Annotated in this window: 70 protein-coding genes, 1 tRNA gene, 2 rRNA genes and 1 pseudogene (2 of these 74 running past the window's edge); 22 read left to right on the top strand and 52 right to left on the bottom strand. The window is 51.7% G+C overall.

Annotated elements, in window-relative coordinates; genetic code table 11:
* The 7 genes and pseudogenes from C7W93_RS23025 to C7W93_RS22995 all read left to right on the top strand — a co-directional run.
* Positions 1-170 (top strand): 23S ribosomal RNA (locus C7W93_RS23025) (it extends 2,705 nt beyond the left edge of the window).
* 177 nt (positions 171-347) lie between these two features.
* Positions 348-460, top strand: a 5S ribosomal RNA gene (gene rrf / locus C7W93_RS23020).
* Between the two features lie 320 nt (positions 461-780).
* Positions 781-1,176 (top strand): transposase, encoded by a 396-nt coding sequence (locus C7W93_RS23015; protein ID WP_161539841.1) that lies wholly within the window; start codon positions 781-783, stop codon positions 1,174-1,176.
* On the top strand, positions 1,173-1,520 hold the full coding sequence (gene tnpB / locus C7W93_RS23010) for an IS66 family insertion sequence element accessory protein TnpB (RefSeq protein WP_108438191.1): 348 nt from the start codon (positions 1,173-1,175) through the stop codon (positions 1,518-1,520). Before C7W93_RS23015 ends, tnpB begins: the two co-directional genes overlap by 4 nt.
* A 29-nt stretch (positions 1,521-1,549) precedes the next feature.
* Positions 1,550-3,127, top strand: coding sequence for an IS66 family transposase (locus C7W93_RS23005; protein WP_108438190.1), 1,578 nt, complete (start codon positions 1,550-1,552; stop codon positions 3,125-3,127).
* An 84-nt stretch (positions 3,128-3,211) separates the two neighbouring features.
* Positions 3,212-3,770, top strand: a pseudogene (locus tag C7W93_RS23000) (transposase); the annotation flags it as partial.
* A 276-nt stretch (positions 3,771-4,046) separates the two neighbouring features.
* Positions 4,047-4,469: a surface-adhesin E family protein gene (locus C7W93_RS22995; RefSeq protein ID WP_108442654.1), complete on the top strand. Its 423-nt coding sequence runs from the start codon at positions 4,047-4,049 to the stop codon at positions 4,467-4,469.
* 99 nt (positions 4,470-4,568) lie between these two features.
* Here the strand turns inward: C7W93_RS22995 and C7W93_RS22990 are convergent.
* Positions 4,569-4,643: transfer RNA gene (locus C7W93_RS22990), tRNA-Arg, on the bottom strand.
* Positions 4,644-4,823: 180 nt separating this feature from the next.
* Between C7W93_RS22990 and C7W93_RS22985 the strand changes: the two genes are divergently transcribed.
* Entirely contained in the window at positions 4,824-5,864 is a 1,041-nt protein-coding gene (locus C7W93_RS22985) for a site-specific integrase (RefSeq protein WP_108442653.1), read from the top strand.
* Between the two features lie 36 nt (positions 5,865-5,900).
* On the opposite strand, the gene C7W93_RS22980 is transcribed toward C7W93_RS22985, so the two are convergent.
* From C7W93_RS22980 to C7W93_RS22940, 10 genes are all read right to left on the bottom strand, one after another.
* Positions 5,901-6,125, bottom strand: coding sequence for a hypothetical protein (locus C7W93_RS22980; RefSeq protein WP_108442652.1), 225 nt, complete (start codon positions 6,123-6,125; stop codon positions 5,901-5,903).
* 105 nt (positions 6,126-6,230) lie between these two features.
* Positions 6,231-6,620 carry a hypothetical protein gene (locus C7W93_RS22975; RefSeq protein WP_108442651.1) on the bottom strand — a complete coding sequence of 130 codons (390 nt, stop codon included), beginning with the start codon at positions 6,618-6,620 and terminating at the stop codon, positions 6,231-6,233.
* A 62-nt stretch (positions 6,621-6,682) separates the two neighbouring features.
* On the bottom strand, positions 6,683-6,871 hold the full coding sequence (locus C7W93_RS22970; RefSeq protein ID WP_108442650.1) for a hypothetical protein: 189 nt from the start codon (positions 6,869-6,871) through the stop codon (positions 6,683-6,685).
* 2 nt (positions 6,872-6,873) lie between these two features.
* Positions 6,874-8,703, bottom strand: coding sequence for a replication endonuclease (locus C7W93_RS22965; RefSeq protein WP_108442649.1), 1,830 nt, complete (start codon positions 8,701-8,703; stop codon positions 6,874-6,876).
* Positions 8,693-9,049 carry a hypothetical protein gene (locus C7W93_RS22960; protein ID WP_108442648.1) on the bottom strand — a complete coding sequence of 119 codons (357 nt, stop codon included), beginning with the start codon at positions 9,047-9,049 and terminating at the stop codon, positions 8,693-8,695. The genes C7W93_RS22965 and C7W93_RS22960 overlap by 11 nt, the downstream gene beginning before the upstream one ends.
* Entirely contained in the window at positions 9,049-9,222 is a 174-nt protein-coding gene (locus C7W93_RS24715) for a hypothetical protein (RefSeq protein ID WP_161539979.1), read from the bottom strand. The genes C7W93_RS22960 and C7W93_RS24715 overlap by 1 nt, the downstream gene beginning before the upstream one ends.
* Before the next feature lie 105 nt (positions 9,223-9,327).
* Complete coding sequence (locus tag C7W93_RS22955) at positions 9,328-9,780, bottom strand: hypothetical protein (protein WP_146177604.1); 453 nt, start codon at positions 9,778-9,780, stop codon at positions 9,328-9,330.
* A 130-nt stretch (positions 9,781-9,910) separates the two neighbouring features.
* Positions 9,911-10,168 carry an ogr/Delta-like zinc finger family protein gene (locus tag C7W93_RS22950; protein ID WP_108442646.1) on the bottom strand — a complete coding sequence of 86 codons (258 nt, stop codon included), beginning with the start codon at positions 10,166-10,168 and terminating at the stop codon, positions 9,911-9,913.
* Entirely contained in the window at positions 10,159-10,374 is a 216-nt protein-coding gene (locus tag C7W93_RS22945) for a hypothetical protein (RefSeq protein WP_108442645.1), read from the bottom strand. Before C7W93_RS22945 ends, C7W93_RS22950 begins: the two co-directional genes overlap by 10 nt.
* 26 nt (positions 10,375-10,400) lie before the next feature.
* Positions 10,401-10,598 (bottom strand): hypothetical protein, encoded by a 198-nt coding sequence (locus C7W93_RS22940; RefSeq protein ID WP_108442644.1) that lies wholly within the window; start codon positions 10,596-10,598, stop codon positions 10,401-10,403.
* Between the two features lie 216 nt (positions 10,599-10,814).
* Between C7W93_RS22940 and C7W93_RS22935 the strand changes: the two genes are divergently transcribed.
* Positions 10,815-11,168, top strand: a complete 354-nt coding sequence (locus tag C7W93_RS22935; RefSeq protein WP_146177603.1) for a hypothetical protein — start codon at positions 10,815-10,817, stop codon at positions 11,166-11,168.
* Positions 11,169-11,589: 421 nt separating this feature from the next.
* On the opposite strand, the gene C7W93_RS24530 is transcribed toward C7W93_RS22935, so the two are convergent.
* Positions 11,590-11,787 (bottom strand): hypothetical protein, encoded by a 198-nt coding sequence (locus tag C7W93_RS24530; RefSeq protein ID WP_146177602.1) that lies wholly within the window; start codon positions 11,785-11,787, stop codon positions 11,590-11,592.
* Positions 11,788-11,867: 80 nt separating this feature from the next.
* Here C7W93_RS24530 and C7W93_RS22925 point away from each other — a divergent pair, with 80 nt between their 5' ends.
* The gene (locus C7W93_RS22925; RefSeq protein WP_108442641.1) at positions 11,868-12,341 is read left to right on the top strand and encodes a helix-turn-helix domain-containing protein; all 474 of its coding nucleotides are present in this window, start codon (positions 11,868-11,870) and stop codon (positions 12,339-12,341) included.
* A gap of 311 nt (positions 12,342-12,652) precedes the next feature.
* Positions 12,653-12,817 (top strand): hypothetical protein, encoded by a 165-nt coding sequence (locus C7W93_RS24710; RefSeq protein WP_161539977.1) that lies wholly within the window; start codon positions 12,653-12,655, stop codon positions 12,815-12,817.
* 58 nt (positions 12,818-12,875) lie between these two features.
* Here the strand turns inward: C7W93_RS24710 and C7W93_RS22920 are convergent, their stop codons facing one another.
* From C7W93_RS22920 to C7W93_RS22845, 15 genes are all read right to left on the bottom strand, one after another.
* Positions 12,876-13,244: a helix-turn-helix domain-containing protein gene (locus tag C7W93_RS22920; protein ID WP_108442640.1), complete on the bottom strand. Its 369-nt coding sequence runs from the start codon at positions 13,242-13,244 to the stop codon at positions 12,876-12,878.
* A gap of 711 nt (positions 13,245-13,955) precedes the next feature.
* Entirely contained in the window at positions 13,956-15,194 is a 1,239-nt protein-coding gene (locus tag C7W93_RS22910) for a contractile injection system protein, VgrG/Pvc8 family (protein WP_108442638.1), read from the bottom strand.
* Positions 15,191-15,709: a phage tail protein gene (locus tag C7W93_RS22905; protein WP_108442637.1), complete on the bottom strand. Its 519-nt coding sequence runs from the start codon at positions 15,707-15,709 to the stop codon at positions 15,191-15,193. The genes C7W93_RS22910 and C7W93_RS22905 overlap by 4 nt, the downstream gene beginning before the upstream one ends.
* An 18-nt stretch (positions 15,710-15,727) precedes the next feature.
* Entirely contained in the window at positions 15,728-16,897 is a 1,170-nt protein-coding gene (locus tag C7W93_RS25355; protein ID WP_108442636.1) for a phage tail tape measure protein, read from the bottom strand.
* Positions 16,812-18,368: a phage tail tape measure protein gene (locus C7W93_RS25350; protein WP_108442635.1), complete on the bottom strand. Its 1,557-nt coding sequence runs from the start codon at positions 18,366-18,368 to the stop codon at positions 16,812-16,814. Before C7W93_RS25350 ends, C7W93_RS25355 begins: the two co-directional genes overlap by 86 nt.
* 47 nt (positions 18,369-18,415) lie before the next feature.
* Positions 18,416-18,532 (bottom strand): GpE family phage tail protein, encoded by a 117-nt coding sequence (locus C7W93_RS22890; protein WP_108442634.1) that lies wholly within the window; start codon positions 18,530-18,532, stop codon positions 18,416-18,418.
* A gap of 8 nt (positions 18,533-18,540) precedes the next feature.
* The gene (locus tag C7W93_RS22885) at positions 18,541-18,870 is read right to left on the bottom strand and encodes a phage tail assembly protein (protein ID WP_108442633.1); all 330 of its coding nucleotides are present in this window, start codon (positions 18,868-18,870) and stop codon (positions 18,541-18,543) included.
* 52 nt (positions 18,871-18,922) lie between these two features.
* Positions 18,923-19,432 carry a phage major tail tube protein gene (locus C7W93_RS22880; RefSeq protein WP_108442632.1) on the bottom strand — a complete coding sequence of 170 codons (510 nt, stop codon included), beginning with the start codon at positions 19,430-19,432 and terminating at the stop codon, positions 18,923-18,925.
* Positions 19,433-19,459: 27 nt separating this feature from the next.
* Positions 19,460-20,632 carry a phage tail sheath protein gene (locus C7W93_RS22875; RefSeq protein ID WP_108442631.1) on the bottom strand — a complete coding sequence of 391 codons (1,173 nt, stop codon included), beginning with the start codon at positions 20,630-20,632 and terminating at the stop codon, positions 19,460-19,462.
* A gap of 30 nt (positions 20,633-20,662) precedes the next feature.
* Positions 20,663-21,178: a tail fiber assembly protein gene (locus C7W93_RS22870; RefSeq protein WP_161539976.1), complete on the bottom strand. Its 516-nt coding sequence runs from the start codon at positions 21,176-21,178 to the stop codon at positions 20,663-20,665.
* Complete coding sequence (locus tag C7W93_RS22865) at positions 21,178-22,929, bottom strand: hypothetical protein (protein WP_108442629.1); 1,752 nt, start codon at positions 22,927-22,929, stop codon at positions 21,178-21,180. The genes C7W93_RS22870 and C7W93_RS22865 overlap by 1 nt, the downstream gene beginning before the upstream one ends.
* Before the next feature lie 25 nt (positions 22,930-22,954).
* The gene (locus C7W93_RS22860; RefSeq protein WP_108442628.1) at positions 22,955-23,509 is read right to left on the bottom strand and encodes a phage tail protein I; all 555 of its coding nucleotides are present in this window, start codon (positions 23,507-23,509) and stop codon (positions 22,955-22,957) included.
* Positions 23,502-24,389 (bottom strand): baseplate J/gp47 family protein, encoded by an 888-nt coding sequence (locus tag C7W93_RS22855; protein ID WP_108442627.1) that lies wholly within the window; start codon positions 24,387-24,389, stop codon positions 23,502-23,504. Before C7W93_RS22855 ends, C7W93_RS22860 begins: the two co-directional genes overlap by 8 nt.
* The gene (locus C7W93_RS22850) at positions 24,386-24,730 is read right to left on the bottom strand and encodes a GPW/gp25 family protein (protein ID WP_108442626.1); all 345 of its coding nucleotides are present in this window, start codon (positions 24,728-24,730) and stop codon (positions 24,386-24,388) included. Before C7W93_RS22850 ends, C7W93_RS22855 begins: the two co-directional genes overlap by 4 nt.
* Positions 24,727-25,383 carry a phage baseplate assembly protein V gene (locus C7W93_RS22845; protein ID WP_108442625.1) on the bottom strand — a complete coding sequence of 219 codons (657 nt, stop codon included), beginning with the start codon at positions 25,381-25,383 and terminating at the stop codon, positions 24,727-24,729. The genes C7W93_RS22850 and C7W93_RS22845 overlap by 4 nt, the downstream gene beginning before the upstream one ends.
* 237 nt (positions 25,384-25,620) lie before the next feature.
* Between C7W93_RS22845 and C7W93_RS22840 the strand changes: the two genes are divergently transcribed.
* A complete protein-coding gene (locus tag C7W93_RS22840) occupies positions 25,621-25,830 on the top strand; it encodes a Com family DNA-binding transcriptional regulator (protein ID WP_108442624.1) in 210 nt (69 codons plus the stop codon).
* Positions 25,778-26,575 carry a DNA adenine methylase gene (locus C7W93_RS22835; RefSeq protein ID WP_108442623.1) on the top strand — a complete coding sequence of 266 codons (798 nt, stop codon included), beginning with the start codon at positions 25,778-25,780 and terminating at the stop codon, positions 26,573-26,575. The genes C7W93_RS22840 and C7W93_RS22835 overlap by 53 nt, the downstream gene beginning before the upstream one ends.
* A gap of 6 nt (positions 26,576-26,581) precedes the next feature.
* Here C7W93_RS22835 and C7W93_RS22830 read toward each other — a convergent pair whose 3' ends face one another.
* The 14 genes from C7W93_RS22830 to C7W93_RS22770 all read right to left on the bottom strand — a co-directional run bounded on the left by C7W93_RS22830 (position 26,582) and on the right by C7W93_RS22770 (position 33,477).
* On the bottom strand, positions 26,582-26,914 hold the full coding sequence (locus C7W93_RS22830) for a BrnA antitoxin family protein (protein ID WP_108442622.1): 333 nt from the start codon (positions 26,912-26,914) through the stop codon (positions 26,582-26,584).
* Entirely contained in the window at positions 26,901-27,167 is a 267-nt protein-coding gene (locus C7W93_RS22825) for a BrnT family toxin (RefSeq protein WP_108442621.1), read from the bottom strand. The genes C7W93_RS22830 and C7W93_RS22825 overlap by 14 nt, the downstream gene beginning before the upstream one ends.
* A gap of 128 nt (positions 27,168-27,295) precedes the next feature.
* On the bottom strand, positions 27,296-27,766 hold the full coding sequence (locus C7W93_RS22820; RefSeq protein ID WP_108442620.1) for a phage virion morphogenesis protein: 471 nt from the start codon (positions 27,764-27,766) through the stop codon (positions 27,296-27,298).
* Positions 27,763-28,251, bottom strand: coding sequence for a phage tail protein (locus tag C7W93_RS22815; protein ID WP_108442619.1), 489 nt, complete (start codon positions 28,249-28,251; stop codon positions 27,763-27,765). Before C7W93_RS22815 ends, C7W93_RS22820 begins: the two co-directional genes overlap by 4 nt.
* Positions 28,235-28,456, bottom strand: a complete 222-nt coding sequence (gene lysC, locus C7W93_RS25210) for an Rz1-like lysis system protein LysC (RefSeq protein ID WP_225870007.1) — start codon at positions 28,454-28,456, stop codon at positions 28,235-28,237. The genes C7W93_RS22815 and lysC overlap by 17 nt, the downstream gene beginning before the upstream one ends.
* A complete protein-coding gene (lysB, locus tag C7W93_RS22810; RefSeq protein ID WP_161539975.1) occupies positions 28,350-28,751 on the bottom strand; it encodes an Rz-like lysis system protein LysB in 402 nt (133 codons plus the stop codon). Before lysB ends, lysC begins: the two co-directional genes overlap by 107 nt.
* Positions 28,752-28,762: 11 nt before the next feature.
* Positions 28,763-29,218: a D-Ala-D-Ala carboxypeptidase family metallohydrolase gene (locus tag C7W93_RS22805; protein WP_108442617.1), complete on the bottom strand. Its 456-nt coding sequence runs from the start codon at positions 29,216-29,218 to the stop codon at positions 28,763-28,765.
* Positions 29,202-29,507 (bottom strand): phage holin family protein, encoded by a 306-nt coding sequence (locus C7W93_RS22800; RefSeq protein WP_108442616.1) that lies wholly within the window; start codon positions 29,505-29,507, stop codon positions 29,202-29,204. The genes C7W93_RS22805 and C7W93_RS22800 overlap by 17 nt, the downstream gene beginning before the upstream one ends.
* Positions 29,500-29,856, bottom strand: coding sequence for a putative holin (locus C7W93_RS22795; protein ID WP_108442615.1), 357 nt, complete (start codon positions 29,854-29,856; stop codon positions 29,500-29,502). The genes C7W93_RS22800 and C7W93_RS22795 overlap by 8 nt, the downstream gene beginning before the upstream one ends.
* A 40-nt stretch (positions 29,857-29,896) precedes the next feature.
* Entirely contained in the window at positions 29,897-30,106 is a 210-nt protein-coding gene (locus C7W93_RS22790; protein WP_108442614.1) for a tail protein X, read from the bottom strand.
* A 4-nt stretch (positions 30,107-30,110) separates the two neighbouring features.
* On the bottom strand, positions 30,111-30,596 hold the full coding sequence (locus C7W93_RS22785; RefSeq protein WP_108442613.1) for a head completion/stabilization protein: 486 nt from the start codon (positions 30,594-30,596) through the stop codon (positions 30,111-30,113).
* Positions 30,597-30,816: 220 nt separating this feature from the next.
* The gene (gpM, locus tag C7W93_RS22780; protein ID WP_108442612.1) at positions 30,817-31,548 is read right to left on the bottom strand and encodes a phage terminase small subunit; all 732 of its coding nucleotides are present in this window, start codon (positions 31,546-31,548) and stop codon (positions 30,817-30,819) included.
* A 4-nt stretch (positions 31,549-31,552) separates the two neighbouring features.
* Positions 31,553-32,581, bottom strand: coding sequence for a phage major capsid protein, P2 family (locus tag C7W93_RS22775; protein ID WP_108442611.1), 1,029 nt, complete (start codon positions 32,579-32,581; stop codon positions 31,553-31,555).
* Between the two features lie 56 nt (positions 32,582-32,637).
* Entirely contained in the window at positions 32,638-33,477 is an 840-nt protein-coding gene (locus C7W93_RS22770) for a GPO family capsid scaffolding protein (RefSeq protein ID WP_108442699.1), read from the bottom strand.
* A 138-nt stretch (positions 33,478-33,615) separates the two neighbouring features.
* Between C7W93_RS22770 and C7W93_RS22765 the strand changes: the two genes are divergently transcribed.
* The 4 genes from C7W93_RS22765 (at position 33,616) to C7W93_RS22750 (ending at position 37,675) form a co-directional block, all read left to right on the top strand.
* Positions 33,616-35,400, top strand: coding sequence for a terminase ATPase subunit family protein (locus C7W93_RS22765; protein WP_108442610.1), 1,785 nt, complete (start codon positions 33,616-33,618; stop codon positions 35,398-35,400).
* Positions 35,401-35,471: 71 nt separating this feature from the next.
* A complete protein-coding gene (locus tag C7W93_RS22760; RefSeq protein WP_201747346.1) occupies positions 35,472-36,482 on the top strand; it encodes a phage portal protein in 1,011 nt (336 codons plus the stop codon).
* Entirely contained in the window at positions 36,475-36,684 is a 210-nt protein-coding gene (locus tag C7W93_RS22755; RefSeq protein WP_108442608.1) for a hypothetical protein, read from the top strand. The genes C7W93_RS22760 and C7W93_RS22755 overlap by 8 nt, the downstream gene beginning before the upstream one ends.
* Before the next feature lie 340 nt (positions 36,685-37,024).
* A complete protein-coding gene (locus C7W93_RS22750) occupies positions 37,025-37,675 on the top strand; it encodes a hypothetical protein (protein ID WP_146177601.1) in 651 nt (216 codons plus the stop codon).
* A 121-nt stretch (positions 37,676-37,796) separates the two neighbouring features.
* On the opposite strand, the gene C7W93_RS22745 is transcribed toward C7W93_RS22750, so the two are convergent.
* The 5 genes from C7W93_RS22745 to C7W93_RS22725 all read right to left on the bottom strand — a co-directional run bounded on the left by C7W93_RS22745 (position 37,797) and on the right by C7W93_RS22725 (position 41,947).
* Entirely contained in the window at positions 37,797-38,408 is a 612-nt protein-coding gene (locus C7W93_RS22745; protein ID WP_108442606.1) for an ImmA/IrrE family metallo-endopeptidase, read from the bottom strand.
* Positions 38,409-38,966, bottom strand: coding sequence for a hypothetical protein (locus C7W93_RS22740; protein ID WP_108442605.1), 558 nt, complete (start codon positions 38,964-38,966; stop codon positions 38,409-38,411).
* A 404-nt stretch (positions 38,967-39,370) separates the two neighbouring features.
* On the bottom strand, positions 39,371-40,738 hold the full coding sequence (locus tag C7W93_RS22735) for a type II toxin-antitoxin system HipA family toxin (RefSeq protein WP_108442604.1): 1,368 nt from the start codon (positions 40,736-40,738) through the stop codon (positions 39,371-39,373).
* A gap of 3 nt (positions 40,739-40,741) precedes the next feature.
* Positions 40,742-41,002, bottom strand: coding sequence for a helix-turn-helix domain-containing protein (locus C7W93_RS22730; protein WP_108442603.1), 261 nt, complete (start codon positions 41,000-41,002; stop codon positions 40,742-40,744).
* A 264-nt stretch (positions 41,003-41,266) separates the two neighbouring features.
* Complete coding sequence (locus C7W93_RS22725) at positions 41,267-41,947, bottom strand: HAD family hydrolase (RefSeq protein ID WP_108442602.1); 681 nt, start codon at positions 41,945-41,947, stop codon at positions 41,267-41,269.
* Positions 41,948-42,691: 744 nt separating this feature from the next.
* On the opposite strand from C7W93_RS22725, the gene C7W93_RS22720 reads away from it, so the two are divergent.
* Positions 42,692-44,587, top strand: a complete 1,896-nt coding sequence (locus C7W93_RS22720; RefSeq protein ID WP_108442601.1) for an ATP-binding cassette domain-containing protein — start codon at positions 42,692-42,694, stop codon at positions 44,585-44,587.
* Between the two features lie 65 nt (positions 44,588-44,652).
* On the opposite strand, the gene C7W93_RS22715 is transcribed toward C7W93_RS22720, so the two are convergent.
* Together C7W93_RS22715 and murJ are read right to left on the bottom strand one after the other, a co-directional pair.
* Positions 44,653-45,501: a SirB1 family protein gene (locus C7W93_RS22715; RefSeq protein WP_108442600.1), complete on the bottom strand. Its 849-nt coding sequence runs from the start codon at positions 45,499-45,501 to the stop codon at positions 44,653-44,655.
* Between the two features lie 41 nt (positions 45,502-45,542).
* Positions 45,543-47,090: a murein biosynthesis integral membrane protein MurJ gene (gene murJ / locus C7W93_RS22710; RefSeq protein WP_108442599.1), complete on the bottom strand. Its 1,548-nt coding sequence runs from the start codon at positions 47,088-47,090 to the stop codon at positions 45,543-45,545.
* Positions 47,091-47,388: 298 nt separating this feature from the next.
* Between murJ and rpsT the strand changes: the two genes are divergently transcribed.
* The gene (gene rpsT / locus C7W93_RS22705; protein ID WP_108442598.1) at positions 47,389-47,655 is read left to right on the top strand and encodes a 30S ribosomal protein S20; all 267 of its coding nucleotides are present in this window, start codon (positions 47,389-47,391) and stop codon (positions 47,653-47,655) included.
* Between the two features lie 225 nt (positions 47,656-47,880).
* On the opposite strand, the gene C7W93_RS22700 is transcribed toward rpsT, so the two are convergent.
* From C7W93_RS22700 to C7W93_RS22690, 3 genes are all read right to left on the bottom strand, one after another.
* Complete coding sequence (locus C7W93_RS22700) at positions 47,881-48,342, bottom strand: DUF192 domain-containing protein (RefSeq protein ID WP_108442597.1); 462 nt, start codon at positions 48,340-48,342, stop codon at positions 47,881-47,883.
* A gap of 174 nt (positions 48,343-48,516) precedes the next feature.
* A complete protein-coding gene (locus C7W93_RS22695; RefSeq protein ID WP_370446520.1) occupies positions 48,517-48,759 on the bottom strand; it encodes a hypothetical protein in 243 nt (80 codons plus the stop codon).
* Positions 48,760-48,907: 148 nt separating this feature from the next.
* Entirely contained in the window at positions 48,908-49,483 is a 576-nt protein-coding gene (locus C7W93_RS22690) for a pseudouridine synthase (protein WP_108442595.1), read from the bottom strand.
* Between the two features lie 143 nt (positions 49,484-49,626).
* Here C7W93_RS22690 and icd point away from each other — a divergent pair, with 143 nt between their 5' ends.
* Entirely contained in the window at positions 49,627-50,880 is a 1,254-nt protein-coding gene (icd, locus tag C7W93_RS22685; protein WP_108442594.1) for an NADP-dependent isocitrate dehydrogenase, read from the top strand.
* 133 nt (positions 50,881-51,013) lie between these two features.
* Here the strand turns inward: icd and C7W93_RS22680 are convergent, their stop codons facing one another.
* The gene (locus tag C7W93_RS22680; RefSeq protein ID WP_009665919.1) at positions 51,014-51,217 is read right to left on the bottom strand and encodes a cold-shock protein; all 204 of its coding nucleotides are present in this window, start codon (positions 51,215-51,217) and stop codon (positions 51,014-51,016) included.
* Positions 51,218-51,568: 351 nt separating this feature from the next.
* On the opposite strand from C7W93_RS22680, the gene clpS reads away from it, so the two are divergent.
* Both clpS and clpA read left to right on the top strand, forming a co-directional pair.
* On the top strand, positions 51,569-51,877 hold the full coding sequence (clpS, locus tag C7W93_RS22675) for an ATP-dependent Clp protease adapter ClpS (RefSeq protein ID WP_108442593.1): 309 nt from the start codon (positions 51,569-51,571) through the stop codon (positions 51,875-51,877).
* Positions 51,874-52,804, top strand: the start of a protein-coding gene (clpA, locus tag C7W93_RS22670; protein WP_108442592.1) for an ATP-dependent Clp protease ATP-binding subunit ClpA. 1,370 nt of this gene lie beyond the right edge of the window; only the first 931 of its 2,301 coding nucleotides appear in the window; the start codon lies at positions 51,874-51,876; the stop codon falls past the right edge of the window. The genes clpS and clpA overlap by 4 nt, the downstream gene beginning before the upstream one ends.

The following is a 52,804-nucleotide window of genomic DNA, read 5'->3' as shown; positions in this document are numbered from 1 at the left end:
AGAGATAACCGCTGAAAGCATCTAAGCGGGAAACTTGCCTTGAGATGATATTTCCCGGGAACTAGATTCCCCTAAAGGGTCGTTCGAGACCAGGACGTTGATAGGCTGGGTGTGGAAGCGTAGTAATACGTTAAGCTAACCAGTACTAATTGCCCGTGCGGCTTGTCCCTATAACCTTAGCAGGTTATATATAAGCTAATGAGATATGTGTTTGCCTGAAAAGTGCAATCATACCCAGTGTTGGGGTAACGAAACCCTCGTTACCCCAACACATGAAACAAAACTTTACTTCTTCTAGATTGCGTTGTGTGTTGCCCGATTGGGAACATATGACACTACAGTTTATGCCTGATGACCATAGCGAGTTGGTACCACCCCTTCCCATCCCGAACAGGACCGTGAAACGACTTTGCGCCGATGATAGTGCTGCAACCAGTGTGAAAGTAGGTCATCGTCAGGCTTTTATTAGAAAACCCTCCCAGAGAAATCTGGGAGGGTTTTTGCTTTGGGCAATCGAAATCGAATCGAAATCGGATCGGAGAAAAACACACACCTACTGCATGTATTGAGCCATTTATTTAGCCAATCGATATTTCCGGTACAACCATTCCTCATATAATCCGCCGTCACACATCAGCCAATCAGCATCCAACAAAATATCAAGCATCAAAATGACTATCCCAAAGTAAGCGTGCGCTCAAAACCGTCTATACCTAATCCTCAAATGTCCGCATGATTGCGTTGGAGGGTACAAATCGATTGTGCCCACAACTTCAAATTATGGACACAAATATTGAGTCGGTTACTCCCTCTAAGCGCAGTGGTTATCGGCAACATTCGATTGATTTCAAACGCATGGTGGTCGAACAATCCTTGATGGCTGGGGCCTCGGTGTCGCGGGTGGCGCGGGCCCACGATGTGAATGCGAACCAGGTATTTACCTGGCGTAAATTGTTTCGTGCAGGAGCCTATGAGATTGCCTCAGGCAAGTCCGTCAAATTGCTGCCAGTAGTTCTTGGCGACCCTCGGCAACCATCCCCTGCCAAGCCAGTCTTCACCACGGCCGTTACACCGACCGGCGTGATGGTCCTGGAAATAGGTAAGGCGCGACTTCGAGTCGAGGGCGTGGTGGATCCGTCTATGCTTTCCATGGTGCTGGCCCGGTTGCTGGCATGATCGGTTTGCCAGCAGGAACGCGGATCTGGATCGCAGCAGGCGTGACCGATATGCGTTGCGGTTTTAATGGGTTGGCAGCCAAGGTGCAAACGGCATTGGCCGATGACCCGTTTAGCGGTCACGTCTTCGTGTTTCGTGGCCGACGTGGCGATATTTTGAAGATCTTGTGGTGGACCGGCGACGGGCTGTGTCTGCTGGCCAAACGGCTGGAACGCGGCCGCTTCATCTGGCCGCAGGCAAGCGAAGGCGCGGTTTGTCTGTCGCAAGCGCAACTGTCAATGTTGCTGGAAGGGATCGATTGGCGACGTCCCGAGCGCACGCAACGGCCCCTGTCAGGCTTGTAAACATCGACGTCATTCGGTAAACTACGGGCATGTCAACGCCGCCCCACCTTCCCGACGATATCAGCGCTTTAAAAGCGATGATTACCGATCGTGATGCGGTCATTGCGTTGCACGGGGAAACGGTGGCGCAGCTACAGGACGCACTGTCCTCACATCGCATCGAAATCGAACACCTCAAGCTCTTCATCGCCAAACTCAAACGGCTGCAGTTCGGCCGCAAATCCGAGAAGCTGGACCGGCAAATTGAACAACTCGAATTACGGTTAGAAGATTTGCAGACAGAAGAAAGTGACGTTGCCAGCGCTGCCCCGGCAACGAAGCCAGTGCGTCCGAAGATACCACGCAAACCGCTACCGCCCCATTTGCCCCGGGACGAGAAGATCTATACGCCAGAGCATGCCGCCTGCCCCGATTGCGGTGGCGATTTGCGTCATCTCGGCAGTGACGTTGCCGAGCAACTTGAATTCGTCCCGGCCAGCTTTCGGGTCATCCGGCATGTGCGTCCCAAACTCGCTTGCACCTGCTGCGACTGCATCGTCCAGGCGCCGGCACCCAGCCGTCCGATTGCACGCGGTCTGGCGGGGCCCGGATTACTCGCCCATATTCTGGTGAGCAAGTTCGCTGATCATCTTCCGCTCTACCGGCAATCGGTCATCTATGCCCGGGAAGGTGTGGAACTGGATCGGGGATTATTGGCAGACTGGGTCGGTGCTGCCAGCAGCCTGCTGCGACCGCTGGTCGATGCGGTACGCCGTCATGTGATGGCAACGACCAAATTACATGCCGACGACACCCCGATCCCGGTACTGGCACCCGGCAATGGCAAGACCAAAACAGCCAGACTGTGGACGTATGTCCGCGACGACCGGCCATCGGGATCAACCGATGCCCCGGCAGTCTGGTTCGCTTACACGCCGGACCGCAAAGGTATCCATCCTCAGACCCATCTGGCGAAATTCGCCGGCGTTCTGCAGGCCGATGCGTATGCCGGATTCAACGCGATTTATGCAACCGGTCGTGTACAGGAGGCTGCGTGCTGGGCGCACGCGCGACGCAAATTCTTCGACTTGCATGCAGCACGGGCCTCGCCAATCACCACTGAAGCCTTGCGCCGCATCGGCGCATTGTATGAGATCGAAGCAAGCATACGTGGCAAACCGCCACAGGTAAGACAGGCAGTGCGCCAGGCGCAGTCGCGCCCGCTCATTGATGCGTTGGAAAGCTGGCTGCGGGCAAGTTTGTTGACGCTGTCGCGCAAATCCGATACTACTGCGGCGATCCTGTACGCCCTCAATTTATGGCCAGCATTAACCCGCTATTGCGACGATGGCAGCATCGAGATCGATAATTCGGCCGCCGAACGCGCATTGCGCGGTATCGCCATTGGACGACGTAATTATCTGTTTGCAGGCTCCGACAATGGCGGCGAACGTGCCGCCGCTATCTACTCGCTCATTGGGACGGCTAAACTCAATGGCGTCGATCCGGCAGCATGGTTGCGCTACGTCCTGACGCATATTGCCGATCATCCCGTCAATCAAATTGATGACTTCCTGCCTTGGAATCTGGCATCTAGGCTGGCGATCATATCTGCGCCAAAGCAATAGCCGCTGAAATGCGGGGCTGTCAATACGGCCTTTGAACGACGCTTACATAACCAGCAGCGCCATCACCACAACAGCGCCAAGGTACGCAAATTCTTCGACTTGCATGCAGCACGGGCCTCGCCAATCACCACCGAAGCCTTGCGCCGCATCGGCGCATTGTATGAGATCGAAGCAAGCATACGCGGCAAACCGCCGCAGATAAGGCTGGTAGTGCGCCAGGCGCAATCGCGCCCGCTTATTGATGCGTTGGAAAACTGGCTGCGGGCAAGCTTGTTGTTGACGCTGTCGCGCAAATCCGATACTACTGCGGCGATCCTGTACACCCTCAATTTATGGCCAGCATTAACCTGCTATTGCGACGATGGGCAGCATCGAGATCGATAATTCGGCCGCCGAACGCGCATTGCGCGGTATCACCATTGGACGACGTAATTATCTGTTTGCAGGCTCCGACAATGGCGGCGAACGTGCCGCCGCTATCTACTCGCTCATTGGGACGGCTAAACTCAATGGCGTCGATCCGGCAGCATGGTTGCGCTACGTGCTCACGCATATTGCCGATCACCCCGTCAATCAAATTGATGACTTCCTGCCTTGGAATCTGGCATCTGGGCTGGCGATCATATCTGCGCCAAAGCAATAGCCGCTGAAACGCGGGGCTGTCAATACGGCCTTTGAACGACGCTTACCTTGAACCATTCCACACCGAATGAAAGTAGGCAACGCACATGTAGGCAGTGGAGAGTGCGTATGTAATAAACAATATTTATGCTGGAGTAAAAGTGCTAAGCCGAAAAGCACTTTCTCTATAGAAAATTCAAAAATTAAATGTATTTTTTTGTAAAATTGAATCTGTTTTAATCGAATTGCGATACGCTAGATACATCTTATTAGCGGTTAATTTTAAAGGAAGTCATATATGAAAAAAATAGCACTTATTTTGGGATTGAGCATTGTTTGTCTCGGTGCTCAGGCTGCAGATTGGCAGATTGTCGGTCAAAGTGATGTCTCTAGTTTGAAGTTAGATAGAGATTCCATCAAAGAGATAAATGGCGTGCGTCAAGTATGGTCAATGTGGAATTTCCAACAACCTCGAAAAAATGAAGGCGACCCTACGTTTCCTACATTCAAATCCTATCAAGATTTGACAGAATATAATTGCACGAACAAAACTACGCGTTTAACAAAAGAAATTTTATTTGTTGAAAATGATGGGTTAGGCGATAAGCGTGATCATTCAGATGCGCTTAAAAACAGTAAATTTGTAACGCCAGTAAAGGGCTCTTTAGCTGACGGAATCATGACAAATTTTGTTTGCAACCAAACACTTGGCGGTAAATGATCTTAGTCGGAAAATTGGTTTTAGTGTAGAGATTCGACTGTGCTCAATCCTTAACACTTTATAAGTGATTAGGCGTTTTTTTGAAACTGAATATCTAATTGGTCCCGCCAACAGGAATCGGACCTGTATCTAGCGCTTAGGAGGCACTCGTTCTATCCATTGAACTATGGCGAGGGAAGGAAATCCAAGGGATGGAATAAGCGTTTGATTTTAAAGAAAAAATTCAATAAATTCAATGGCTTATAAGAATATTCTGTCCCTTGATTCGTCATTCCGATTGATGCAAGTAAACCCGATTTAACGTTCGTCCTGCTACATATTTGCTACAATCCGCACCCTGAAATAAAGGGGTGTATGGCATCTATATTAGCGGTGGGAAAACGTTGGCGCGGGCAAGTTCGCATCAAGGGCAAGAGTATAGCAAAAACTTTCAGAACTAAGGCAGAAGCTGAGAAATGGGCGCGAATTATACAGATTGAGATGGAATCTGGTAATCCGGCTACCTTAAAACTAAGCGTCGAAGCGCTCATTGACAGCTATCGCACTGTGCGTGAAAAATCCGGGCGCGGAGTTTCTCCTAAATCAAACGAACATTATTTGCTGAGGCGCCTGATTGAGAAATTGGGCGGTAAAACTGCGGCTGGATTATCTACGCAGGACATTGTTGGTTATGCCCAAAATCGGCGTACGCTCGATGGCGTTGGCGGTTATACCGTTGACATGGAGCTATCCAAACTCGGCACGGTTCTGCGTCACATGGCTGGCATGCTGGATGCCAATATCCCGGACGCGGTTGCAAAAGCGCGGCCAATGTTGAAGCATTTACATCTGGTGGAGGCGGGTAAAAAACGTGAGCGGCGTCCTACTGTGGAGGAGTTGACGTCCCTCTTTGCCTGGTTCGTCAATAATCCGCAATACACGCTGCCAATGAAGGACGTGATTACGGTTTTATTGCGCTCTGGCTTTCGGCGGGGCGAGTTGTTTAGGCTGACCTGGGCCGATCTGAATGAGGATGCGCGGATGGTGATGGTGCGTGATCGTAAGCATCCGCGGATGAAAATCGGTAATGACGAGTGGGTGCCGTTGATTGCCGATGCGTATGACGTTGTGATGCGCCAGCCGCGCAATGATGCGCGTATTTTTCCGTATGAAGCAGGGACGGCCAGCAAGTATTTTAAATGGGCGTGTGATGCGTCGAAAATCGTGGATTTACATTTACACGATTTGCGGCACGAGGCGGCTAGCGCGTTGTTCGAGGCGGGCTGGGAGATCCCGGAGGTCGCCGCGGTGACCGGTCATAAGGATTGGCGCAACTTAAAACGCTATACCAACCTTAAGCCGGAGGATATCGCAGAAAAGGGAAGGGTGATTATCTTCCCGAAGAAACTGGCCTAGTCGGCAGGCCTTGGATTTTCCTAATTCTCTTGCGTACTAACTCTCTTGCGTAATCAGATGCTGGTTATCCAAATATTCCGAGACCGCCTGATAGCTAGCAAAACGTCGCCCACCTTCAATGTACGTTTTTATCGGAAAAGCCCGAGCGCTTATTTGGTTGCGGAGGGTGCCTTCTTTAATGTCGAGCAGTTTCGCTAATTGCGGCAAATTTAATCGTATGCCAAAGTTATCCAAAATATATGCTTGTGTTAATAGCGCCATAGTTTCACCTCATTCATGTTTTTAATTAATCCTACGTAATAGATGTAAAGCGGTTCATGCTTTCGTTTCTCCACCGGCGCGGGAATACGCTCAATGTGCAGATTGTTAAACCACATTGGGAAGCCTCCATTTTTGTAAATGTGCCACTGGCCGGGAAGCGGAAATGCCGCTTTTCTTGTCGTCGGCCGCGTCAGGGGTATCACGATGCTCCTGGGTCATGACTGTTCCAAAATTCCCCAAATGCCACCGCCTGAATTCCTTGACCGCTTCGACCGAATCGTTTTCAAAATGCATCGTCGAAGGCGGCCCGAGTACTTCTGAACTGAGGAGGGCCGAGACAGGCACTGCGCGGAACAGACCCGGCCAGGGATGATCAAGTTCTATCCAGGCATTTAGCTCACCGTTACCTACATCCCGGCGCAGCGCATTGACATAGCCAATCTGAATGCCTTCGTCAGTATCAAAGGACACGCGGTCCCCAATTTTTGTCGTCATGTTTTGGGATGTCCTAATATTTTCATAGATCGCTTTCGCTTATAAAATGTGTGGATTGCCGCTTATCCATCGCTAGCTCCCCACAACATGCCCGCCGTCAGCACGCAGAGGACGGTCACCGACAACGTCGCGCTGATGAAGGCGCTGAACGGTACTTTTGATTGATCGAGTACCCATTTAAAAATGTTAGCGCCACCCCAAAACGCAAAAATAAAGAACAGCAAGAGGCAGATTTGCACCAGCAATTTCATCGCTATTTCCTTTCATCAAAAATGCGGGGGAAGGGGCAAGCATTGAGTGCCGCCCACGCGTCAATCAGCGCATTTTTGGCATCAAGGGGAAAGCAATTCGCATCAGGAATCATCCAGTCCGGCTGCTTTTCTGGCGGTGCCACTTCGGGGACCGTACAGTTATTTACACGAGTCCGAGGAAGGTCAACTGCCGCCCCGCCACGTGCCGATGCGTCTGCCTTCACCGGCGTCCATGTATGTCGCACCGACTTAAACACCACCCCAAACAAGGCCGCACAATGCACACCGTAAGGTGTAGATTTAATCGTCTCGCCATACCGGCCGATAAAGGTTTTGATATCCTTGGCCAGCGTGATGATCAGGTTTTTACGCGGCACGAGCGGGCCACCTTGCGCACGCAGATACTCGGCAAAGTCGGCGCGCTTTTCGCCTTCGATCTTTTGCGCAGCATTCCATGCGCGGCGCATCGGCTCTGGCGCTTCGTTCACCATTTCTTCTTTGATACGACGTAACTCGCGCCAGACCGTTACCGGTGCGCCGCCCCATTGCTGAAACTGGCGGATGCCCCAGCACGCAGCCCATGCTTCGATGCGCATTGATGGCACCAGCTCAACGCCGCCGATGCAGTCTGGGGCCAGGACATAACCGTCTTTGGTTTTATGGTCGCCGACGTGCGCGCCATCGATATTTTTGGCGACATATTTAGCGATGTAAGCGGCGGCGCTGCCCTTGCTCCAGTCGATCCGTTCGACTTTCAGACGCCGTGCAAACGCGCCCGGTTCGCCACGCTCAGCGCGCCATGCATAGCGTTTCATCAAGCGGATGACACGACTGGCCACGTCTTTCACATGCAGCGTTTTATAGTCAGGGGTAGAGCGCACAAACATCAGTAAATGCCAGTGCGGTGTGCCGTCGTGATGCGGTTCTACAATCCTAAATCCATACAGACCAATGCCGCGCCGGTCCAGCGCGGCACGCAACTGCGCCGTCACTTTCTTTAGATAATCATTCGCTTCTCGTGGCGTAGCGCCGCTGTATTTCGGATTCGGTTTGCCGCAATGCAAAGTGGCGTGGAAATGGGACGGACAAGTCCAGGTAATGAATAGGCCTTCATCGCCAAGTTCTTTGGCGATGGTTTCGAAGCCGCTGATGCGCAACATTAATTCTCCTCGTCGGATGGGTTTATTGGCCGTGCTGGTCCCGGCCAGTTCGGCCAGCGTGTATTGCTGGCCTAGCTCGTTTTCAAGTTTCTGGTTTTCTAGCGCCAATGCATTGCGCCGATTTTGGGCAAGTCTTGCGATGACCGTATCATGGCTGGCGTAGGCTTCGCCGCGATAGTGGACGTAGCCGAGTCGGATATTGCCCGCCTCAAAAGCGCGCCCGATGCGCTTACGCAATTGACCGCGCCACCAATGCGGATTGACGGCGCGTCCGATCACATCTTTGAGTTCTTCAAACTCCGGTGGATCGATGCCGTATTCAGCACATTCGCAAATGATGATCTGCTGTGCGTGGCGGTCCGAAGTCGCGCCCCAGAGAGCACAGGAAACATGCGCCGCCGCTTTCTTTGCCGTGGCAACAATATCCGCATCGTGCTGCGATAAATCTACGCCGGCCGGAACATACCGTTCAGCAAAATCCCGCACGAAATCGGTCGCCAGTGATTCGTAAATTTTGTGCCACGATGACCACGCCATTTTATCCAGCGTCTGGTTGATAACGCGCTTGCGCCATTTGTAAGGAAGGCGTGCCAACTCCGGTGCAAATCGGTCCGATTGTAAGAAGGTCAGATGTCGCTGTCGGCTGGGTAAAACGATGCGTTTAGACTGCATGCAAAACCCGTTCAAACATCCCGACCGAGGCCACCACTGCCGCCTTGATCGCAGCCCGTTCCGACGCCGAAAACGAATGAATCGGACTATCCCAGCGCGTCATCGGCAAGCCTGCCACGTATAAGACGTAACGTCGTGCATGTTCGGGCGTCGCGCCCCACGATTGGGCTGTCAGGCGCTGAATCTGCGGCGCATCATTGCGTAGCTTAATTAACCGCCGCGCCGCCAGCAATTTCACCTGCGCGGTGTCTGCCGGCGTCAGCGTTCCGGCCGCCAATTCCCACCCGGCGATGATCTGACTGGCAGGCGTAAATGACAGATGGTTATCGATCAACGATGCGCCCATTACCAGTCCCCCGCCATGCCGCCAAGTTGACCAATAAATACGGCGATCTGCTCATCCAGAACCGCCCCCACCGTGGCTGTATGGCTGGCGCTAATCAAATGCGTGCGCGCCAGAAACCAGTTGCGGAGGTTCAGCTTGCCGATCAACAAGGCGTAAGGTGTGTTGGCGATCATCGGCTTAATCTCCCACCCAACCAAGCGCCACCGCAAACGCTGGTGCAAACATCACAAAGCCACACAAAAGACCCGAACAAAAAATATCGAGATAGGTCTTCATACTTAAATCACACCTGCAATGTGGCTATTCAGTAGTGACTTGCGCATATACTTTTGCGCGTATCCGATCATGTCAGGTCGTGATACGCCTTTTAAAACAACCGAAGGAACTTTATGAAAACAGCCCTTATCCCCGCCCAGGAAATCGGAAAACTGGATGCCGAAATTCTCAATAAGCTCGAACTGCACACCTTCGAAATGCGTGCCGTTACAAGAGAGAAAATGATCATCGGTATCCGTAATGAGCAACGCGAGATTTACCGTGTCATTGGCGTCACTGGACTGGGACTCTTTCTTAATACAATCACTCAACTGGTCAGTCTGAATCTGGTCGATGAACTTGAAGCTGCGACCGACCCAAAGAATGGTTTTGACGCCATCTTTAGCCCACACTAAAGGTATTTTCTTCGCGTCGTCTTGACCTTGATGTGCCGTATTAATAATATTTTTCATCATGTTTTCCTTATTTCAGGGTGAGCAAATCCCGCATGCCTGATGTCAGGCATTGCCGGGACCAACGTAAGAGGGGAAACGCGCTAGCGAAGAGTTATGGCGGCGCGAGAATGTGGTGTGCGGTCATATCAGTTCAATCGTTCTTGAATAACGCCAACTGATTAGCGCAAGCGTTGCGGACGTGCTGCGACAAATGAATCCGCACCTCCGGGTTAGGGATGGCAGACATCGACAACGTGCGCAGCACTTCCAGACTGGCGACAAAACTATGACCGCAATCCGGGTTCTGGCACATATAGGTGATCTCTTTCATCAGGGTAGACATCGTGCGGCTTTTGGCAGCGCGCACGCGGCATTGGCAATGGGGGCAAGGGATGCTGATTACGCGCATGGTGGCGCGTCCGGATCAATCAGCGGTTTAACCACGTATAACGCACGTTTTTTGTTCGTCATCACTTTTACTTGCTTGCGTATGCGTGCCTTCAATACCAGCGTCAGCGCTTGCTCCAGGCTATCCAGCCCATGCTGCAGGCGAATCGCTTCAAGTTGCGCCAATTGCGTATCGGTGTATTCCGCAGGGAATGCGTAGTCGGCCATTTTCGTCAGACTTTCGTGGTCTTCTGTTAAGCGGACTTTTTATCTACGATGGCATGGTCGTGGTTGCCAAACAGATCTGCCAGTTCTTGCATCACAAGTTGCCGTACCAAGGCTGACGGATGTTCGCCCTGATAGTTAGCCAGCGCGACAATGACGTCGTGCTCGTATTTATCAAGACGAACGGTCAGGCGGTTAGTACGGATGCGATTGATATCGGGATACATAGGTGCGTCCTGTCGAAATTTTTGATGAAATAAAATCAAAGTTGGGATGGATGATTTACATCAGTTTTTTTCTTTAATAAAAGCCAATTTGAACTGTCCATAAAGGAGGACCCAAAAAGCAGCACGACATAACTGGTGGGCAGTGATCAACCTGCTTCGCCAATCTTTTTTATGACATTGAAAGTATAAATTTTCATGATTTCTATCAGAATATATGTGCAACCTAATACCGAACTATCGTTTAAGGAAGTGCTGGACGCGTCCGACATTAGCTACAATGAAATACACATTTTTTCTAATCGCTTCTCCACCCCTATTCTCGAAATCATCGGTAAAGTTAATGATGGTATGCCTTGGTCCAGCATCGAAAGAGTGCTAATCGCTTGGCTCTCCCACGTTTCAAATCGTCGCGTTACTGTGACGAGAGAAAAGCCGGATGGGCAATACGAAAAAATTGACGCTACTGGCTATTCGGCAAAACAAATAAATCACATGCTCCGTGATGGTGATGAAATTCAATTAACCGAAGATAAAGCTAAAGCCCAGGCGCGCACGCAGCGATCCTTGTGACACCAATGCAGGTTGTTTTTCTTTAACATTTTTTGACTTGTTGCGATGCTGCTATTTTGGGGCCAGCACTTCGGGCACACCATCCCAACATATAAAATCCGGCAGTCAAAAAATGACCAAACCAGACCATCGCAAAAGTCATAAGGAGAGAGATACACAAATTAAATCTGGCGAAGTTCTTGCTGCAGCGTGGAATTTTGGCGAGCTCTTCCGGGACAAATAGCACTGCGATAAAGGCCGCTGATATGAACCACAGCCAAAACAATAATAAGTTGCCCGCTACATTGATATTCTGCAATTTCCACGCATACAGTAAGGCGATGCATATTGAAGAAGAGGTTATGGCAAAGAGCCACCGACGCACTTGATTGATCGCAATGTCAGTGCGCTGAAGATTTGTTTGCATAGCTGAACCTTAAGGTTATGGATTTGAAGCAAGTTCACGCTTGTAATCGGCCAGGCCGCGCAGAATCATGCGTCGAAGGAAAGAGGCGCGGGACAGGAATTCATCAGAGGCACATTTCTCTATGGCGGCCTGTTCCTCTGGTGTTAAACGAATGCCGAGAGATTGGGCGAGAATGTTTTTGGGAGCGCGTCGTACTTTGGTAAGTCTTTTCATAATGGTATGCTCTGTATTCGCTAGGGATGGCGCAAATATAGCTCCTATTTGAGAGCATGTAAAGAAATAAGTGTGCACAAATGAGATCAGTCGGCGAAATATTAAAAGAAGAGCGTCAAAGGTTAGGCATGAATCAAGACGATTTTGCCGCAGTAGCCGGGTTAAAGCGGCGCGCTCAAACGCTTTATGAGCAAAATGAACGAGCACCGGACGCGCTTTATTTACGAGCGCTGGCGACTATTGGAGTTGATGTGCAGTACATTCTCACCGGAGAGAAAGCGGCATCAGCAATCACGAAGGACGAGAAAGAATTGCTGTCTGGGTATCGTTCCCTAGACATTCGCGGTAAATCTAATATGCTCGGCATGCTTGATGTAATGGGTGCAGCCGCGACAGCGCCAACAGTGACTACATCCACCGTTACCCGACATAACATTGGCAGCGTCCAATTTCACGGAGAAGTTGGTGGTGTCAGTAACGGCGATCAGCACACAGCCGGGGACTTAAACGTTCGCGTCGTCAGTAAAAAAAAGAAAAAAGACATTCGAGAATAATCTCCCCGCAACAACCGGAAAAGTCATCGCACTTCAAGGATATATCCGACAAATTGTATTGGGAGATATCCACCAATCAGTGAATGTCAGCAGGCGATTAGTCGCGTTTGCCCTAGCTGTTGTTTGTGTCTGCGTATGCGTATGGCTATCGCTTTGCTCTGCACCAGACATAAGTGCTTCAACGCTCAAACTGGTTCGCTTGACCTGCATGGTGGACGATAAAATTTACTCAGTAGGCAGCGCAAGAAAAATGCCATCAGGCGAAGTCCTGGAGTGCCTGAATTCAGGTAGCAACGGGGGGGCGCATTGGCATGAGATTGAAAGATCACGTCTACGCTAAGGTCGATTTTTATGAAAATCCATACCTGGCATTTATGGCAGCGTCCACCAGACTGTTGTATGGTGGATTTAAAACGCAATATGGCATGAACAATCACTGGCAAGCCGGTCACTTTCATTACCATTTGCATGCTTAAACAGGAAAAAAGGCCCAGACCGCTTTAGCAGTCTGGGCCTTACCCAATATATCCACGTTTAGTTTGGCTTGCCCTTGCCCTTGCCACCATCCAAAGTAAGCTTCACGTCATGGGTCGCATGTTTAAATGCTTTCAGATTTCGGGTCGCAAACAATTGAGTGATGCCTGGGGCGCTGCATGGTTTGATGCGGCCGTCATACACGTAGCGTCGGAACGTGCCGATCGATACTTCAAGATAGTCGGCTGCCTCTTGCGCTGTAAATTCGTCGTTGTCGAGATGCCAGAATACTTGCTGATCTTGTAGATTCTGGTACGCGTGTTGGTCACGGAACGCGTTAATGGCTAGCAGAGAGAAAAAACGCACGCGTTCTTCCATAGGCATGGCTTGAAGGGCTTGGAAAAGCTGTTCGGCTGTTACTGTATTCATATCCCTACACTTCCTTGAGATACTGATTGAATGGCCGTCTTTATTGAGATTGCATGTTTCTATATTGGTTCAAAATAGGTGCCAATTACCAATGCAACTCATGTTTTTTTAGGGCATAAGCTTATGAGTGCGTGTGTTTCATCTCTATTTATTGAATAAATTCCCTCTTACATCTCGGTGAAATAGATTGCCTGCATAGGCGTAATTGCCGATTCCGCCGCCCCGATGAGGGCAGAGGGGAGATGTGACGATGTTATAAATCGATGTTAGCGGTAGCAAGTTGATGCGGTAAACGCGGGGCAGGACGGGGCAGATTCGTTTGAAAAAGTGTCTGCCGGGGTCGGCGCTACGGTTGCTAGTGTTGTGATTAGGGGCGATACAAAAAGTAAAAAGGCCGCTAATGCAAAGAAATGGAGAGACGCCCAAGACGCTGAAGTGTGTTTTGTCGCCGAGCTGGGGGAATGTCAGATTAACGCCAACGCGATCATGAAACGCGACGACCAATAGGGCCGCAACACCTCGCAAGGCTTGAATTGCCTGAATATTTTTTGGTCCGGATGGCAATGGGATTCCCTTTAAGTGCAAAGCATGGCCAAGCCACTTGTTAAAATCCAATTGCACTTACTCGGAAATGTGAGTGGATTGTAACCTAATCTGTTGTCGTTACGTAAGTTACGTAACATCCGTAACATACGTAACGTTTTGGCATCGTCAGAGGTTATCGCTGTTCTCTCGAATAATCTCCCGCACAACCTTAATGTCATGCCATTCCCCGTTAACCGCACGCTGTGCACTTTGCCTGCTGGCATAGACGCGGGGGTTGCTTTTGAGATGGCGATTGCTTCCGGCCTGTACCTGACCTGATTTGTTGGTCGTTTTATCCCGCCAGACTGCCTTTACGCCGGTGATGTTTTCATCAGGGTCTTTTTCTATCTCGCGTTCGGCCTCTTCTTGCGCCATTTTCATTTCGAGTTCGATCTGTTGGGTGTACCCGCTGCTGCTGATGCTGCTGCCGATTTTGACGATAAGCCATTCGGTGGCATCAATCTGCGATTTAAAGCCGGTGGTAATGATTGGGGAGTGTGCGATCAGGCGGGGATCGCCCAGCGCGAGATGCAATTCAAAGGTGGATACGCCGCGTTGAATGCGCTGCCATTCTGCGATGGCGGATGTACGTGCATCAGCTTCGTTGGCGAAAGTGGTTTTTAAAGACTTGCTGTTCCCCGCGATGCCGACGATGACGCTGCGGCGACGGGCATATCGCTGGTCATACCAGAACGCCCGCACGCCGCTGTAACTATCCCGCTCGGCGCTGTGATAGCGATGATTGTCGCCCAGACTGCGGAGGATCTGGACCACTGGCAGCGCTTTGCCGGTAACGTTGCGGTTTTGATTGATCGGCACAAACAGTAATGTGTCGTTTTTTACAGTGGTGATGGCGTCGTATTTTTTACCCAGACGCCGCAGAAAGGCGGCATCGCTTTCGCGGGTCTGGTCGATATGCCTGACGGCGACATTGCGCAAGGCGTCGGCGATCCCGGCTTTGAGTTCTTGTCGAAAGGCGATGACTTCAATGATTGCGCCCAGCGTGGTGTCGTGGAAGCTGTGTTCTTCTAATTGCCGAAAGGTGTCGATCAGGTTGGCAGTGCGGGCGCGCAGCGTGATGGTATCCGGTGCGCCGGAATGTTCGACTTCATCGACGGTAAAGCTGCCTTTATCGACCAGACCGATGTCGTTGCCGATACCGCGCCAGCCAATGTGCAGATGGATTTTGGCACCTCTGGACGGGATCGCGAGTTTGCCGTCGGTATCGTCCAGTACGAGATCGAGCTGGTCGGCTGCATCGCTGCGGCATTCGGTCAGGTTGAGGCTGATCAGGCGTGGACGCAGGATAGCGGTCAGGTCGCGCTCATCGAGCGTCACGCGGAAATCGGGAATGCGGGACGTCATAATTGTTTGCCGATGCCACCGACAGCATTGCCCACGATGTTGCCGACCGCACCGGTGACGGTCTTGCCGATCCCTTCCAGACTGAGCATGTTTTTGATGCTGCCCAGATTGCCCAATCCGCCCAGCATGCTTAATACGGATTCATCGGTGCGTGTCAAGCTGATAGAGAATTCCACCCGGCCCGCATCGCCATTACGTGCTAGCAGGCTGCGGCCTTCGGTCATGCCGGTGATGACGAATGCGCCGTAAATCCGGCCGGTGCCCTGTATTAATATCCACGATTTGCCGGTATCGGCCATCAGGCGCACCGCGTCGAGCGAATACAACGAGCCGGTCAGTTCCGGCGCGATCCAGCCGGACAGCGTGATGGTGTCGTCGCCCTTGCCGGTGTATTGCCAGGCGTCACGCGCGCCGACACGGGCGTTGCTGACGTGCTTCCAGGCGGTCTGGCGCTGCAACTCCTGATACGCCAGCGTGGGCAGGCTAAATACGAACATGCCGAGGCACATCATCATGGCAATGCTCCTTAAAGTTTAGTAGTCATGCAGGCTGGAACGCAGGCGCGCGGCCTTTTTACGATCACGTTGTTCCAGCGCGTTGGCAACTGATCGCGCGATGGCGTTTTCATCCATGCCGGGGGGTGCCTGAATGGTGATCTGGTTGGTGTCGCCGTGCACGACCATGCCGCTGCCGGCTGCACGCGGTGCTAATGGCGGGTGGACATTGAACGCCATCGCGGGCATGGTCGCTGCACCGATGGCGATCCCGGCACGCAATTGGGAGAGGCGCTTTGCCATGTCGCTGGCTGGATTAATCGGCGCACGCTTATTGCGTTGCAGTCCGATGGTGCGGCCTTGTCCGTGGTTAGCGCCGTATCCGGCAAACTGACGGCTTGGGCTGTTGATGCTGTCTTTTTCTGTAGCGGCTTTGGGGAGGATCCTGGCGATGCCGGTGGCGATAGAATCTAGCAAAGGGAATTTGTTGCGCAGGCCTTTGATCAGTCCTGAAATGATGTTGCCGCCAAACTCTGTAAATTTATCTGGCATCTCCACCCCGAAATAGCGCATGACTGCGGCAAAGGCGGTATAGAACAGTCCGATTGGCGACCAGTTGAGGATCAGCGCACCGACTCCCGCAATCCCGCCACTGAACGCGGTTTTGACGTCATCCCACAGCCCTTTGCAAATTGCTTTGATCTTGTCCCATACGATCTCAAAGATGGCGGTGACCTTATCCCAGAGATCACTAAAAAACTGTTTGATCGGCTCCCAGTTTTTATAAATCAGATAGGCGGCGATGGCGAGTAATGCAATGGCGATAAATAGGGGGTTTCTCAGCAGCAATTTTCCAACAAAAGAGAACGCTTTACCAATATTTTTGATTGCGCGGACGACGCCACCGCCCTTAATGCCGAGTATCCCGAACGCCACTTTGACAACGGCGAGAGGCACGGCAATGGTCGCCAGTGCCAACGCCAGCATGCCGACGACCGCCAGAACGACGCCGATGATAAGGGCAATTTTGAGCAGCGTGGCGGTCAGTTCAGGATTGTTTTGCATCCACTTGCTGGTGTTGCGGATGATTTCCGTGATTTCCTTGGTGACCTTGCGTAACGGGCTATCCATGGAATCCGATGCGGTAATACCCAGATCTTCCCAAGAGGATTTCAGCGTTTGCAAGTCGCCCGCTAAATTTTCGGCCATAACGGCTGCCGTTTTTTTTTGCGATGCCTTTGGCGTTTTCGATGATGGCAACGTATTTGTTGATCCCTTCGGCGCCTTGCTTTTCGATCAGTGCGGCCATTCCGGCGGCGGGTTCTTCACCGAATATTTGTTTGATGAAATCAAGCCGCTGGCCGCTGCCCATGTTTTTGGTGGCAGTGGCGACATCGCGCAACAGGCTGGGAATATCGCGCACATTGCCCTGCATATCGCGGGCATTGATGCCGAGTTCTTTGAGGGCCGCACCAGCCCTGGAAGTGGGCGCAGCCAGCCGCAGGATCATCGACCGTAATGTGGTCCCGGCCTGACTGCTTTTAATCCCGGCGTTGCCCAATAGACCCGCCATAGCCGAGGCCTGTTCTAACGACATGCCCGCCGCTGTTGCCACCGGGCCGACATATTTCATCGTGTCGCCCAGCATTTCCAGATTGGTGTTGGCGGTCGTAAAGGTCATTGTCAGCACATCGCCGACCCGGGTCATCTGATCGGCTTGCAGACCGAAACTGGTCAGGATATCCGACGAGATATCGGCGGTGCGCGCCAGGTCACTGTCACCCGCTTTTGCCACCGATAAGATGGTTGGCATGGCGTGCAGAATCTCTTTGGGCCTGAAGCCTGCCATCGCCAGATAGCCTTGCCCTTGTGCGGCTTCGGTGGCGGTGTAACTGGACGACGCGCCCAGATCGCGCGATTGCTGACGCAACCCTTTGAAGTCACCGGACCGTTGATCGAGGCCGGTCAATGCCTGCACACGGGACATGGCGGCGTTGAAGTCGATGCCGGGCGTGAGCATTCTTTTAGCGCCCATTAACAGGCCGCCGCCTAACGCGCCACTGGTTACGCCGACGGTAGCCGCCTTGCCTGCAAATTGGCGGGTTTTGTCAAACCGGGCGCGCACTTTTGCCATGCGTTCCTGCTGGTGGGCGACGGCGGTCAGTTGCCGTTTTTGTTCTTCCATTCTGGCGGTGGTGGCAGCGATCTCGGTGCGCAACTGGCGTTGATGCTGCGCGAAATTAGCACTGCTTTTGCCTGCATTGGTGATCGCGCCACGGAGTGCGCCGGTCTGAACCCCGGCTTTTGCCATCTCGTCGCGCAGGCCTTGCAGTTTGATCCGGTCCTGATGGCATTGTTCTTTGAGTTTTTTGGCGGCTGTTTGGGCGCTCTCGAAACTTCTTGTCATTTCTTTGGTGGGGTTCACCACCGCTTTAAGTTCTTTCGCCAAATCATTCACTTTGATTTGCGCGGTCTTTAATTTGTCTGACGTGGCGATTAGTCCGGCATGCAATTCACGGAACTTGCCGGTTGCGCCTTGCTGTTTGTTCAGTTCTTTTAGTCTGTCGTGGGTTGCTTTCAGTGCCTTGGACGTGGGCGTGGCTGCGCCCCGGATTTTTTTGAGCGGACCGGTAACTTTGTCCAGCGCTGTCAGGATGACTTGTAGTCTCAGGTCCGCCATTTTTACTCCGCTTATTCTTTCGTTTATGGCTCTACTTATTGTTCTGCTTATTGCTCTGCTGTATTGCGCAGGCGGGCGCGTTCACGCCAGTCCATTAATTCACTGATCTCAAAATCAGCCATTGCCGCCGGGTCCCAATGGAACACCACGGCAATGTCTGCCATCGCGTTTTCTACACAGTCTGGGAGACCATGTTCCGATCCGCTTTCTTGGCTAAAAAATAGGCCACCTCGGCACCCAGCGCCATCAGATCGGCGAGGTCGAGATTGTTCACGTCTTGCGTTGTTAAGATCGGTTGCGTGATGCGGGGTAAGACTTTTTGCAGCGCCATGACATCGAGGTTGGCGACATCGACTAGCGAGACGCCGCGTAGTTCTCCGGCTTTTGGTTTGCGTAGCTGGATGGTGGTGATGACGGTATCGCCGCGCTGGAGTGGTTCGTCCAGAGTGACTGTCACGAAGTTCGCATTGACGGAGATTGTTGCAGCGGTATTTTTTGGCATGGTGTGATCTTTTTCTAGTGGATGTTGGATGACATAAAGAGGGTGGTCTGGCTTACAAGCCGATTGCTTTACGCAGGCTGTCGTTGACGCTGAGACCCTTGATTTTTTCGATACTGTTCATGAAGTCGAGTTCGATCAGTTCGACGTTATCGACCGTCAATTTGTAGTAACTACAGGCGGTGGTAAATTTATGCGTGGTGTCGTCACCGACCTTGCACGACCCCATATCGATTTCTTTATGGCGACCGCGCACGACGACTTCGACTGCGGATACTTCGCCGGTGTCGTCATTCTGAAATGCACCGGCGAAGCGCAGCTGGACGGCGTTATGCGATTTGGCGGCGTATTGCGCAAGGGCTTCGAGGATCAGGCCGCCAGCGGTCCATTCCAGCGTCAATGCTTCGTTGCCCATGTCGACCATGACCGGGCCGGACATGCCGCCGGCGCGGTACTCTTCCATCTTGCGGCTGAGTTTGGGCAAGGTCAGTTCTGGCACCAGCCCGATGTAGGCTGCGCCGTCGTTGAAGAGATTAAAGTCTTTGAGTTTGCGGGGTAGGCCCATGATAGTTTCCGATTGGTAAGGACGTGTTTATGCCGTGATGCGGCTGGCGAAATCGGCCAGATAACGGTCGGTAATGCGTTGCTGGAAGGTCAGATTTTCTAACGGCGGGACGGGCGTGTAATCGTAGTCAATTGCCAGCTTGCCGGACTTCAACGTTTCTTTGCTGTTGAATTGTTCGTCATACCAGGCGGTGCCGTCGATGATGTATCCCTGCGCTTTGAGATCACGAAATTTCGCATTGATGCTTTCGATCAGGTCTTTGACCAGCGACGGATGCAGCGGCTTGTCGACATAACTAAAGTGGGCTTCGGCGATGGTGTCGGCTAATACCTGCGCGGTGCGGGTGTAGTTCTCAAAGAAGAAAAATTCCGGCACTTCACACGTGCGCGATCCCCAGAAACGAAAGCCGCCGTTGTTGATCAAGGTGGTGACTTCTTTGCCATTCAGATAACCGGCGTCGGTGGCCGGATCTTGCAGGTCCCAGAAGACGTCGCTGCTGATGCCGGTCGGGCCGTTGACGACCATGTTCGATAGTGTTTTGTGCCAGCCGGTTTCCTCGTCGATTTTGGCGCGCAAGCCCAACGCGTAGGCGACGGCCGGAACGCTGGTGTCGGCGTTGGTGGCGGTATCCCAACTGATGAAATCCGGCCACATCAGCATCAGTTCGCGCTGGCCGAAATCTTTACGATAGGCGACGGCATCTTCTTTGGTCAGGCAACCGTGGGCCGATGCGTAGACGAACGCACGCAGTTGTTGCGCCACGCTGACGAGCGCATTGGTGACAGGTTTGGTATCGAGTCCGGGCGCACCTAAAATGCGCGGCTTGATGCCGAGTTTGCTTTGCGCGGCCAGCAATGCTTTGATGCCGGTGTATTTGCCGCTGGCGGTGACGGTGCCGATCACGTTGCTGGTGGTTTCGGCGTCGTCTGCGCCTTCTGCGACACGGACGACAATGGTGAACGGTTTGGTTTGCGCGCCGATGGCTTCTAAGGCACGACGCAGCGTGCCTTGCGTGCCTGCTTTGCCGAGGGCGGCGATGACGTTGGTCAGCAGTACCGGCGTGTCTAACGGGAACGCCTCCGGATCGGCATCCCCGGCGGTGGCAATTAAGCCGATGACGGCGGTGCTGATGGTGCGGATCGGGCGCGTGCCTTGATTGATTTCGATGACGCGCACGCCGTGGTGGTAATCGGTTGCCATATTGATTCCTGTGATTGGTCAGTAGTCGGGTTAATCCGCTGGCGCGTCGGGGGCGATCGGCCATGTGATGCGGTGTGGAAAATGGTTTTGTCGGGGCAGGCGGTGTAAGTCCACGCGATAGATTTTCCAGGCGCGCGCGCAGGCGATATCAGTCGCACTGGCATCGTCGATATCGATGCGATCCTGGTATTTGGTGATGGCGCTGCTGGCATGGTGCAATGCTCGTTCGATGCGCTCTGTGGCGGCGTTGAAGAACTCGGCTTCGGTGGGGAAGTAATCCGAAACGTCGCCCCAGTGCCCGGCAACGCATTCGGCATAAATGGCGCGGCCATGTGTTTCGGGATCGTATGGCGCAGCCAGAAAGAGCCAGTAATCCGGATTGGCGTCGAATTTGACTTCGCACAGAATGCCGTTAGCTTGTCGCACTGGATTGCGGACATCTGCATAGCTAAAACGGTCCGCTGGGGCAACCGAAGCAGACGCCACCGGCGGTGTCAGGTCCGATGCGATGTCAGTGAGAGAGGAGGGGTTTTTTTGCTTTGTCATTATCCGACCCTTTGCCATAAAGAGATGCGTGTGCCGATGTTGCCGTCGCCGCCCGAGCCATAGTCGTAGGCCGCGCCGCGCAATTCCCAGGTGCCGACACCCACCTCGGATGACGTATGATTTTTGTTGAGTCGGTAAGAGCCGATTGTATTTTCTTGTACGCCCGGTCCCGCCAGTTGATGCGCATAACTGGCTGTGGTGGCGTAATTGACGCTAAAACCGGCAGGGTTATATAGCGCACAATCGGCAGGATTATCATCGCCGCCGTGCACCCATGCCGGATTGCCACTGCGCCCTTCCCATTGCAGCCGAATGCCGCCGCTGCCGCTGACTTTATCGCCGGGATTAAAATTTTGGCCGGTCCACGCCTCGATCCATGCGGTCCAACCGTTAATATTGACGCGGGTCAATATCTGGTTATCGGTGGTATGTGCCTTTTGCATAAGCCAGTTACCGCCACCGGGCGCAATACTGCCGTTCAACGAGGAAGTGAAGACTTGTCCATACGCACTGGGACGGTTTGCGGTCGCTTCTAACGTGTAGGTGGCCCAGCCCATCGGGGGCGTATTTATATCGGCAATGATTGGCGTTCCGCCATCGGGTAATGTGCCGTTTTGTCCTTGCGTCAATGCGCGCTTTCCAGCAATCGCCAGCGCATCGACGTTGCCGCCGGTCAGCGGCAGGTAATGTGCAAGATCGGCGTTCAGCCTGTTCTGGAATACAAAGTCGCCCAGATCGGTGGCATCGACGGTTGCTTTAAGACTGTTTTTTGCCCAGCCGATTTTGACTATATTGGGATTTTGTTGAATGCCAGTGCCTTGCTGCACCGGGCTAAAGCCTAGCGTATTTTGTTTGGATGCCGGATCGAAGGTCACTGTATCCCATGCCAGTTTCCAGGGGCGGCCTTTGAAGGGCGGTGCTTCATTCAGATAGCCGGTACGTTCCCACGTTCTTTGTGCGAGACCGCCATCGCTATAGACCTGACGGATGAACGCGCCGCCAACGACAGTCATCAGCGTGCCATAGCCCTCGCAGCCTGATGGCAAATGGGTATGGGCGAGCATGCCGCGATCGTTGGCGACGGAGACTTCGCGCACGCCGGTTTCCATCAGCGTATCGCAATCAGTGTCACTGTTGGTGTAGGCCGCCAGGGTGCGGAAATACAGTTTATTGCCGCGTTCCGGCGTCAGATATTGCGTATGTGGATCGGCTTCGGCTTTGTGCGTGGCGATAGTGTGGGCCAGCGCCGGGGTTAGTGCGGCCGGGGTGACGGCGCGCACGCTATCTATACCTGCAACGGTTTCAACTGCGGTCGCCAACGCAACCACACCTTGTCGTTCAGTACTTGCCGGAGGATTGGTAAAGTTAGCGTTGCCAAATGTCAGCGCGGCTACATTGATGGTGGTAAAGATCGTATCGGCAGATAACAGCAACATCGATTGCGCCGACTTTTCTAAGATCGGTTCGGGTTGTCCGTAGACGCCCAGCAGTACGCCATTGCTCAGCCAGTAGCCAATGCCGCGGACCGTGTAGGTGTCCGTGCCATCGTCGCGGATCGTGACGTGGATCGTGTCTGCTGCAACGACTTCGCCGGAGATGGTTTGCAGGCGTTTGAATTCCTCCGGCAAGTTGGTCATGTCTTCGCTGGGTGTGAAAACGGCGGCCGTTAAGCCAATTTCTGCAATCGTCAGCGGCGCGGTGCCGTCGTGTGCGGCGTTGACCAGCGCGGCACGCCCTGCGGTGGTGGTCATGATGTGGAGTCCGGACATAGGGTAATCAGGCTTCGGTAAGGTTAAGACGGGCATAGATTACGGGGCGCAGCCCGGTCACGATGGCGATGGCGGTCTGGGTATGGGTGCCTTGCGTAAACGTAAAATGGCTGCGGACTGGTTTGGTGCGGTTGACCTCGGCGATGACGTCATCGACAAAGGCGGCGGTCGCCGTTTGTCCGCCTGCGCCGGTCAACGTCATCAGCAAATCGAAGGTGTGCGGCGCGCCCATTGGCGTCTTCTGCCACCACTCCCGCAAAAGAATCGATCCACCAAAAGCGGCGACGACATCCTTGACCGATTTGGCGGTGCCTTTTTGCCGATGGATGGTCATGGCGCTGCGCACGCGGGCGCGGCGGACGGCTTCGCTCCAGTACGGTTTCCAGTTGTCTATCGACAATTGCCACGCCAGCCACGGCAATAAATTGATCGGGCAGGTATCGGCGTTATAGAGTTGGCGCAGTGGCACCGGCACGTCTGAAATGCGGGCTAAGGTTGCTTCCAGCGCACGTTCTTGCGGCGTGCTGTTCGGTGGCAATAGTGACTTGCATGACTTACTCATAGACGCCGCCATAAGTGACCGCGATATCGTCGCAATACGAGGCCTGAAGATGTGACACGGCCAGATCGGCGGTCGGTGCGGTCAATGCCACGCGCTGGACCCCGGCCACGTGTAAGGCCGCGTAAATGCCGGACAACGTCGGTACACGGCCAATGCGGTGGGCATCGGTGACGTATTGCTGCATCCGTCGCTGTGCTTCCTGAATGACGACCATTGCGTCGGGACCGGGAAAGGTGAATAACGTAGCGCGAATCTGATAATCGACAATCTGCGCCGATCGGACGATGAGATGGTCGGTTAAGGGACGTACATCGTCGGCACCGAGGCGGCGGGTGACGCGGTCAATTAATGCGGGCGAAGCGGTGCCATCACCTTCTCGCGATAACACCGTGACGACCACTACGCCGGGCGATGGACTGGTGGCGGAGGCATCCAGCACCTTGCCATCGGCCCCCAGCGCATGGAAGATATAGGCGCCTTCCGGACCGGCGACTGAGAAGCCTTGCGGGGCCAGCTGGATGCGTTTTCTGAAATCAGCATCGGATTCCATGACGGCATCCTTTCCTTTGTCTGGATCAGCGGGTAACAGCAGCAGACGCGGCACGTCCATTAATGCGCCTAAATGATCGAGATCGTCCTTCATTGCATACGCCAGCATCACGGCGCGGGCGGCTTCATTGACGCGTTGGCGCACGTGTAATTCACGGTAGGCGGTGACTTGTAAAACCTTCATTGCGGGATCGGATTCTTGCAAGCCGTTAAAGGCCGGATCGCGTGCGATCAGGTCGGCCAGCTGCGCGGCTAGAATTGTCTCAAAGTCGAGCGCTTCGATAATGTTCGGCACCGGCAGCTGCGACAGATCAATTGCGGAGGTACTCATAGCGCGGCTTCTTGCTTGACGGGAATGGTCAGTTGCACGCTTTGTTCATTGGCTATGCCATCCAGCAGCAACGTCGCTTTGCCATCGTTGTTTAACGCTAATTGCACGCTGGTCAGATGGATGCGCGGTTCCCACAATCGCACTGCGTGGGCGGTGGCGGCATACAGGCGTAAGGTGGTTGCGCCATTTAACGGCTGATCTATTAGCTCGGGCACTTCGGAACCATAGTCGCGCCGCATCACGCGTGCGCCGAGCGGCGTGGTGAGGATGTCGGCCAGTGACTGGCGGATGTGGGCGAGGCCGGATAAAGCGCGGCCAGTACTGCGATGCATGCCGCTCATTCTGGTCCGCCTGTATTGTCGCCACCGCGTTTAACGCCGCTGTGTGTATGGCTAGTCAGGCTGATGCCGCTAGCGACAATATCGCCGCTGGCTTGCAGCGTGCCATTGATGGTTGCAGCCGCACCGCCGCCTGCGCCAGAGGTGACGGCCATGCCGCCGTTTAGCGTACTCATGCCACTGACAACCAGGTTTTTTAAGACGGTCAGATTGCCGGTGCAGAGCGTGTCTTCTGCATTGGAAGTCACTTTGCCGGGGAGTGCCGAAACACTGGTGCCGTCCGGCAGCGTCGCCGTTAATGCGTGCGCGGCGCTGTCGTATTGCACAATCGCACCATCCGCATAACGGGTAGTGTGATGCGCAGGATTGGTCGATGGTGGCGCGAACTGATCGGAGTAAATCGCGGGGAAAATCACCGCGTTATCGTAATTGCCCTCCGGCGATAGCAGGATGACTTGTTCGCCCAGCGTCGGCGGCCACCACGTTTGCGCAGTGCCAGCGCGGGCAGTTGCCCACGGCCGCCAGGTGGTCAGATTGTTGCCGACCTTTATCCGTACACGTTGGGCATCATGATCGATCTCGGCAATGGTGCCGAAGCGGATCAGGTTGAGGATTAAACGCAGCAGTTCGGCGGTGTCAGCAGTCATGCGATGCATGTTGCCGGGTTGCTGACGGAAGTGCACCTACCAGAGGGTTGATAAGCGGCTTATCAGCAGCACCACTATGTCCCACCCTGCGTGCGCGTGAGAAAGTAGCACTTAGACGCGGCGACGTGCTGATTGTTAGAGCAATCAGCACGCCACCGTACCGGCAGAAGGAGCTGCAAGTAGAGCCAAGGCCGCGCACCTGTGCACAGGCGCTGCAAGGCTAGCATATTTAGCAGGTATACCCAAATGCTGGACATCCGCTGTGGGAATTGTTCCCGAAAACTCGGTGAGGGTGAATACATCACCCTCACCATCAAATGCCCCCGTTGTGGCACATTAAATCATCTGAGGGCCACGCGCCCCGCACCAGCATGCCGTCGAGCATCCGACTCTGGAGTACACCATGGATGCAAGTCCGATCATCCCGTGGCTGGGAGGCAAGCGCCGCCTGGCTGACAAACTTATCCCGCTGTTCCCACCGCACGAATGCTATGTCGAGGTGTTCTGCGGCGGTGCTGCACTGTATTTTTTACGACCGGTCCCAGCCCACACCGAAGTCATCAACGATATCAATGGTGAACTGGTGAACCTGTACCGTGTGGTGCAGCATCACATGGAAGAATTCGTGCGGCAATTCAAATGGGCCATTACCAGCCGTCAGATTTTTAAATGGCAGCAAGCAGTACGTCCGGAGACGCTGACGGATATCCAGCGGGCGGCCCGATTCTATTATCTGCAACAGCATGCGTTTAGCGGCAAGGTGACCGGACAGAATTTCGGCACCGCGACTACCGGTCCGGCGATCAATCTGTGCAGGATCGAAGAGAATCTGAGCGCTGCGCATTTGCGTCTTGCCGGGACCTATATTGAAAATCTGCCGTGGCTGGAATGCATGCAGCGCTATGACCGGCCGCATTCGTTCTTTTATCTTGATCCGCCGTACTGGCAGACCGAAGGGTATGGCGTGGCGTTTGGCTTTGAGCAGTATCAGCAGATGGCGGATTTTATGCGTACCTGTAAAGGCAAGGTGATGGTGAGTATTAACGACCACCCGGATATCCGGGCGGTGTTTGAGGGCTTTACGATGATGGGGATTGATATCAAATACAGCATGGGCAGCGTGCATGGCCAGCCGGGGACCAGCCGTGAATTGGTGATTACCAATTGGGATGCGTGGTCCTCGGGGCAACTATTTGCATAGTTTTTATTACCGGTGAAGCGGATGCTCGGTAATGAATTGGCGTAAGGCTGCGTTGACGCGGGTCTGCCAGCCTTTGCCGGTCGCTTTGAAAGCATCCAGCAGGTCCGCATCCAGACGAATTGCCGTGAAAACCTTGGTTTCCTCGGCTTTCGGACGGCCACGGCGCTTCGCAACTAACGCAGTATAAGTTTCTGGCGTCAGTATCTCGCTGGCTGGTTTAGCTTTGGCAAACCATTCTTCCGTGAGTTCTGGATTATCAGGATCAGCGGCAATGCCAGCATTGATGGCAGCGGTTTCTTCGGGGGTGGGAATGATGGTCCCTGATTTAAGTTTCGGCATAATTTTTCACCTCTCTTGGATTGGCCTTGCGCAGGCTGATGACGCGTACAGTGTCGGCGCGAAGGCAATAAACCATGACATGCAAACGGTCGCCAATGTAGCCCGTTGCCTGAAAGCGGTGCTCGGCGTATTGCTGGCGCGTGTCTTCAGATACTACGGCACTTTCCCATTCAAAATCCTCTGCATCGGCTAGCGACAAGCCATGTTTATCTACATTACTTCCATCTTTGGCTGGGTCGAATTCGTAGTTCATTCGATTTATTGTATAAACAAGAATTGGCTACGTCAAGTATTTTTTGTTTATACAAAAATTAGAGTTAGCATTTTGCAATTGATAATTATCTAATCGTTAGCAATCGTCCCGCGCAAAGCTAAGGAGAATCAAGATCGCACCATCAAATGGCGCAATAAAGAATCGCGAATCAACTCGCGATCCTCTGCACTAAACCCCAGCAAGCCACGGGCCGGATAGAGATATTCCGGCCCTTTTTGCGATACGCGGTCGCTCAGTCCTTCCTGATGTATCCGCGCTATCCGTGCCACTCTTCCAAAAAATCCGACCGATAGTTGATTGGCGTCGGGCCTTATTTTCAGATTGGCGGCCGTGCGCAATTTGGTAAACATAGCCGCTTTTTGGTGCTTGATGCGGCCTTGTTTGCCACGTAGTTTCTTGCGGTTTTTGCGGGCTGCATAGGCGTTGCCTTCGGCATCATGCTGGCTGGCGATGCGTTTGGTCTGGCTGCGCCGCAGGTCCTGCGCGACTTTGCGATTGACGGCCAGTCGCTCGGCGGGTTGTAACTTTGATAGCAGCGCACCGGCCCACAATTCCAGCGATGACAGATCGTCGCTCATGGTGGTGTCTGGGGCGTGGCCCATTCCGCGATTTTGTTGTCACCTTCGTACAAGGCCCAGAACGGTGCTGCATAGTCCAGTGTTGCTTGTGGCTCTGGTCGGCTTTTGATCTGAAGGCGGCCTTGTTCCTTGTTGCTGACAATGATGCGTTCTGTCAGGCTGAGTTTGAGTGACAGATCGACGCTGTGGTGGCTGTGGTAATCGACTTCGAAGCTGATCCCGGTTTTACGTAGTTCGGGGTTGTTTAACAGTTCGCTTTGGTGGACGGCAATCCAGGCTAGCAACGCGACCATGACGCCATCAAGATTGCCGGCGTAGTCGGTGAGAATAACGTTGAGCGTAAATCGGTATTCAAATGACAGCGATCCGGTGCCGCAGGCGACGAGTTGCCCTTCGTCGGCGAACACCAGAAATTTATCGGGATCGCGCTGTAAGTCTGGGGTGGCAGCGCTCAGATGCTGGCGCAGGCTATCGTGTTTGTACATTGTTAATCTCGCTTTGGCAGGTATGCGTCATATCGATCTGGGCGGCACAGTCTGCCCATGCGGCTTCTGCGCGTTCTAGCGCTAGATTGAGCGCGCCGTTAGTTGTCGGGGCGCTTGCTGGCAGGATGCAGAGCGTCACTGGCGGGCAGGCGTTGACGATAAGCGTCTGCGCCGGTGAAGGCGGGACGGTGGCGCAGCCGGGCAATAGCGTCAGGCACAGCAGACTCGGCCCAAGCGCGGATAGCGATGTTTTCATGTTGGTGTTGTTGGATGGTTTGTTCGCGTTGTGTGAGCGTGGCGGCGATGGCGGTGCGCTGGGCTTGTAATATGCCAAGGGCTTTGCGGTGGGTGACGGCCGCATCTTTTAACGCGGTGATGGTGCGGTCGCGGTCGGTGACGTTGCTCTCGGCCCGGTCTGCACGCTTGGTTTCTGCGCTGAGGGTATCGTGCTGAATGTAGAACGTCGCACCCACCATACCGATCATTAGCATCGCTATCATCAGTCGGGTCATCATTGCCACAATCCGATCCGCGTACTTTTATTGTCGACCGTTAATGTCTGACGGCGCGGCTGTGACCCTTCGCGAGCAATCGCCAGATGCACCCAGATTGCTCCTCCGGCCCGCTCATAAATCAGTTGATCGAATTCAAGGTAGGATTTTTTTAGCGTCTGGCAGATTGCAAGCGGCGTGCCAAATGTCGGCGCGATGAAGTCGTTCGCCAAGCCATGCAAGTGTGCGCTGTTGCGCGCGCCACCGACGGCGCGATTCAACGCCGGGCAGCGATAGCCGCTGGAAATGGTCATTGCAGCACCGCCCAATGCCAGCCGCACCATTTCGTTAAATTGCGCGAGACGGCGCAGGTTGGCGACGATGGCAGGCGTCGGCACGTTGGCAATGCCGAGGATACGCGCCGTGTCGCTATGGACCAGTTCTTCTAGCGTGAAATGTTCAGTGAGTGTAGTCATAGATTTCTCGTAAAACGTTGGCGACATTGCCTTTGGCGTGATGGACTAACACGCACAAGGTAAAAGCAAGAACGGTTTGTCCGAGCGAGATATGGACGTTGCCGAGCAAAATTTCCAACGCGCAGCTACCGTTTAGCGCAATCAGGAGCCACGCTATGCAGGAGAGGTTAATGCGATAGTTGGCCTTCCCGCGCCGATAGCACAGTAGTTGTATGCAGGTAGTTGCGTAGCAGAGCAACGCGATGGCGGTAAGGTATTGATGCATTAGGTTATCGATTGGATTAATCATTGCGACCCCCTTTACGTAACCAGTCTGGCAGGCGGATGGTTTTGATCAGATCGATGCCGTGCAATGTCAATGCAATTACGCCTGCCGAGGCGATGAAGGCGGCCACGCCGGATTGTTTTAGCGGCGTGTTATGAATGATTTCCGGGGCGGCCAGATAGCCGACCGCTAACGAAATGACCATGTACGCCAGTCGTTGCAATAGCGGCAGGTTTTTGCTGGAAATGGCGACGAGTGCGGCACCGGCGAAGGCACCGATGAGGGCGTTGCCGTCGATGCCGGGCACAAGCGACGACACGCCGATGCCTGCGGCGGTGGTGAGTAATAAAGTGGCAGTGCTGGGTTCGGCCATTGTGTTCTCGCGGTTGGTGGTAGGTGCCTGGTTGGAATGCTTAGTCCCAGAGATTGACGGTCAGGATGGTGTTAGTCGGCAAGCCGGTGCTGTCTGGCAAGATCACCAGTTGCCCATGCGGCATTAGCGGCCCAAGATCAGCCAGACCGGGATTGCATTCAAGCGCCGCTTCGACCACGTTGGCGGTCGCGCCGAGATGTCGCCAGCAGAGCAAATCCAGCGTGTCGTGTTGTTGGGCGCGCACGATCATGGCGTCAGATCAATTCGACGGTTAAGTGATGCCGGTGCACTATATCGGCAATCGCCCAATGCGCATTGCGGCGTTGTTCGCCTGGTGCGTTGTCGAGAAACTCCGTCGATTTTTTATCCGTCATGGACGCCCCGGTGCTGTCGTAATCGCGGTACTTTTCCAGCAAGTCGGCTTTTGCGGTGCTGTAGACAGCGCGGCGATAGTGGATCAATAGTTTGCTTTCGCGATTGATCTTTTTGGCGGGCACGGCTTCGAGCGTGCTGTAGCCAGCATCGAGTTGGGCGTTCTGCCATTGATCGAGTTCACGATTGACATGCAGAATCGCTTCGGCCACCGCTTGCACCAGACGGGGCGTGGTCACGGTGCCATCAAGCCGCATCGCGTCGCGCATGTGATGCAGGGCGATATCGGGAAACCAGCCGTCGTTTTCGACGACGGTGGTGTCCGTTTCTTGCTGGGGTGAAATGGGGGCAACAGCCATGAAACTCATAGAGAACTCTTCTTTAATAATAGGACTTACACAAAATCGTCCCAGCAAGGCGTGCCGACGAAGACAGTACGCTAGTACGGCTAGGAAAGCACAACGCCGCTGGGGCGGTTTTGCGTAAGTCCTAAATAAAACGGCGGTGGGCGGGTGTTAAACGGATGCGGCGGCCTAAGCGAACCTGTCCGAGATCACCCCGCGCCGCCGTGCGCCAGGGGGTGCTCGTTTAGCCTTGCGGCGCTTTTTTCAAGCGTCGTTCAAGGCGTTCTATATCTTTCTTAACGCCGACGCCTTCAAATAGCGTCAGGGCACGTTTCAGGTTGAGGTTGGCGGCCTTTGCCATCGCTAATTGGGCGGGCTTGAAGTCAACCTTGTCATCTTTGCCGTTATTGGCCACCGCCAGCAGGGCATAGCCGAGCGCCTTATGCAGCTTGGCGCGGGCCTGATCGGGTACGTCGCTGTCTTGCGTCAGTTCGCCGATAGCGCCGAGGACGTCGACTGCGTGCCGGGGGTCTTTTGCCAGCATGCCGCCGCCGTTTTTGTGAAGATATGCCCCGGCAAATTCGTCGAGCAACATGGTCGGGATATCGCGACTGTACTGGTCCGGCAAGGTCATCTTGTGCAGGACCGCATAACGGGCAATTTCCAGAGCGCGATCAAATTCACCGACATCGATCGACCAGACCAGCAGGGTCGTCAGGACATCATCCTGACCGCCATTCCCGGCGGCCAGCACGCCCTCTATCCATGCTTGATATTCCGGCAGCAAGGTGGCTTTGTGGGCGATCTTGCCTTTGATCGACTGGATCGTTTTGAGGGCGCGCTTGTGCTCGGCTAACTGGTACAGCTGCAATTCGTAGGCGCTGCCGGATGTCGGCTGGCCGGGCGCACTGCTGGCCGCCGACTGTTCGGCCAATATGCGCGCCTGATGCCGCAGCGCAGGAGAGAGATGGCGCATCGCGTTATGCCTGCGCGACCGGTACGTCGGGCACCAGTTCGATGTTTTCTAACATCGCACCGAGGCCGAAATCTTCGACGACGTAGGCATCGTTCGATGATTCGTAGTTTTCGATACGGTCGCGTTTGGCTTCATCGACCACGCGACGACGGCGCGCACCGTCCTGAAAATATATCGACAGGTTGTCAAAGCGGGTGATCAGAATCGCGTTGTCTGGAAAGAACGGGACGCGTACCGCAGGCAGTCCACCGATGCGTTTCTGGCTGACGATGATGTCGGTGGCCAGTGCTTCGGTGGGCGCTTGTTTGGTGTTGATTATCGGGAAGTATTTATCGTTTAACAGCTTGCGGCCGACGAAGGCAATGAGGCCGGTATCTTCCTGATACCACGGGTCGAGCAGGTTGATGGCGTCGGCGACTGCTGCGTCCAGATTCAGATAATCGCCTCCCGTGCCGATGAGCAGCTTGCCCGGTTTGGCCTCGCCTTGCGCCATCACACGTTGCGGCGCTTCATCGCGATAGTGTTGCAGCCAGCCTTTGTTGACGTCTTGCAGCAGCGGATATGCGGCGATGTCGGTGTTGGAGGCGATCTTGGTGCCGTTAAAACCGATCACCATGCGGTCTAATCCCTGACGAATCAGAATCTGTCTGGCGATGCGACTTTGAAAGTCGGCAAACTTGGCCCACGCATCGAGTTTGGCGTAGCCGATGTGGGTGTCGAAGTTGGTTTTTTCGCAGCGATAGTGGCGGCTTTCCAGACCGGCCACGTCACGTGTCTGGCGATCACCTTTGCTAGTATCGGTGCGGCTGGCGATGGGGCCGGAGACACCGAGGCCGAGTTTTTCGCCTTCTTGTTCGGTGACGCCGATTATGTTGATCTTGGTGAGGAATTCGCTGGATTCCTGAATTTTATCTTCAAGCTTTTGCTGCACAGTGGGTGCAACGCTAAAGGTATGCAGCACGCTGGATGTGGCGTTTAACTGGGCGACGCGGGCGGCGTAGCTGTCGAAGGCGATACGGGTATTGGCTCTCATCTGATGCGGCTCCGGTGGGGATGTAATTAGGGTGAAATGGCGCGCTGCGCTGCCGTTTAAAAGTCGGTTTGCAGCGTGCCGGTGCCGCCGGTGGCTGGTGGGCGATGACTGCTATGCGTGTCTTGTGTTTCCATCAGGTTTTTGAATCTGATGAACGCGTCATTGGTATCTTTTAACGTTGTTTCCAACTCGGCGATGCGTTCCTGACTAGCGGTAAATTGTTCGGCGCTGTCGCTGACATGGGTCGCCAGTGTGGCGACGGCATCGGTGATGTCGGCAAACTGTATCTGATCACGGGTGGTTTTTGTGGTGAAGCGTTTGAGGATATTTTTAACGGTATCGGACAAGGTGTTTCCTGAAGGGTCGGTAGGCAGTACATCGTCAAATTCCAGTGTGGTTTCGACTGCTACTGAAAAGAGATTGTTGGGGTCTTGCTTGCGATTGATGAAGGGACTGACCTCTGGGTGTCGGGCGGCGAATGTCAATATTTCGGTGCCGAGACTGGCGGGACTGTCGGTCACCGCGAGGCCGACTAAATAGGCTTGGTCGGTATCGGCAAATTCTGGATTGATTTCGATGCTGGTATAAATTTTTTGACGTGCTTTGTTCATCGCGATGAGTTCTGGCAAAGGCGATATCTGCGCAAATAAGGCCAGCTTCTTGACGCCGCCAAGCGTGACTTCTTCGGCCTTGACGGCCAGCACATCACCGTAGGCTTTGAAGGGACCGTCGGGTAACTTGCTGCGATGGTGTTCTAGCCAGACGCGGGCGCCGTAGAGTTCGGGATCGAAGCGTGCTGCCATCTGTTCAATGAAGGCGCGGTCAATGACGCGGCCATCGGTCGTGGCACCTTCCAGCGCAACGCGGAAGAATTTGGATTTTGATTTATTTGGCATGGGGTTCTCGATGGCGGCTAGATTCAGGTGCCCATAGTCGGCCCTTGCGCGCACTGCTTCAACCGGCATCGAGTTGATAAAGGGCTTAGTGGCCCGCTGGCATCCCCGTTACACGCGCGTGACGCCTACGCTGACGGCATGTCTGAATTGCTTACCAAAATCCCCAGCATTAACGAACAGGAAACCGATCCGCGCCGCATCGCTAAGCATCTGTATTGGGGCGGCTGGCGGGTGACGTCGATTGCCGATCATTTGCAACTGAAGCGTTCTACGATTGAAAGCTGGAAGCAGCGCGACGAATGGGAGAAGGCGCCGGAGATGGCGCGGGTGGAGTCGTCTTTGTCGACGCGCCTGATCCGACTGATTAACAAAGAGGCGAAGACCGGCGGCGATTTTAAAGAGATCGATTTGCTGGGGCGGCAGGTGGAGCGCATGGCGCGGGTGCGGCGGTATGAGGCACCGGGTGGTAACGAAGTCGATCTGAATCCGAATCTGGAAAAGCGCAATGCAGGGCCGAAGAAGAAGCCTAGCCGCAACGATTTTAGCGACGAACAAAAAAAGCAATTGCTGGATGCGTTTCAGGATTCTTTGTTTGACTATCAGAAAGAATGGCACCGCAATAGCGACCAGCGCACACGCGTGATTTTGAAGTCGCGCCAGATCGGGGCGACCTGGTACTTTGCGCGGGAGGCGCTGGCGGATGCGATTGAGACTGGGCGCAATCAAATCTTTTTATCGGCCTCAAAATCGCAGGCGCATGTGTTTAAGCAATACATCATCCAGTTCGCCAAAGACGCGGCAGGTGTGGATCTGAGCGGCGACCCGATAGTGTTGCCGAACGGTGCGCATTTGTACTTCCTTGGGACCAATGCCCGCACCGCGCAGGGCTATCACGGCAATTTCTATTTTGATGAATTTTTCTGGACGCATAACTTTGCCGAGCTGAACACGGTGGCGTCTGGCATGGCGTTGCATAAGCAGTGGCGCAAGACGTATTTTTCGACACCGTCGGCGATTACGCATCAGGCGTATGCGTTCTGGACCGGTGAGCTTTTCAACAAGCGCCGCGCCAAAGCGGACCAGCGCGAGATCGATGTCAGTCACCGGCGGTTGGCGTCTGGGTTCACTGGCGAGGACAAAATCTGGCGCCAGATCGTGACGATTCTGGATGCCGAGCGGGGTGGTTGCAATCTGTTCGATATTGAAGAGTTGCGCAATTTTGAATACAGCCCGGATCAGTTCGACAACCTGCTGATGTGCAATTTTATCGATGATACGAAATCGGTATTTCCGCTGATGGCATTGCAACGTTGCATGATCGATTCGTGGGTGAACTGGGCTGACTACAAGCCGTTTTCAGCACGGCCTTTTGGCAACCGGGGGGTCTGGATCGGCTACGACCCGTCATTGAACGGGGATAGCGCTGGCTGCGTGGTGATTGCACCGCCGCTGGTCGCCGGTGGCAAGTTTCGAATTTTAGAGCGCTTTCAATGGCGCGGGATCGACTTCGAAGCGCAGGCCAAGGCGATCAAAGAAATGACGGAGCGTTATCACGTGGAATACATCGGGATCGATACCACTGGCATGGGGATCGGTGTATTCCCGCTGGTCAAACAATTCTTTCCGATGGTGACGGCGATCAACTATTCGCCGGAAGTTAAAACCCGGATGGTGCTGAAGGCACAAAACATCATTAATAAAGCGCGGCTGGAATTCGACGCCGGATGGACCGACATCGCCCAATCGTTTATGACCATCCGCAAAGTCCTGACCCCCAGCGGGCGACAGGTTACCTATGACGCAGGCCGTACTGACGAGACCGGGCACGCCGATCTGGCCTGGGCTTGCATGCACGCTCTTGATCACGAGCCGTTCGAAGGCTCACACGAAAGCAGTCTTTCTTTTATGGAAATTTACACTTAATGCGCAAACGAAAACAACCCAGCAATCAAGTCGCGACATTTACGGCGGCGGTTCCGTCCGTAGTACCGGACATGTCGACGACAGACGGCAGCGGTAATAACATCGAGGCCTTTACCTTTGGCGATCCGACGCCGGTGCTGGATCATAGCGAGGTGCTGGACAGTTTTGAATGCTGGCTCAACGGCAACTGGTACGAGCCGCCCGTCAGTTTCCCTGGACTGGCCAAATCATTCAATGCCAGCGTACATCACAGCAGCGCGCTGTACTTCAAAACCAACATCCTGACCTCAACCTTTGTGCCGCATAAATATCTGTCACGGGATACCTTTAAACGCTTTGCGCTGGATTTTTTAACGTTTGGTAATGCGTATCTGGAGAAGCGTAGCAGCCGCATCGGACTGACCTTGAAACTGGATCACGCCCTGGCGAAATACGTGCGGCGCGGGCGCGATCTGGATATTTATTACTTCATCAACGGTTTGCAGCAGGAGCATACGTTTGACAAGGGCACGATCTTTCATTTGATGGACCCCGATATCAACCAGGAGGTATATGGCGTGCCGCAATATCTGAGCGCGTTGCAGTCGGCGTGGCTTAACGAGGCGGCGACGTTATTCCGCCGTAAGTATTACAAAAACGGCTCGCACGCTGGCTTCATTTTTTATCTGACCGATCCTGGCGTTAATAACGGCGATGTCGAATCGATGCGACAGGCTATGCGCGAGAGCAAAGGGCCGGGAAATTTTCGCAATCTGTTTGTGTATTCACCGAAAGGTATGAAGGACGGGATTCAGATTCTGCCGGTCTCCGACGTGGCCGCCAAGGATGAGTTCTTCAATGTGAAGGGCGTGACACGGGACGATGTGCTGGCAGCGCATCGCGTGCCACCGCAGCTGCTCGGCATCATGCCCAGCAATGCCGGGGGCTTTGGCGCGGTTGAGCCAGCTGCGCGAGTATTTGCACGCAACGAGCTGGTGCCGCTGCAAGCGCAGTTTATGGCGTTGAATGACTGGCTGGGGCAGGAGGTGGTGAGGTTTGAAGAGTACGTACTGGTGACCGGCGAAGGGGCAAGCCATGAGTGATAACGCCGACCGCGCTGACCTGCGCATTGCTGATGTCATACAGTCTGCGCTGGATCAGACACGGCGTGCGCATCGCCTTCACAGCGACGGCCGCTGCCAGTTTTGTGACGAACTGGTTTCGGATGGTCTGCTGTTCTGTAATGTCGATTGCCGGGATGACTATGAGAAGCAGCAGGCGGCGCTACGGCGTGCCGGAGCTTAACTGCGCTTGCTTAGGCTTAGGTCAGACGAATGAAGCGTACTACGTCAACACAGGCCGCCTTGAGCGGCCTTTTTAACGTCTGATGAATTGTTTCTTTTTGACACTATTTATAGTGCTTTACCCCGCTGGCGCGCAGTCATCCCCCCGCCACGCCTGCCCGCTAAATTGGGTGGTTTTGATTCACTTTTTTGAAATTGATGCACATAGGAGAAGACCTAACGTCGAAGGGCAACAACACGTCTCAAAAAAATGACGCAAAATGATGCACATGGAGGTACACGCGACGCGGTATTTTGACGCATGCTTAGATCCGAACCACATTTCGAAGGAGAGCGAGGGAATGGCAAAAAATCGCAAAAATGACAAAAATTTGTTCAGTGTATTGCGCATGAAAAGTGCGCCTTTAATTCGCGCACTAGACAAAATGAGAGTGCGCTATATTGCTGAAGGGGAGCCAGAAGATTTAATTGTTCCCTACATATTGTGCTGTGCAATGGCTTTGGAGGCCAAACTCAACGATAAACTACTACTACACTTAAATGAACGTTGGGAAGGGGCGTCGACTTTACTCATTGAAGCGTATCAATCGATGAGTTTTCGGGGAAAATTGAATGTGATCGTGCCACTTCTAAGTGGGGATAAATTCAGAATAAACACGGAACATTGGGTATATAGACAGCTAGTATCTTTAATTAGCGTCCGTAATATTTTGGCACATGCTAAATCGAAAGAAGAAGCTGAAGAGGTCGAATTTTTCACTTCTATTTTTTGGGAAAAAAGGGCTCTCCCGAAAGATGCAACGGATATTGAAATATTGATTGGCAAAAAGCAAATTGATGGCCCTTTAAAATATCATGAGGCGTTCGACAAGCTTGATAAATGGTTTTTTAGGCGATGTCCAGAAAGACTCAAGCACGTGGAGATGGTAATACCTCAGCGAGAAGCTGTAGATAAAATGGATAGGACGTTCGTATATGCTAAAAATTTGTAGCAAATAAGCTGTCTTTGTTTGAATTGACGGATGCCTGCTATGCAGTTCAGTTCAGTCGAAGTGTAAAAAAAGCGCTTTAAACATAAAGCGCTTTTTATTGTCAGGGATTTTTACAGACTTGTCATGCGTTAGCTGGAGTCTTGACTGCTCTGATGCCTAGATTTTTGAGACGATATTCCATAGCTGGATTCGAGACCTTAAATCGTACTGCCATCTGTTCTATGAAATTAGCCATAGGCATTTTTTCGACATTTTGTTCCACTTTATAGAGGTCGATAACCTTCCTACCCACTGATCTAATCAATGTCGCAGGCATCAATAGCTCAGCAGCAAAAGTATTAGCTTCAGACTCGTGCCTATTCCAGAAAGACTCGCTTCTATTCATCGTAGCTTTAGTATCAACAAAGGTCATTTGGTTGTCTGACCGGTGCATGCAAAAATGTCCGATTTCATGAGCAAGCGTAAATCTCCGCCGAGGGGTATAAGAATTCTCCATCGGATTGATCCATATTTTTGCCGGCTGATCTATCGCAAGGGTTATTTTTCCGACGGTATAGAGGTCTTCCAAATCAAAGCTTGGAGTGTCATTAACCTCTATTCCCAAAAGTTCAGCAACAGTGTCAATAGCAATCGGGGGTGCATTTTCAAAAAGATCATAGTCTCGTTTTTCTTTAAGAAAATCGTTGAGGGCCGATAAATTCAAGAGCTGAGGAATTTTCAGAATTTGTTTCATCTAGGCTCCGTTCTTGGCGGGTGTACTGGCCAACAAATTAAAACTTAACGATTCTGCTGCTCCAGCCTCATTCATAGCGTCAGCAGCGCGGGCGTCAGCGTTAGCCTTTCTCGCCTGAATCTCTTCAAGAATTTTAACTTGTAGCGAATCGCTCACAAATTGGACTACGTTAGGATTTTCCATAGCTTTGCCAATCAGCATGATAGCTTTCTCGTCATCCGTTCGGACGATGTCTAGTAAGCATGAAAATGCATGAGCAATATGAGCTTCTTTTTCAACAGTAAAATGTTGCGTGAAAATAAGTCCAGCGACCGTCAAAAGCATAGCGACGGCTGCAATGACAAAAGTCGTATACACAATATACGTGTTTGCAATAGATACTGCATCACTTCCACTGATGGTGCCGGCACTTTTTCCAAAATGGTTTACGACTGCGAATGCAATCAAACCGCCTATCAAACCGCCAACTAGGCCACCTAGGAAGCCCCTTGTTTCTTTAGCAAGCCACTTACACAAAATACTTTTAAATATGCTGTTGTTCGAATGTTCCTGCCCCATGCATTTCCTTTTATTTTAGCATTTACTGTATTTTTAGCCAGTATTTTGAGTTTATCGTTGCGAAACGAATAATATCAAAAAAGATGCTATCTCCGGACATTAGCCTAAGCTTGAATTTCCTCAGCGGTACCCTGATACTATATTCGGGTATGGCAGCACATCATTGATGCCACTATGTGGCCGGAGTAGTAGCTTTTCAAAACTCTTATCTGATTACTAAAATCTTACGAAAACCATCAATAAGCATTTGATTTTTTTGATATAAAAATACCTGTTGGCGGTGGACCATCCAGCTTTTTCAAGCATCCCCAAAATCGCCACAAACCACGTATTTACAGGCTTTCTGGCATTTTCTGCCTTCCTTCCAAATCGGCAAAAACGTATCGAATTCTGCTGGCGATTGTTTATGGAGGCGTCAGAGGAATGCGCAAATAGGCGGGACTGTTTCTTAGCTTGTTTGCAGCTTCTTGCATTCCGGAAAACACCGAGCTGGCAATAATTTCAGGGAAATCGGCGGGAAGCTGTATACGTACTTTGGCGATGACATCCGGTGTACGCGCAATCAAATCGCTGATGATATCTTCTCCACCGTATGCTAGTCCGTTTCTGGTCGCAGTGACATTCCAATGCCGTAGCTGGATTTCGTTAATATGACTATGCATATTTTTCCCTTTTACGCCCATAGCCAGTTTTGCTTTACGGGGAGAAACAAGATTTTTGCCTGAACCTATTACAGGATATGCAGACAAAATGTCATAGAAAGGTGTCAGTGTATAAGCACCACCTTGCTTTAGATGAATGCTAAAATTTTTTGCATGACCATCTGTGGCTGCAAGCAGCCAGAAAACAATTTGACATGCAAAAAATTTACGTCTGTCCTCGAATGCGTTCTCAGAAGTACGCAGTAAATCCATAATGCGGTCCATGCCGGGCCCGCCATCTTTCTGGTATTTTCTGAGATATGAGGTCCCGGTTGCTTGGCACATATCCTCTTGAGGCAAACGCAGCAGCCACTCACCATGTTGCGCATGGCGGCGGTCAAACCGTTCCACAACAAGCACCTTTTGGTCTTCAAATTGGTGAATTTCACATTGCGCTGTCGGCAGCCCATAGGCAGTAAGAATTCTAGAACAAAGCCATTCGTTCTCGACAGAACCCCTCATGTCTGCCTGCATATTGCCGACAAGGCCTAGCGGAAGCTTTAGGATGTGTGTGGTGGGAGTAGCGCCAAGAGGACGGCACCACCTGTTTTCATGCCACAGCAATGCCGTCTTTTCCTGCGCACCGGCAATTGAGATGCGAAAGTCATCGTCTTGATAATCGCTTCCGAAATGTCCACTATCGCTGGTTACCGTTTCACGAAGAATTTTGGCCACATCTGCCTCGGACAAAGTGGCAGCTGAAATTTCCTTCACAGTTGGAGGTTCTGTATTTTCGGGGACGATTTGTAATGCGCCTACACAATCACGTCCGAGTTCGGCAAGTAAAGGAAATGCACTGATTGAACCAATTTTGAAACGTTGCGCTAACCGTTCTCGAATGGCTTTGGTATCGGGCAATAGGTTTTCGAAGTAATCGTGAACCTCTGCGCCGGAATATGGCCTCGCATCCGGCGTCAGAGGAAATCTCAGCGAAATGGGGCGGCGCAAGGGAGATTCAAGCCAGGAATTGGTGTATTGGAGTTCTTCACCATGCGGTGTAATTCTCCAATGTCCGACAAGTTCACCATTCATGTACAACTCAAGCTGACGGGTATGAGAGCGGCGCCCCATTGGTCACCACACTTCTTGGTTAGCTTGCACGTTGGCAATTGTTGATTGTTTTTCTCTAAGCACCAGTTCCACGTCAAGTACAGCCAGTGCGCGCAATAGCCTTTCAACTGTAGCTTTGTTCGGATGGCGTTCCAATTGCGAAATTGTCTGCTGTCCAACCCCAACCCGGTGAGCCAGGGCTGCTTGAGACAACTGTCGTTTTTTTCGAAAGGCAGAAAATAAAGGGATTAATTGCTCAGCAGTATGGATAGGGAAGTCGCTCATACAATTCTTTCATTAATGAAGATTATACGCATAATGTTACGTAAATTATTTTAACGCAACATGTTACGTAAAATACTTTTACGCAATATGATTTGTATTCCAATTTTACAAAGGATATTGCGTAAATTAAAGAAAAAATCTCGAAAGCAGCACTGGACTTAAAACAGATTCATGCTGATTTATGCGCCGCCGCGCTGGGGTTAACTTTCAGGGGCTGGCTTTTTGTTGCCGCGCCGATCAAGTTTTATACTTAGACTTCTGATATTACACAGCCTGCCGCTCTTCAAGGTGAATCAAGCCGTCTTCGCCAACTGTGGCCAGTATGGTTTCATAGCTATTGATCGTAGGATGAGGAGTAGGCATTGAGTGAAGATGTGTTGTGGTCACGACCATCAGTTTTGCCCCGGCTGCTTCGCCAGCAAGAATGCCGACATGGGCATCTTCGAATATAAGACAGGCGGTCACATCCACGCCCAGCTTACTAGCTGCAAGTAAGTAGCAATCAGGGTGCGGCTTGCCTGCCGCGACATCGTCAGCGGTCACTATATTGTCGGGGAGGGGAATGCCTGCCGCTTTCAAGCGCTCAATTGCCAACGCTTTTGGCGCCGAAGTCACGATTGCCCATTTGTCCGATGGCAGTGATCGTAAAAAACTTTTCGCTCCAGATATTTCGATGATCCCCTCTACGTCAGCGGTTTCCGCTTTAGTAATCCCGGCAGCTTCCATTTCCGCATCAACACCGGGAAGGGCTAACTTCGCGATAGTATCGATGGCACGTGCACCGTGAATGGTGGGCAGAAAGGTTGCGACATCCAGGCCATGACGCGTTGCCCATGCACTCCAGACACGTTCTGCGGCAGCGATAGAGTTAATAATAGTGCCGTCCATATCGAAAAGGAGTGCACTGTATCGACCTAAGATTACCGATGAATTATTCGCTGACAATTTTGGTTTCCTTCGTTTTTTAGATGGCCTTGGTGCCGAGTTGAGTACCGCTGCTTAATCTTTGCTTGGATTTAAAGCTCCGCCCATGCGGTAGCCGTAAGATATCGCTTCGGGCCAATATCTTGACAGATTTTTTTGCATCTTGTTTTTACAAGCTATTTTGGCCGGAAGAGTAGTGTTTCTTGGTTGATTGCGCTGTAATGCCGATTTTTTGGAGGCTTGCAGAGGGGCAGATGAACTAGGGAAGGGCGTGTCTGATTCTGGGCTTGTGTGAGCAGGTATCAAATGCAAATTGGCGATCTTGTTATTAACTTTCCTAGAAAGTAAGTGCTACAAATTTACTATAGCAATTCGCTTGAGGTAAGGCTGGTGCGGGACAGTTGCATAATTCCGCACCGTGAACTATGCAAGTTTACCTTTCTGAGGCGCTTTGGAAGATTGCATTGCATAACATAGAGGACAGGGCGGCAAGGGGTCCACAACACTTAATTCAGCAGTACCCCTCGGTAGAGGAAATTTGCTTCGAAACTTCTTTATTGGACCTAATGAGCAACTTTTCTATTGCCTATAAGTCATTCTAAAAATACAACACATACCCCAACGCCCTTGCAATATGCAACAACCAGTCCCTTAAAATACACATCTTGTAGCGGGATGGCATCAGCTATCGGTACAATGCGCACTTCATTCATTTAATTGGCTGCGTGGGGATTTCCGCAGACTTTCTTTTTCTGGTTTTCTACTATGGCAGTCATTTCTATCACCAATGCGCAGCTTGCGTTCGGTCACGTTGCGTTATTGGATCGCGCTGAATTTTCTCTGGATACAGGGGAGCGGGTCGGGCTGATTGGCCGAAATGGGACCGGTAAATCCTCGTTGCTGAAGACTATCGCTGGCGTTTCTAAGCTGGATGACGGGCTGATGGTGATGCAGCAAGGCATTAAAATCGCTTATGTTGATCAGGAGCCGCATTTTGCGCCCGAAATGTCGGTGTTTGATGCCGTGGCTTCCGGTATGGGAGAAATGCAGGCTCTTTTAAATGAATATGACGCTTTAACCGGTCAGTTTGGTGGCGATGATGACGAAGCCATCATGGAACGCATGCATGTGATTCAGAGCAAGCTCGATGCTGCCGATGCCTGGAGTCTGACGAATAAGGTTGAGACTACGCTAGACCGGTTGAGCCTGAATAAAGATTCGCTGATGGGAACGCTGTCGGGCGGGATGCAAAAACGCGTCGCGTTGGCATGTGCACTTGTCAGCGCACCCGATGTCTTGCTGCTGGATGAGCCAACCAACCATCTGGACTTTAGTTCGATCATGTGGCTTGAGGGTTTGCTGCGCGATTACAAAGGCAGCGTCTTGTTCATTACCCATGATCGTAGTTTCCTGGATAACGTGGCAACCCGCATCGTAGAGCTTGATCGTGGCCGTATTTTGTCTTTTCCCGGTAATTTCACTGCTTATCAAGTACGTAAGGCTGAACAACTGGAAATTGAAGAAGTTGAAAACGCTAAGTTTGATAAATTTCTGGCGCAAGAAGAAATCTGGATTCGTAAAGGTGTGCAAGCACGTCGTACGCGTGATGAAGGCCGTGTGCGGCGTCTGGAGGCGTTGCGTTTGGATCGTAATGCGCGTCGTGACCAGCAGGGACAGGTCAAACTGGATGTGTCGGCGGGCGAGCGATCAGGCAAGATCGTTGCCGAGTTGACAAACGTCGGCAGAGCTTTTGGCGAAAAAGTCATTGTGCGAGATTTCACTGCGACGATTTTGCGTGGCGATAAGGTTGGTTTGATCGGGCATAACGGCGCGGGTAAGACAACATTGTTGAAACTCATTTTGGGTGAGGATCAGCCGGATGGTGGGACGGTCAAGCAAGGGACGAAATTGCAAGTCGCTTATTTCGATCAAATGCGCGCGCAGTTGGATGACAACGCCAGTTTGGCGGACACCATTGCGCCTGGTAGCGATTGGGTGGAGATCAATGGTCAGCGCAAACACGTGATGACCTATCTGAATGACTTTTTATTTGCGCCGGAACGCGCGCGTTCACCGGTCAAATCGTTGTCAGGTGGTGAGCGTAATCGCTTGCTGTTAGCGCGCCTTTTTGCCAAGCCAGCGAATGTACTTGTGCTGGATGAGCCGACCAACGATCTGGATATCGATACGCTGGAATTGCTGGAAGAGTTGCTTGAGGACTATAAAGGCACAGTGTTTCTAGTCAGTCATGACCGAACCTTCCTCGACAATGTGGTGACGCAAGTGATTGCTGCCGAAGGCGATGGACTGTGGCGTGAATACGTTGGCGGTTATAGCGATTGGGAGCGGGTTCGCCCAAGTCCTGCGGCATTGGCTGCTAAAGTTAAAGCAGAGACTAAGACTGAAGTGGCACAGCCAGTCGCACCTAAGCAAAAAAAATTGAGCTATAAAGAGCAGCGTGAACTCGATGAGTTGCCAGTGCTGATTGCAAAGTTGGAGTCCGAGCAAAAGGCGATTACTACGCAGTTGGCTGATGCCGACCTGTATATCAAAAAGCCGGATGAAGTCAAACGCTTGAATGCACGGTTTTCTGAGTTAGACGGTTTGTTGCTTGAAGCACTGGAAAAATGGGAAGTAATTGAAGCGCGTAATAAAGGCTAGATTTAATAGTTAAAAAAGCGGGAGTGCCTGACAAAGGCATCCCGCTTTTTTTGCTGCAACGAGTATTAGTTTAGTCGTTTGCAGGCTTTTTTCAATTCACTTATTTGCTCGCGCAATGTATCGGCATCCGTTGCCTGAGGTCGTTGTAGCAAATAGTTTTCAATATCTTCCAAAGCCGCTTGAGGACAATCCAAGTGCGCATAGGCGATGCCACGGTCACGTAATTCAACGGCGTCATTCGGCAACAGGATCAGCAAGCGTTGTTGCAGCAGCAGAAGCCGCTCCCATTGCTGGCCTTGCATGAATATCGTTTTTAGATTACGCAACATGCGTGCCAAAATTTCATGCGGATGGGCATTTTGTAAATAGGGCTGTAACGATATTCTCTTCTCATGACCTTGATGGGACGAGGCGCTTAAATAGGGCTCCAATCGTTCTTCTAATTCTTCGTGTGAAAGGCTGGTCCCGTTCAGCGGGTCGATGACGATGTCGCCGGACTGTACCGTCAATTTCATCAGGAAATGACCCGGAAATGAAATGCCGCGCACAGTTAAGCCGATTTGTTGCGCTAATTCCATGTACACCATTGCCAGAGAAATGGGAATTCCGCGGCGTTTGGTGATGACGCAATGCAGATAGCTATTGTCCGGATCGTAATAATTATTCACATTCCCTGCGAAACCCAACTCTTGGAAAAAGAAGTGGTTCAGAAGCTGCAATTTTTTTATTAACGAGGCATCGGCATGAATGCGTTGCCTTAAGGTATTGGCAAATTTATCTAACGCGATTTGCGGTGCAGCCATATCCAGCATAGGATAGGCGTCCTGAGCAATGGCAAGCGCCGCTTCAAACAGCGGCACATTGTTCGCCTCTTGTACAAGGGTCGTAAAGTAGTCTAGAGAAGATATCGTCATATTAGCCATGCTACCAAAATATCAGCAACATGGCGTATTAGTTAGTGGGATATGCGTTTGAAGTCGCGGAAACGGAATCCCATTGCAAGCAGCGATCCGAAGTAGGTGGCGCCGCAGAGCGTCAGAATGACCATCAACGCGCCAACTCGCGCTAAAGAGCTGCTATGGCCAATCCAGTCAAAGTGATCAGAGCTCCATAGTGCTACCGCGGCCATCAGACATAACGCACCAAGCAGTCGGATAAAATAGACGATCCAGCCTTTTTCAGGTTTGTAAATGCCACGGCGTAACAGACTCCACAGTAGCAGGCCAGCGTTCATACAGGCTCCGATACTGATGGATAGGGCTAAGCCTGCCACCGCAAAAATGGGAACAAAAATAGAGTTCATCAACTGCGTGACAATCAACACCGCGATAGCAATTTTTACCGGCGTTTTGATGTCTTGTTTTGCGTAAAAGCCCGGGGCCAGAATTTTTACGACAATCAAACCAATCAAACCAACACCGTAAGCGATCAAAATTCTGCTAGTCATCAAGACCGAAATGGCATCGAATTTGCCATGATGAAACAACGTTGCTGTCAGGGGGATAGATAGCGTGGCAAGCCCAACGGCGGAAGGTAGCGCCAATAAGAAGGTAAGGCGCAAGCCCCAATCCAATAACGAAGAATATTCACGATGATCCGCGTTTGCGTTGGCTTTAGAGAGGCTGGGTAGCAATATTGTGCCGAGCGCAACGCCTAGCAGGGCAGTCGGGAATTCCATCAGGCGATCGCCGTAGGAAAGCCATGAGACGCTGCCGTGCTCTAGTCGTGATGCGATATTTGTGTTAACCATCAGGCTGATCTGAGCGGCGGAGACCGCAAACACAGCCGGACCCATTTTTTTAAGTACGCGTCTTACGCCGCTATCACGTAGGCCGACAAATGGATTCCACATAATGCGCGGCATCATCCCGATTTTGCGCAATGCGGGGATTTGAATCGCCACTTGCAAAATCCCGCCGACCAAGACTGCCAAAGCCATCGCATAGATTGGTTGGTCCATATACGGTGCTACGAAAAGCGAAGCGACGATGAATGCGAGGTTTAACAATACCGATGTGAGCGCCGGAATTTTAAATTCATGCCAAGTATTTAAGATTCCCCCGGCCAATGCCACAAATGACATGAAGCCGATATAGGGGAACATGATGCGCGTCATAACGACTGAAGCATTAAACGCGTTCGGATCATTTTTCATCCCTGTTGCTATGAAGTAAATCAGCAATGGCGATGCAAGAATTCCGATGATGCAGGTGACCAGCATCACCCAGATCATCACTGTGGCAACATGATCGACGAGATGTTTGGTTGCATCTTGCCCTTTTTTATTTTTGTATTCGCCCAGAATAGGCACGAAAGCCTGGGAGAAAGCGCCTTCTGCAAACAGGCGACGTAATAAGTTAGGAATGCGGAAAGCGATATTGAAGGCGTCGGTGTAGGCTGAAGCACCAAAAGTAGACGCAAATAAGATTTCGCGTATCAATCCCGCTATGCGCGACAACATCGTCATGCCAGAGACGGTGGCAAGCGTTTTATGCAAGTTCATGGAGCGGCATTATAGCTGCTGATGTTGTTTGTTGCCTCACAGCTTTGTCGCAAAGCTTTTCGGCGCGGTAGGGGGCGATATATAGCCTGCTGGTGATGAGCTAGGTGATATGGATGGTTAAATTATTAGTCTATATACTATTGCGTGTTGTAAGCGAAAGCCAAAATGGCGATAAAGGTAAGATACATTTGCCCATTGACGAAAAACTGGTTATACTCCGTGGCTTTACAGAATTCTGCGTCGCGGTCTGGTTTATTTTGCCGCGTAAGCATTCCCGACCTTGATTTAGGAAATATAAATGGCAAATACCGCACAAGCACGTAAGCGTGCTCGTCAAGCAGTCGCTCAAAACCTGCACAACTCTAGTCAGCGTTCGACTCTGCGTACAGCTATCAAAGCTGCGCGTAAAGCAATTGCTGGTGGCGATAAAGCTGCTGCAGCATTGGTTCTGCAAAAGTCTGTGTCGACTATCGACCGTATTGCAGACAAGAAAATCATTCACAAGAACAAAGCTGCACGTCATAAGAGCCGTTTAAATGCAGCTCTGAAAGCACTGGCAGTTTAAGTAAATTAACGTACCGGGTTCGCTTGGTAGGTTAAGTTTGCTAGATAGAAATCCTTGAATAACTTCGGTTATTCAGGGATTTTTTGCTTTAAATTGATTGTTTTTTTTGTATAGCTATTTGTAGTAGTTCGACAAGCCACTGCAATGATTCGGACTGCTAACTGCAAAACGTAAGCGTTTGGTTCTCCGTCCGAAAGCCAATCTGCACCTGGTTATTTGCTGCGACTATTGTCGAGGCAGGCCATCTATTACCGTGCCGGGTTTGAGGTTCCGTTGCTTAAACCAGTTTTGATTCATTTCTAAAGCATAGAACGCCGCTTTTTCAGCACAATGGGAGTCGAGCGTCTGAGCTTTCATTTCTTCGATATTGATAATCGCGCCATTCTTGTCGAGAAACGCGACGGATAGCGGTATCAAAGTATTTTTCATCCACATACACACGCCAGCGGGTTCGTCGAAGACAAACACCATGCCGTTATTAGTCGCCATTTGTTTGCGAAACATCAACCCTTGTTCGCGTTGTGCCTCAGTCGATGCGACTTCTGCCTTAATTAGGTGTATCCCGGCATTTAAGGAAATGACCGGAAAGTGTTGCGGTTCCTGGGCTACGGCATTGTTGAATAGGCCGACGGTGCTGCTCAATAGTGCGAACGCCATGGCAGTAAAAGATGCGCGATATCTACTCATGTTGAAAAAGTCCTTTTTATATTTCACAGGATTATACAGAGGCTTGCAGAAGATGGGAGGCGGGGAGGGAGAAGCTTTTTTGCGATGCAGAACGACAATTATTAGTCTAAAACTGGACAGATAAATAAAAAAGACAGGCAATGCCTGTCTTTTTTATCGAAACTGCTGCTTAAATTACTTAGCAGGAGCATCAGCAGCTGGAGCGGCTTCAGCAGGAGCAGCTTTAGCTTTTTTGGCTACTTTTTTGTGTTTCTTTACTGCTTTTTTAGCAGCAGGAGCGGCAGCAGCAGGAGCATCAGCGGCTGGCGCAGCAGCAGGAGCGGCAGCATCAGCAGCGAAAACGGAAGTTGCGAACAGGCCAGCTACTAAAACAGCGATCAGTTTAGACATTTGAGAATCCTTTTGATTATTAATCATGTAAGTGCATCGATGATTCATTCGAATCACTGTCATTAACGGTGGTCACGATATCTGGTTGACAGACTTTTTGAAAATTAATATATCTTTTATACGGTAAGGGTGTGCTTCCCGCAGGCAATCACTAAGGCCCTATGGAAAGTACGTTTCAACTAGGTTTTTGTAGGCGCGTCAGTTCAGATGGATCGATTTCGCGGAATTCGCCGGGCCAGAGCGGATGACTTTCTAAAGAAATTTTGCCGATCGCTACCCGGACCAGACGCAACGTTGGTAGGTCAACGGCTGCCGTCATGCGGCGAACTTGTCTATTTTTTCCTTCTGTAATAGTGAGTGCCAGCCAACTAGTTGGTTTATCGCTACGTTCCCGTATTGGCGGATTGCGCGGCCAAAGCCACTCAGGATCAGCAATTTGTTTTACTTCGCAGGGTTGCGTCACAAAATCCCCCAAATCGAGGCCATTTCGTAGGCGCGTCAGCATTTCCTTATCGGGGATGCCTTCAACTTGGGCTAAGTAAGTTTTGGGTTGTTTATAGGCCGGATGACTGATGCGATGTTGTAGCTTGCCGTCATCGGTGAGTAATAGTAACCCCTCACTATCGGCATCGAGCCTTCCAGCCGGATAGATGTTGGGAATGGTCAAGTAATTGGCCAAGGTTTCTCGCTGCGGATGCGAGGAGAATTGGCACATCACTTGAAAGGGTTTATTGAATAGGATTAGGGGCATACCGTAGTGTCGCAAAAACATAGCGTCTAGTAAAATACTAGTGCATAATATGAAACCGCTGTCTTATGTCTTATATAAGACTTGGCTTAATGTGACAGCTAAATTTCAAGCCCGCCTTCTCGCATCATCTCCGGAGATACTGAATGTCCCAACATATTAAAGTGCCTGTTGAAGGCAAAAAAATCACTGTTAACGCTGATTATTCTATCAATGTCCCTGATAACCCGATCATTCCTTACATCGAAGGTGATGGCACCGGCATCGATATTAGCCCGGTCATGATTAAAGTGGTGGATGCTGCGGTTGCCAAAGCTTATGCTGGGAAACGGAAAATTAGTTGGATGGAAGTTTATGCTGGAGAGAAGTCGACTAACGTCTACGGTCCTGACGTGTGGCTTCCGGCGGAAACATTGGCAGCGATCAAAGATTATGTCGTTTCGATCAAAGGTCCATTGACCACACCAGTTGGCGGCGGTATCCGTTCGCTTAACGTTGCGTTGCGTCAGGAACTTGATCTGTACGTTTGCTTGCGCCCGGTTCGTTACTTTAAGGGCGTACCGTCGCCAGTGCGTGAGCCGGAAAAAACCGACATGGTGATTTTCCGTGAGAACTCTGAAGATATTTACGCTGGTATTGAATGGCAAGAAGGTAGCGAAGGCGCCAAGAAGCTGATCGATTTCCTGATCAATGAAATGGGCGTTAAGAAGATTCGCTTCCCGGAGACATCAGGTATCGGCATTAAGCCCGTCTCGCGTGAAGGTACAGAACGCCTGGTGCGCAAGGCGATTCAGTATGCTATCGATAATGATAAGCCATCTGTGACGATCGTTCACAAGGGCAATATCATGAAGTTCACTGAAGGCGGTTTCCGCGACTGGGCATATGCACTTGCACAAAAAGAATTTGGTGCTGAGCTGATTGATGGCGGTCCGTGGGCAAAATTCAAGAATCCTAAGACTGGTCGCGATATCATCGTTAAGGATTCGATTGCCGATGCTTTCCTTCAACAGATTTTGCTCCGTCCAAATGAGTATAGTGTGATTGCTACGCTGAACTTGAACGGTGATTACATTTCTGATGCCTTGGCAGCGCAAGTTGGTGGGATCGGGATTGCGCCAGGTGCTAACTTGTCGGACTCTGTTGCCATGTTCGAGGCAACGCATGGCACTGCGCCTAAATATGCTGGTAAAGATTACGTCAATCCAGGCTCGTTGATTTTGTCGGCTGAAATGATGCTGCGTCATATGGGCTGGCTGGAAGCCGCAGATCTGATCATTGCTTCAATGCAAAAATCGATTTCTTCGAAAAAGGTTACTTATGACTTCGCACGTCTGATGGAGGGAGCGACACAAGTTTCATGCTCAGGATTCGGCGATGTATTGATTGAAAATATGTAACCAAGTAAGTGACATGAAGATCAAAAAGCCAGAGCCTTGTTCTGGCTTTTTGACTTTTGGGGTGTCTTGGTTCTTCCGCCCCATAAAAAAACCCGCCGAAGCGGGTTTTTTAAAACAAGCATTAATGGGTGAATTAAGGTGCTTGAATGTTAGAAGCTTGCTTGCCTTTAGGGCCTTGCGTGACTTCGAACTGTACTTTTTGACCTTCTTTAAGGGTCTTGAAGCCGTTCATTTGGATTGCTGAAAAGTGTGCGAACAAATCTTCACCACCATCATCTGGAGTGATAAAGCCGAAGCCTTTAGAGTCGTTGAACCACTTGACTGTACCTGTTGCCATAAAATAGCGTCTTTCAAATAATGACTAATCACACGAGCCGTAAAAGCAAGAAACCTCGCAGAACGCTGCTTCTTCTAAAACTTGCTCACTTCTATTAACAAGAAAAACATACTTATCAATAAATGTCATTGTTCGCGTAAAAAAAATAAAAGTCAAGAAAATTGTTTGGTGCAGTTGGAGCGATGATGTGCGGCATGTTTTCTTCAAAAAACCACTCTTGAATTCTGCCGTTGTAACGTCATCTGCACTGCAAGAAGAAAGCGCGTACTATTAAATTAATTTTGGTTTAATTCAGTGTCTCGCAGAGATTCTGCTACTTACTTATTTGTATGAACGTTTTAGAATAGACGCATGGTAACCAAGCATGAAGATGGAACGGTAGCGACGCGACAGGAGCAAAAGCTCAAGCCGCCCCCTATGTATCAGGTATTTTTGTTGAATGATGATTTCACTCCAATGGAATTCGTCGTTGCTGTGATTCAAGAGTATTTCAACAAGGATCGGGAGACCGCGACGCAGATTATGCTTAAAGTGCATCGTGAAGGTAAGGGAATGTGTGGCGTGTTTTCTAAAGATATCGCGTCTACAAAAGTCGAATTAGTATTAACGCACGCGCGAAAAGCAGGGCACCCCCTGCAATGCGTAATGGAGGAAGCATGATTGCGCAGGAATTGGAAGTAAGTTTGCACATGGCGTTTGTTGAGGCTCGACAAGCACGGCACGAGTTCATCACTGTTGAGCATTTGCTGCTGGCGTTGCTGGATAATCCATCAGCGGCAGAAGTACTGCGGGCATGTGCTGGCAACATCGAAGATCTGCGTAAGACGTTGACGATTTTCATCGGCGATAACACGCCGACAGTGCCAGGCTCCGGCGAAGTTGACACGCAGCCCACACTGGGCTTTCAACGCGTGATTCAGCGTGCGATCATGCATGTGCAGTCAGCCTCGAATGGCAAAAAAGAAGTCACTGGCGCGAACGTGCTGGTCGCTATCTTTGGCGAGAAAGATTCGCACGCTGTTTATTACCTGCATCAACAGGGCGTAACCCGTCTTGACGTGGTGAATTTTATTTCGCACGGTGTTCGTAAAGATCAGATCGGCGATACCCAAAAATCTTCCGAGGGCGTGGAAGAAGTGCAGGCCGAAGGACAGCAAAAAGAAAGCCCGTTAGACCAATTTACGCAAAACCTGAACAAGCTGGCAATCGAAGGCAAGATCGATCCGCTGATCGGTCGTGAATTTGAAGTCGAACGGGTGATTCAGACCTTGTGCCGTCGCCGTAAAAACAATCCATTGCTAGTCGGTGAAGCCGGTGTTGGTAAGACCGCTATCGCAGAGGGACTGGCATGGCGGATTACGCAGGGCGATGTTCCCGAAATTCTCAGTAACGCGATTGTCTACTCTTTGGATATGGGCGCTTTATTGGCCGGGACTAAATATCGTGGCGATTTTGAGCAACGCCTGAAAGCAGTGCTGAAGCAATTGAAAGACAGTGAACACGGTATCTTGTTTATCGATGAAATCCATACAATCATTGGCGCTGGATCGGCTTCTGGCGGTACTTTGGATGCATCGAATTTGTTGA

The organism is Glaciimonas sp. PCH181 (genome assembly GCF_003056055.1).
GTDB lineage: Bacteria > Pseudomonadota > Gammaproteobacteria > Burkholderiales > Burkholderiaceae_D > Glaciimonas.
The sequence above is the reverse complement of the archived record's forward strand: the minus strand, read 5'-3'. Positions and strand labels throughout refer to the sequence as shown.

What these genes read in the sequence shown, in the direction of transcription:
- C7W93_RS22750 (WP_146177601.1), top strand. Translation starts at nt 37,025, where the DNA reads ATGGCAAAAAATCGCAAAAATGACAAAAATTTGTTCAGTGTATTGCGC.
- C7W93_RS22905 (WP_108442637.1), bottom strand. Translation starts at nt 15,709, where the DNA reads ATGATGATGTGCCTCGGCATGTTCGTATTTAGCCTGCCCACGCTGGCG.
- C7W93_RS22695 (WP_370446520.1), bottom strand. Translation starts at nt 48,759, where the DNA reads ATGATTAATAATCAAAAGGATTCTCAAATGTCTAAACTGATCGCTGTT.
- C7W93_RS22890 (WP_108442634.1), bottom strand. Translation starts at nt 18,532, where the DNA reads ATGGCAGACATTGCCGTGGTGTTCCATTGGGACCCGGCGGCAATGGCT.
- C7W93_RS22820 (WP_108442620.1), bottom strand. Translation starts at nt 27,766, where the DNA reads ATGAGCGACGATCTGTCATCGCTGGAATTGTGGGCCGGTGCGCTGCTA.
- C7W93_RS22765 (WP_108442610.1), top strand. Translation starts at nt 33,616, where the DNA reads ATGTCTGAATTGCTTACCAAAATCCCCAGCATTAACGAACAGGAAACC.
- C7W93_RS22855 (WP_108442627.1), bottom strand. Translation starts at nt 24,389, where the DNA reads ATGAGTACCTCCGCAATTGATCTGTCGCAGCTGCCGGTGCCGAACATT.
- C7W93_RS22970 (WP_108442650.1), bottom strand. Translation starts at nt 6,871, where the DNA reads ATGAAATTGCTGGTGCAAATCTGCCTCTTGCTGTTCTTTATTTTTGCG.
- C7W93_RS22715 (WP_108442600.1), bottom strand. Translation starts at nt 45,501, where the DNA reads ATGACGATATCTTCTCTAGACTACTTTACGACCCTTGTACAAGAGGCG.
- murJ (WP_108442599.1), bottom strand. Translation starts at nt 47,090, where the DNA reads ATGAACTTGCATAAAACGCTTGCCACCGTCTCTGGCATGACGATGTTG.
- C7W93_RS22860 (WP_108442628.1), bottom strand. Translation starts at nt 23,509, where the DNA reads ATGAGTAAGTCATGCAAGTCACTATTGCCACCGAACAGCACGCCGCAA.
- C7W93_RS22740 (WP_108442605.1), bottom strand. Translation starts at nt 38,966, where the DNA reads ATGGGGCAGGAACATTCGAACAACAGCATATTTAAAAGTATTTTGTGT.
- C7W93_RS22955 (WP_146177604.1), bottom strand. Translation starts at nt 9,780, where the DNA reads ATGATGAAAAATATTATTAATACGGCACATCAAGGTCAAGACGACGCG.
- C7W93_RS22960 (WP_108442648.1), bottom strand. Translation starts at nt 9,049, where the DNA reads ATGGGCGCATCGTTGATCGATAACCATCTGTCATTTACGCCTGCCAGT.
- C7W93_RS22755 (WP_108442608.1), top strand. Translation starts at nt 36,475, where the DNA reads ATGAGTGATAACGCCGACCGCGCTGACCTGCGCATTGCTGATGTCATA.
- C7W93_RS22975 (WP_108442651.1), bottom strand. Translation starts at nt 6,620, where the DNA reads ATGACGACAAAAATTGGGGACCGCGTGTCCTTTGATACTGACGAAGGC.
- C7W93_RS22945 (WP_108442645.1), bottom strand. Translation starts at nt 10,374, where the DNA reads ATGGCCGACTACGCATTCCCTGCGGAATACACCGATACGCAATTGGCG.
- C7W93_RS22850 (WP_108442626.1), bottom strand. Translation starts at nt 24,730, where the DNA reads ATGAGCGGCATGCATCGCAGTACTGGCCGCGCTTTATCCGGCCTCGCC.
- C7W93_RS22985 (WP_108442653.1), top strand. Translation starts at nt 4,824, where the DNA reads ATGGCATCTATATTAGCGGTGGGAAAACGTTGGCGCGGGCAAGTTCGC.
- C7W93_RS22800 (WP_108442616.1), bottom strand. Translation starts at nt 29,507, where the DNA reads ATGATTAATCCAATCGATAACCTAATGCATCAATACCTTACCGCCATC.
- C7W93_RS22965 (WP_108442649.1), bottom strand. Translation starts at nt 8,703, where the DNA reads ATGCAGTCTAAACGCATCGTTTTACCCAGCCGACAGCGACATCTGACC.
- C7W93_RS22730 (WP_108442603.1), bottom strand. Translation starts at nt 41,002, where the DNA reads ATGAGCGACTTCCCTATCCATACTGCTGAGCAATTAATCCCTTTATTT.
- C7W93_RS22790 (WP_108442614.1), bottom strand. Translation starts at nt 30,106, where the DNA reads ATGATCGTGCGCGCCCAACAACACGACACGCTGGATTTGCTCTGCTGG.
- C7W93_RS22995 (WP_108442654.1), top strand. Translation starts at nt 4,047, where the DNA reads ATGAAAAAAATAGCACTTATTTTGGGATTGAGCATTGTTTGTCTCGGT.
- C7W93_RS22980 (WP_108442652.1), bottom strand. Translation starts at nt 6,125, where the DNA reads ATGGCGCTATTAACACAAGCATATATTTTGGATAACTTTGGCATACGA.
- C7W93_RS22805 (WP_108442617.1), bottom strand. Translation starts at nt 29,218, where the DNA reads ATGACTACACTCACTGAACATTTCACGCTAGAAGAACTGGTCCATAGC.
- C7W93_RS22910 (WP_108442638.1), bottom strand. Translation starts at nt 15,194, where the DNA reads ATGACGTCCCGCATTCCCGATTTCCGCGTGACGCTCGATGAGCGCGAC.
- C7W93_RS22735 (WP_108442604.1), bottom strand. Translation starts at nt 40,738, where the DNA reads ATGGGGCGCCGCTCTCATACCCGTCAGCTTGAGTTGTACATGAATGGT.
- C7W93_RS22785 (WP_108442613.1), bottom strand. Translation starts at nt 30,596, where the DNA reads ATGAGTTTCATGGCTGTTGCCCCCATTTCACCCCAGCAAGAAACGGAC.
- C7W93_RS22845 (WP_108442625.1), bottom strand. Translation starts at nt 25,383, where the DNA reads ATGCATCGCATGACTGCTGACACCGCCGAACTGCTGCGTTTAATCCTC.
- C7W93_RS22835 (WP_108442623.1), top strand. Translation starts at nt 25,778, where the DNA reads ATGGATGCAAGTCCGATCATCCCGTGGCTGGGAGGCAAGCGCCGCCTG.
- C7W93_RS22700 (WP_108442597.1), bottom strand. Translation starts at nt 48,342, where the DNA reads ATGAGTAGATATCGCGCATCTTTTACTGCCATGGCGTTCGCACTATTG.
- C7W93_RS24710 (WP_161539977.1), top strand. Translation starts at nt 12,653, where the DNA reads ATGAGATTGAAAGATCACGTCTACGCTAAGGTCGATTTTTATGAAAAT.
- lysB (WP_161539975.1), bottom strand. Translation starts at nt 28,751, where the DNA reads ATGATAGCGATGCTAATGATCGGTATGGTGGGTGCGACGTTCTACATT.
- C7W93_RS23015 (WP_161539841.1), top strand. Translation starts at nt 781, where the DNA reads ATGGACACAAATATTGAGTCGGTTACTCCCTCTAAGCGCAGTGGTTAT.
- C7W93_RS22950 (WP_108442646.1), bottom strand. Translation starts at nt 10,168, where the DNA reads ATGCGCGTAATCAGCATCCCTTGCCCCCATTGCCAATGCCGCGTGCGC.
- C7W93_RS22885 (WP_108442633.1), bottom strand. Translation starts at nt 18,870, where the DNA reads ATGCCAAAAAATACCGCTGCAACAATCTCCGTCAATGCGAACTTCGTG.
- C7W93_RS22865 (WP_108442629.1), bottom strand. Translation starts at nt 22,929, where the DNA reads ATGACCACCACCGCAGGGCGTGCCGCGCTGGTCAACGCCGCACACGAC.
- C7W93_RS22880 (WP_108442632.1), bottom strand. Translation starts at nt 19,432, where the DNA reads ATGGGCCTACCCCGCAAACTCAAAGACTTTAATCTCTTCAACGACGGC.
- C7W93_RS22680 (WP_009665919.1), bottom strand. Translation starts at nt 51,217, where the DNA reads ATGGCAACAGGTACAGTCAAGTGGTTCAACGACTCTAAAGGCTTCGGC.
- C7W93_RS22925 (WP_108442641.1), top strand. Translation starts at nt 11,868, where the DNA reads ATGAGATCAGTCGGCGAAATATTAAAAGAAGAGCGTCAAAGGTTAGGC.
- C7W93_RS22745 (WP_108442606.1), bottom strand. Translation starts at nt 38,408, where the DNA reads ATGAAACAAATTCTGAAAATTCCTCAGCTCTTGAATTTATCGGCCCTC.
- C7W93_RS22760 (WP_201747346.1), top strand. Translation starts at nt 35,472, where the DNA reads ATGTCGACGACAGACGGCAGCGGTAATAACATCGAGGCCTTTACCTTT.
- C7W93_RS22690 (WP_108442595.1), bottom strand. Translation starts at nt 49,483, where the DNA reads ATGCCCCTAATCCTATTCAATAAACCCTTTCAAGTGATGTGCCAATTC.
- C7W93_RS25355 (WP_108442636.1), bottom strand. Translation starts at nt 16,897, where the DNA reads ATGGCCGAAAATTTAGCGGGCGACTTGCAAACGCTGAAATCCTCTTGG.
- C7W93_RS22720 (WP_108442601.1), top strand. Translation starts at nt 42,692, where the DNA reads ATGGCAGTCATTTCTATCACCAATGCGCAGCTTGCGTTCGGTCACGTT.
- C7W93_RS22795 (WP_108442615.1), bottom strand. Translation starts at nt 29,856, where the DNA reads ATGGCCGAACCCAGCACTGCCACTTTATTACTCACCACCGCCGCAGGC.
- C7W93_RS22920 (WP_108442640.1), bottom strand. Translation starts at nt 13,244, where the DNA reads ATGAATACAGTAACAGCCGAACAGCTTTTCCAAGCCCTTCAAGCCATG.
- C7W93_RS25350 (WP_108442635.1), bottom strand. Translation starts at nt 18,368, where the DNA reads ATGGCGGACCTGAGACTACAAGTCATCCTGACAGCGCTGGACAAAGTT.
- C7W93_RS22770 (WP_108442699.1), bottom strand. Translation starts at nt 33,477, where the DNA reads ATGCCAAATAAATCAAAATCCAAATTCTTCCGCGTTGCGCTGGAAGGT.
- rpsT (WP_108442598.1), top strand. Translation starts at nt 47,389, where the DNA reads ATGGCAAATACCGCACAAGCACGTAAGCGTGCTCGTCAAGCAGTCGCT.
- C7W93_RS22775 (WP_108442611.1), bottom strand. Translation starts at nt 32,581, where the DNA reads ATGAGAGCCAATACCCGTATCGCCTTCGACAGCTACGCCGCCCGCGTC.
- C7W93_RS22825 (WP_108442621.1), bottom strand. Translation starts at nt 27,167, where the DNA reads ATGAACTACGAATTCGACCCAGCCAAAGATGGAAGTAATGTAGATAAA.
- C7W93_RS23005 (WP_108438190.1), top strand. Translation starts at nt 1,550, where the DNA reads ATGTCAACGCCGCCCCACCTTCCCGACGATATCAGCGCTTTAAAAGCG.
- tnpB (WP_108438191.1), top strand. Translation starts at nt 1,173, where the DNA reads ATGATCGGTTTGCCAGCAGGAACGCGGATCTGGATCGCAGCAGGCGTG.
- C7W93_RS24530 (WP_146177602.1), bottom strand. Translation starts at nt 11,787, where the DNA reads ATGAAAAGACTTACCAAAGTACGACGCGCTCCCAAAAACATTCTCGCC.
- gpM (WP_108442612.1), bottom strand. Translation starts at nt 31,548, where the DNA reads ATGCGCCATCTCTCTCCTGCGCTGCGGCATCAGGCGCGCATATTGGCC.
- C7W93_RS22830 (WP_108442622.1), bottom strand. Translation starts at nt 26,914, where the DNA reads ATGCCGAAACTTAAATCAGGGACCATCATTCCCACCCCCGAAGAAACC.
- clpS (WP_108442593.1), top strand. Translation starts at nt 51,569, where the DNA reads ATGGTAACCAAGCATGAAGATGGAACGGTAGCGACGCGACAGGAGCAA.
- C7W93_RS22815 (WP_108442619.1), bottom strand. Translation starts at nt 28,251, where the DNA reads ATGTACAAACACGATAGCCTGCGCCAGCATCTGAGCGCTGCCACCCCA.
- C7W93_RS24715 (WP_161539979.1), bottom strand. Translation starts at nt 9,222, where the DNA reads ATGATCGCCAACACACCTTACGCCTTGTTGATCGGCAAGCTGAACCTC.
- C7W93_RS22870 (WP_161539976.1), bottom strand. Translation starts at nt 21,178, where the DNA reads ATGACAAAGCAAAAAAACCCCTCCTCTCTCACTGACATCGCATCGGAC.
- C7W93_RS22875 (WP_108442631.1), bottom strand. Translation starts at nt 20,632, where the DNA reads ATGGCAACCGATTACCACCACGGCGTGCGCGTCATCGAAATCAATCAA.
- icd (WP_108442594.1), top strand. Translation starts at nt 49,627, where the DNA reads ATGTCCCAACATATTAAAGTGCCTGTTGAAGGCAAAAAAATCACTGTT.
- C7W93_RS22940 (WP_108442644.1), bottom strand. Translation starts at nt 10,598, where the DNA reads ATGTATCCCGATATCAATCGCATCCGTACTAACCGCCTGACCGTTCGT.
- C7W93_RS22840 (WP_108442624.1), top strand. Translation starts at nt 25,621, where the DNA reads ATGCTGGACATCCGCTGTGGGAATTGTTCCCGAAAACTCGGTGAGGGT.